The sequence below is a fragment of the Streptomyces sp. NPDC085937 genome (assembly GCF_044540535.1).
Taxonomy (GTDB): domain Bacteria; phylum Actinomycetota; class Actinomycetes; order Streptomycetales; family Streptomycetaceae; genus Streptomyces.
In genome coordinates this window covers 459,548-503,209 of sequence record NZ_JBITSH010000002.1, presented here as the reverse complement: position 1 = coordinate 503,209, position 43,662 = coordinate 459,548, and the positions used below count along the sequence as shown (strand labels likewise).

Sequence of the window (43,662 nt, the reverse complement as noted above, 5' to 3'; positions counted from 1 at the left end):
CCCCCGCACCCCCGGCAGCATCGGCCCCGCTCCGGCGCACGCCGGTCAGCGCCCGTTGAACGCGTCCTTCAGCCGGGAGAACAGCCCCTGCTGCCCCGGCTGACCGTGCCTGCCCGGGGGGCGACCCCCCGCACCCCCGGCAGCATCGGCCCCGCTCCGGCGCACGCCGGTCAGCGCCCGTTGAACGCGTCCTTCAGCCGGGAGAACAGCCCCTGCTGCCCGGGCTGGAACTGGCCCGTGGGCCGTTCCTCGCCGCGCAGCTTGGCCAGCTCCCGCAGCAGGCGTTCCTGCTCCGGGTCCAGCTTGGTCGGGGTCTGCACCTCGACGTGGACGATGAGGTCACCGCGACCGCCGCCCCGCAGATGGGTGACGCCCCGGCCGTGCAGCGGGATCGACTGGCCGGACTGGGTGCCGGGCCGGATGTCGACCTCCTCCAGGCCGTCCAGCGTCTCCAGCGGCACCTTGGTGCCCAGCGACGCCGCTGTCATCGGCAGCGTGACCGTGCAGTGCAGGTCGTCGCCGCGCCGCTGGAACTGCGAGTGCGGCAGCTCGTGGATCTCGACGTACAGGTCACCGGCGGGGCCGCCGCCCGGGCCGACCTCGCCCTCGCCCGCCAGCTGGATCCGGGTGCCGTTGTCGACACCGGCCGGGATCTTCACCGTGAGCGTGCGGCGGGAGCGGATCCGGCCGTCGCCCGCGCACTCCGGGCAGGGCGTGGGCACGACGGTGCCGAAGCCCTGGCACTGCGGACACGGGCGGGACGTCATGACCTGGCCCAGGAAGGACCGGGTGACCTGCGAGACCTCACCGCGGCCGCGGCACATGTCACACGTCTGCGCGCTGGTGCCGGGCGCGGCACCCTCACCGCTGCACGTGGTGCAGACGACCGCCGTGTCGACCTGGATGTCCTTGGTCGTGCCGAACGCGGCCTCGTCCAGCTCCACCTCGATGCGGATCATGGCGTCCTGGCCCCGGCGGGTGCGCGAGCGCGGTCCGCGCTGCGACGCCGTGCCGAAGAAGGCGTCCATGATGTCGGAGAAGTTGCCGAAGCCGCCGGCCCCGAAGCCGCCCGCGCCGCCGGCGCCGCCGGACTGGGACAGCGGGTCGCCCCCGAGGTCGTAGACCTGCTTCTTCTGCGGGTCCGACAGCACCTCGTAGGCGGCGTTGATCTCCTTGAACCGCTCCTGGGTCTTCGGATCCGGATTGACGTCCGGATGCAGCTCGCGGGCGAGCCGCCGGAAGGCCTTCTTGATCTCTTCCTGCGACGCGTCGCGGCGTACGCCGAGTACGGCGTAGTAGTCCGTGGCCACCTATGACTCCGCCAGGATCTGTCCGACGTACCGTGCCACTGCGCGTACCGCTCCCATCGTTCCGGGGTAGTCCATGCGGGTCGGTCCGACCACGCCGAGCTTGGCGACAGCCTCGCCGCCCGAACCGTAGCCGACCGACACGACGGACGTGGAGTTGAGTCCTTCGTGGGCGTTCTCGTGACCGATCCGTACGGTCACACCCGGATCCTGCGCCTCGCCGAGCAGCTTGAGGAGCACGACCTGCTCCTCCAGCGCCTCCAGGACGGGCCGGATCGTGAGGGGGAAGTCGTGTCCGAAGCGGGTGAGGTTGGCGGTACCGCCGATCATCAGCCGCTCCTCGTTCTCCTCGACGAGCGTCTCCAGGAGGGTGGAGAGCACCGTGGAGACCGTACCGCGGTCGTCGGCCTCGAAGGCCTCCGGGAGGTCCTCCACCAGACCCGGCACATCGGTGAACCGGCGGCCCGCGACCCGGCTGTTGAGCCGCGCCCGCAGGTCGGCCAGGGACGCCTCACCGAACGGCGCCGGGCAGTCGACCATGCGCTGCTCGACCCGGCCGGTGTCGGTGATCAGCACCAGCATCAGCCGCGCCGGGGCGAGGGCCAGCAGCTCCACGTGCCGCACCGTCGACCGGGTCAGCGAGGGGTACTGCACCACGGCGACCTGGCGGGTGAGCTGCGCCAGCAGCCGCACCGTCCGGGCCACGACGTCGTCGAGGTCGACGGCGCCCTCGAGGAAGTTCTGGATGGCCCGCCGCTCGGGCGGGCTCATCGGCTTGACACCGGCCAGCTTGTCGACGAACAGCCGGTAGCCCTTGTCGGTGGGGATGCGCCCGGCACTGGTGTGCGGCTGGGCGATGAAGCCCTCGTCCTCCAGGGCCGCCATGTCGTTGCGCACGGTGGCCGGGGAGACGCCGAGGTTGTGCCGCTCGGTGAGCGCCTTGGAGCCGACGGGCTCCTCGGTGCCCACGTAGTCCTGGACGATCGCGCGCAACACCTGGAGCCTGCGTTCACTGAGCATCGCGCACACCTCCAGCTGGCTTCCGCCCGGTAACGACTCTGGCACTCTTCGCACGCGAGTGCCAGACTTCCCCGGCCCAGTGTACGGCCGGGGGGTACGACCCCGGCAAGGCCGGTCCGCGCCGCCGTGCCCGGCGTCGTCGTCCCCCGCTAGCGTCCCGGTCATGACCGTGACTTGGGAAGAGTCGGGATGGGAGCAACTGGCGCCGGGGGTCGGACGGCGCCGGCTGCCGGTGTGGGACTGCACGGCGGGGCTCGTGGTGGGCACCGACGGCGTGCTGGCCGTCGACGCGGGCTCCGCGCCGGCCGAGGGCGCGCGGTTGCGGACCGAGGCGCGGGAGCTGACCGGCCGCCGTGTGACACATCTCGCGCTCACCCACCCCCATTTCGATCACGTCCTCGGGGCGCCGGCGTTCGCGGGAGCCGAGGTGTACGGCGCGGTCGGGCTGGACTCGGCGCTCTCCGGGCGGGGGCGCGAGGAGCTGCGCGCGGACGCGGTGCGCTGGGGGCTCGACCCGCGGGTGGCGGGCGAGGCGGTGGACGCGCTGACGCCTCCCGGGCACGCGGTGTCCGGGGAGTGGACGCTCGACCTGGGCGGCGGCCGGCAGGCGCTGCTGGCGAACGTGGGCCCGGGCCACACCGCCCACGACCTCGCGGTCCTGGTGCCCGGCGACCCCGGGGTCGTCTTCTGCGGCGACCTGGTCGAGGAGTCGGGCGATCCGCAGGCCGGGCCCGACGCCGTGCCGTCCCGCTGGCCGGCCGCGCTGGACCGGCTGCTCCGGCTCGGCGGCGAGGACGCGGTGTACGTGCCCGGTCACGGAGCGGTGGTCGACGCGGCGTTCGTACGGGCCCAACGGGACGCGCTGGCGGCCCGGTTCGGCGTGTCGGACTGATCGCCCCCGGCACGATCCTCGTATCGTCGGCGGAATGCGCCAGTACTCCGCCGATCTGACCCCTCCGTGGAAGAAGTCGCAGCCCGCGCCCGAGGTCGCCGCCGAGCCGGGCCTCGTGGTGGAGGAGCCCGGCACCGGATTCTGCGGCGCCGTGATCCGCTGCGAGGCCGGCACGGTCACCCTGGAGGACCGCTTCGGCAAGCACCGGGTGTTCCCGCTGCAGCCGCGCGGGTTCCTGCTGGAGGGGCGCGTCGTCACGCTGGTCCGGCCCGCGTCCGGCCCGGCGCGGCCCACCCGCACGGCGTCCGGCTCGGTGGCCGTCCCGGGGGCCCGGGCGCGCGTCGCCCGCGCGGGGCGCATCTACGTCGAGGGCCGGCACGACGCCGAGCTGGTCGAGAAGGTGTGGGGCGACGACCTGCGCATCGAGGGCGTGGTGGTGGAGTACCTGGAGGGCGTGGACGACCTGCCGTCGATCGTCGAGTCGTTCGGCCCCGGACCGGACGCGCGGCTGGGGGTGCTGGTGGACCACCTGGTGCCGGGGTCCAAGGAGTGGCGGATCGCCCAGGCGGTGACGAGCGAGCACGCGCTGGTGGTCGGTCACCCGTACATCGACATCTGGGAGGCGGTGAAGCCGGCGTCCGTGGGGATCGCCGGCTGGCCCCGGGTGCCGCGGGGGCAGGACTGGAAGACGGGGGTGTGCCGGGCGCTGGGGTGGCGGGTCGCCCACACGGGCGAGGCGTGGCAGCGGATCCTGGACTCCGTCCACTCGTACAAGGACCTGGAGCCCCAGCTCCTCGGCCGGGTGGAGGAACTCATCGACTTCGTCACGGCTCCGTCGTAAGTACCGATTTCCTCGCCCCCGCCGCCCCTTCCCGTCCCGTCCCTGGGGGCTGCGCCCCCAGACCCCCCTTGTCGGCCCTGGCGGGCCTCGTCCTCAAACGCCGGACGGGCTGACATCAGCCCCTCCGGCGTTTGAGGAGCGGGGTCCGGGGCGGAGCCCCGGGGCCGGGTACGGGAAGGGGCGGCGGGGGCGAGAACCCTCTGTCAGTCGACCAGGTCGCGGACCACCGCGTCCGCCAGCAGCCGCCCCCGCAGGGTGAGGGCCGCCCGGCCCTCCGCGAAGGGCTCGGGACGGAGCAGGCCGTCGGACAGCGCGCGGTCGGCCGCCGCACGCCCCTCCTGCCGAAGGAGATCCAACGGCACCCCGTCCAGAAGCCGAAGCTCCAGCAGAATCCGCTCCACCCGCCGGTCCTCGGCCGACAGCACCTCCCGTCCCGCCCCCGGCGACCGCCCCTCCGTCAGCGCCGCCGCATACGCACCGGGGTGCTTGACGTTCCACCACCGCACCCCACCCACGTGGGAGTGGGCTCCCGGCCCGGCCCCCCACCAGTCCGCGCCCCGCCAGTACAGCTCGTTGTGCAGACAACGTCCCGCCTCCGAGGTGGCCCAGTTCGACACCTCGTACCAGGAGAACCCCGCCTCCGACAGCCGCTCCTCGGCGATCAGATACCGGTCCGCGTGGACGTCGTCGTCCGTCATCGGCACCTCGCCCCGCCGGATCCGCCGGGCCAGCTGCGTACCCTCCTCGACGATCAGCGCGTACGCGGACACATGGTCCGGTCCGGCGCCGATCGCGGCGTCCAGCGACGCGCGCCAGTCGTCGTCGGACTCCCCCGGCGTGCCGTAGATCAGGTCGAGGTTGACGTGCTCGAACCCGGCCGCGCGGGCCTCGGCGACGCACGCCTCGGGTCTGCCGGGGGTGTGCGTGCGGTCGAGGACCTTCAGCACGTGCCGCCGGGCGCTCTGCATGCCGAAGGAGACGCGGTTGAAGCCGCCGGCCCGCAGCTCCGCCAGGTACGCGGGGTCGACCGACTCGGGGTTCGCCTCCGTCGTGACCTCGGCGTCCGGCGCCAGCCCGAACTCCTCACGGATCGCGCCCAGCATCCGCACCAGGTCGCCGGCGGCGAGCAGCGTGGGTGTGCCTCCGCCGACGAACACCGTGCGCACCGGCCGCGGGTCGTCGCCGAGCACCTTGCGGGCCAGGCGGACCTCGTCGACGAGAGTCTCGGCGTAGTTGTCGCGGGAGGCCAGCACGCCGCCGCTGCCGCGCAGCTCGGTCGCGGTGTAGGTGTTGAAGTCGCAGTAGCCGCAGCGGGTCGCGCAGTAGGGGACGTGCAGGTAGAACCCGAGGGGGCGGTCGGCCGCGCCCGCGAGCGCGGACGCGGGCAGCGCGCCGTCGGCGGGGACGGGCTCGCCGTCGGGGAGTGCGGAAGGCATGTGCTCCATTGTCCCGCACCCCGCCCGCTCCCCTTCCGCGCCGCCCGCGCCGGTGCCCGTGCGCCCCGGCGCGCTCACTCCGCCTGGAGCACCAGCAGGGCGAGGTCGTCCGCCGGGGGCCGAGCCCCGAAGTCGTGCACCAGCCGGGTGATCCGTTCCGCTATGGCCCCGGCCTCCATGCCGGCGCAGCCCGCCAGTGCCGTGGCCAGTCCGTCGCCGTCGTCGAACTGACGTGACCCGGAGCGCCGCTCGGTGACGCCGTCGGTGACGCACAGCAGGCTGTCGCCGGAGTACATCTCGAAGGTCTCGCTGGTGTACGTGGCGTCCTCGACGACCCCGAGCAGCGTCTGCGGCTGGGCGACGGTGCGGACGGCGCCCTCGGGATCGAGCAGGAGGGGCAGGGGGTGTCCGGCGGAGGCGAGGGTGCAGCGCACGCCGCCGTCGGAGGGGACGAGCTCGCCGTAGAGGAGGGAGAGGAAACGGGTCTGGGGGCCGTCACCGGGGGCGGTCGGGCGGGCCCCGGCGGCCACCAGTGCGCGGGCGGCGGCGTCGGCGGCCTCGGTGGCGTCGTCGAGGAGGAGCTGGTTGAGCCGGTCGAGGACGTCGGCGACGCGGTAGCCCTCGCGGGCGAGCAGCCGCAGCCAGGGCCGGACCAGTCCGATGACGACGGCCGCCTCGGGTCCCTTGCCCTGGACGTCGCCGACGGCGAAGCACCAGCGTCCGCGGCCGGCCGGGAAGAGGTCGTAGAAGTCGCCGCTGGGGCCACCCTTGTCGCACGGTTCGTGGACGAGGGCGCTGCGCACGCCCGGGATCTCGGCGACGGCGCCGGGCAGCAGGCCGCGCTGGAGGACGGCGCTGATGGTGGCCTGGCGGGCGTACTGCCGGGCGGCGCCGATGGCGAGCGCGACCCGTCGTCCGAGGTCCTCGACCAGCCCGGTGATCTCGTCGGGGAAGCGGTCGATGCCGCCGCGGCCGATGACCAGGGTGCCGAGCGGGCGCCCTCCGGCGACGAGCCGGTAGGCGAGCGCGGTCCCGGGCGGCGCGGAACCCGCCCCCTCGGCAGCACCCGTACCCTTCCCCGGCCCGGGGCTCGCGTGCGCCGGGCCGGAGTGCGCACCCACCGAACCGGAACCCCCGCCCACCGCCCCGGACTCGGGGCCCACCGGGCCAAGATCCTCGCCCGCCGCGTCAAGGCCCTCGCCCGCCGCGTCAGAGTCCGTGTCCGCCACGGCGGCGGGCGCCGGCCACGGGTAGGGCACGGGACCCGTGCCGAGCGGGTCGTCGGGGTGCGGTGGCGGGTTCCCCTCCAGCGCCCGGCTCAGCTCCTCGACGTGCTGCTCACCGGCGTGCCAGACGCGGGCGAGCCGGCCGCCGGCGCGGGTGCCGCCGGGCCGGCCGCCGAGGGCCGTGGTCTCGTCCTCCAGCCAGACCGCGCACCAGTCGGCGAGCCGCGGCACGATCAGCTGTCCGGTGAGGGAGGCGACCAGGTCCTCGTCGAGCTGCCCGGCGAGCAGGTCGGAGGCCTCCGCCAGGAAGGACAGCGCGCCCCGGCCCAGCCAGGTGCCGTCCCGGCCGGGGCGGCGGGCCAGCCAGTCGTCGCCGTAGGAAGCGGCCCGCCAGGCGTCCCGGGTGCCGTCGCGCGAGCCGGTCCGCGCCCGGGGTGCGAGGGGGTCGGAGGCGAGGTGGGCGGCGGCCCGCAGGTCCCGCGCCGGGTCGCGCTCCCCGGCGTACGTCTCGGCGGGGTCGCCCGCCGCGTGGTCGTGGTTCGCCAGCCGCGCCCACACGGTCTTGGTGCCAGGGCGGTAGGTGATGCCCCAGGACTCGGCGAGCGCGGCGACCAGGCGCAGACCGCGCCCGTACTCGGGGGTGTCGTGCGCGGGCGCCTCCGGTGCGCCGTCGTGCGGGGCGCGCGCGGGGTGGTGGTCGGCGACCTCGACCACGAGTGCGCCGGTGTCCTCCTCCAGCCGGCAGGTCAGGTGCACCTCGGTGCCGGCGTGGACGACGGCGTTGGTGACGAGTTCGCTGGCGACGAGGGCGGCGTCGTCGCCGACCCGGCCGGTGAGGAGATCCGCGCCGGGCGGCGAGAGCTGCGCCCACTCGGTGAGCGTCTTGCGCAGCAGGGCGCGTGCGGAGCCCGGGGCGAGGGGACTTCCGGACAGTGTCGCCTCCACCCGCGTGCACCCCCGCACGTCGGGGGCGCACGAGGTGGTCTCCCGTTGGGTCGGAATGGCCCGCATGGGCAGCTCCCCGGGCAGTTCGTACGAATAGAACCTCGTCGCTGCCGACAGGGTGACAGAACGGACCCGCCCATAAGCGTGGAGTCACGAAAGTGGATCGCTTGTCGGGGGAACAGTGCCCCGTCTTCGTTCAAGAACGGAGACGCAACCGCTCGTTTCCGGTCATCGGGGAACGAGGAGGCGCACACCCCGCGCCCGCCGTGAAGGGCGGGGGCGGGGTGCCGGGCGACCGCAGCCGGCCGGGGTGGCCGGGGTGGCCGGGGTGGCCGGTCGCCGTCAGGAGAAGTCGAGGACCAGGCGGCCGCGCAGCCCCCCGGCTTCGAGCAGGCGGTGCGCCTCGGCCGCGTCGGACGCCGGAAGCACCTTGGCGACGCGCAGGGACAGCACGCCCTCCTCGGCCTGCCGGCACAGCGTGTCCAGCAGGGCGGTGTCGGTGGCGACGCTCGCGACGAAGACCGGGGTCACCGTGATGCCGTCGCGCTCGTCCGGCCCCTGCCATCCCCTCAGCTCGACCAGGGTGCCGCCGTCCGCCACGGCGGGGACGACCTCGTCCCGCTGGTGGGAACCGTCCACCAGCCCGGGTACGCCGTCCGGCAGCAGCGCCCTGATGCGCCCGGCCACGTCCTTGCCCCGGTCGACCACGTGGTCGGCGCCGAAGCCGCGGACCAGGTCACGGTCGTGCGGGGCGGCGTCCGCGACGACGGTCAGCCCGTCGGCCTTGGCCAGTTCGATCGTGTACGCGCCGACCGCACCGACCGCGCCGGTCACGGCGAGGGTCGCGCCGGCCGGGAGGGCGAGGGTGTCCAGGGCCAGCCGGGCGGTGGCCGCGTTCATCAGCAGGGTGGAGGCCTCGGCGTGGCCGGCCCCGGCGGGCGCGGGGACGACCGACGCAGCGGGTACGACGATCTGCTCGGCGTACGCGCCGCCCTCCGGGCGGGTGGGCAGCACCAGTGCGACGACCCGCTGCCCCACGGCGAGCCGGTCGTCGACGCCGGGGCCGAGCTGGTCGATCACGCCCGCCGCGTCCATGCCGGGCAGGAACGGCGGCGGGATGTCGCGCATCCGGGCGGCGTGGCCTCCGGTGCGCATCATGGCGTCGGTGGGGTTCACAGTGGCCGCGTGCACCCTGATCCGGACCTCGCCGGGTCCCGCCTCGGGCGTGGGCAGCTCCACCACGCGCAGAACGTCCGGGCCGCCGTAGGTGCTCAATCCGATTGCCTTCATGGCGAGCGGCAACCGCGCCGGCCCGCGATCGATTCCCGGCGCGGCGCGGACATCGGCGGCGGGGCCGGGACGCACCGGTCCCGGCCCCGCCTGTCACCGCTCCGACGCCGGCCGGGAGAACGCGTCTCCCGGCCGACGGGCTGTCACTTCTCGCGTGCGCCCTCGTACATCTCCTCGATGAGGTGCTTGTACTCGCGCTCCACCACCGGCCGCTTGAGCTTGAGGCTCGGGGTGATCTCGCCGTGCTCGACGTCCAGGTCGCGCGGCAGCAGGCGGAACTTCTTGATGGTCTGCCAGCGCTGCAGGCCCTCGTTGAGCTGCTTGACGTAGCCGTCGACCATCTCGACCGTGACCGGGGCGGCGACGATGTCCGCGTAGGACTTGCCCGCCATGCCGTTCTCCGCCGCCCAGGCGGTGATGGACGGCTCGTCGAGGGCGATGAGGGCGGTGCAGTAGTTCCGGTCGGCGCCGTGCACCAGGATGTTGGAGACGTACGGGCAGACAGCCTTGAACTGGCCCTCGACCTCGGCGGGCGCGATGTACTTGCCGCCGGAGGTCTTGATCAGGTCCTTCTTGCGGTCGGTGATGCGCAGGTAGCCGTCGGCGGACAGCTCACCGATGTCACCGGTGTGGAACCAACCGTCCTCCTCCAGGACCTCGGCGGTCTTCTCGGGCAGGTTGTGGTAGCCCTGCATGATGCCGGGGCCGCGCATCAGGATCTCGCCGTCGTCGGCGATGCGGACCTCGGTGCCGGGGAGCGGCTTGCCGACGGTGCCGGTGCGGTAGGCCTCGCCGGGGTTCACGAAGGAGGCCGCGGAGGACTCGGTGAGGCCGTAGCCCTCCAGGATGTGGATGCCGGCGCCGGAGAAGAAGTAGCCGATCTCGGGCGCGAGGGCGGCGGAGCCGGAGACGCAGGCGCGCAGCCGGCCGCCGAAGGCCTCGCGGATCTTGGCGTAGACGAGCTTGTCGGCGACGGCGTGCTTGGTGCGCAGTCCGGCCGGGGCGGTCGCGCTGCCGGTGCGGCGGAAGTTGTCCTGCGTGACCTTGGCGTACTCGCGGGCGACTCCCGCGGCCCACTGGAAGATCTTGTACTTGGCGCCGCCGCCGGCCTTCGCCTTGGCGGCGACGCCGTTGTAGACCTTCTCGAAGATGCGGGGCACGGCGGCCATGTAGGTCGGCTGGACCACCGGCAGGTTCTCGATGATCTTGTCGACGCGGCCGTCGACCGCGGTGACGTGGCCGACCTCGATCTGGCCGGACGTGAGGACCTTGCCGAAGACGTGGGCCAGCGGCAGCCACAGGTACTGGACGTCGTCGCCGCTGACCAGGCCGGTCGCGGCGATCGCCTTGGCCATGTACGACCAGTTGTCGTGCGGCAGGCGCACGCCCTTGGGGCGGCCGGTGGTGCCGGAGGTGTAGATGAGGGTGGCGAGCTGGTCCTTGGTGATCGCCGCGACCCGCTCCTTGATCAGCTCCGGCTCCTTCTGGAGGCGGGCGGCGCCGCGCTTCTCCAGCTCGGCCAGGCTGATCACGAAGTCGTCGGTGTCGACGCCCTCCGCGTCGACCACCACCACGCGGGTCAGATCGGGCAGCTCGTCACGCTTGGCGACGGCCTTGGCGGCCTGCTCGCCGTTCTCCGCGACGAGCACCCGGCTCTGCGAGTCGGACAGGATGTACGCCGACTCGTCGGCGTTGGTCTGCGGGTAGATCGTGGTGGTGGCGGCGCCGGCGCAGAGGATACCGAGGTCGGTGAGGATCCACTCGACACGGGTGGAGGAGGCGAGGGCGACCCGCTCCTCCGGCTGCACGCCCAGTTCGATCAGGCCGGCCGCGATCGCGTGGACCCGCTCGGCGGCCTCGGACCAGCTGAGCGACTTCCAGTCGTCCGGGCCCTCCCCGGAGGCCGGTGGGACCGGGTAGCGATAGGCCTCGGCGTCCGGTGTGGCCGCCACACGCTCCAGGAAGAGGGTCGCCACGCTCGGCGGACGGTTCTCGATCAGTGTCTGTGTGTCGCTCACGACATCCTCCGGGGCCCGCGACGGTGCGGCTGGCTCAGTGCGGCTGGGGTTTCCTCGCGTCGTTGTTTAACTCGCGAGTAACTATCGAGCACGGACAGAGTAAAGGTCGACCGGCCACTGCGTAAGGGGCCACGGCCTGTAACTTCACACAGACAGCCACCTGACCGATACGCAGGGCCCGCCGCACGTGCGCGCGGCGGGCCCCCGTTTCGCCCGGTTTGCGGAGTGACCCGCGGTAACAGGCGGTTACTTCTTGCCCTTGCCCGATCCGGCGTTCTCGTCGCTGGACAGGACGGCGATGAAGGCCTCCTGCGGAACCTCCACGGAACCCACCATCTTCATCCGCTTCTTGCCTTCCTTCTGCTTCTCCAGCAGCTTCCGCTTACGCGAGATGTCACCGCCGTAGCACTTGGCCAGCACGTCCTTGCGGATGGCGCGGATGGTCTCGCGGGCGATGACGCGGGAGCCGATGGCGGCCTGGATGGGCACCTCGAACGCCTGCCGCGGGATCAGCTCGCGCAGCTTGGCGACGAGCCGCACGCCGTACGCGTACGCGGCGTCCTTGTGGGTGATCGCGGAGAACGCGTCCACCTTGTCGCCGTGCAGCAGGATGTCCACCTTGACCAGGCTGGAGGTCTGCTCGCCGGTGGGCTCGTAGTCGAGGGAGGCGTAACCGCGGGTCTTGGACTTCAGCTGGTCGAAGAAGTCGAAGACGATCTCGGCGAGCGGCAGGGTGTAGCGGATCTCGACGCGGTCCTCGGAGAGGTAGTCCATGCCGAGCAGCACACCGCGCCGGGTCTGGCACAGCTCCATGATCGCGCCGATGAACTCGCTGGGCGCGAGGATCGTGGCGCGCACGACCGGCTCGTAGACCTCGTCGATCTTCCCCTCGGGGAACTCGCTCGGGTTGGTGACGGTGTGCTCGCTGCCGTCCTCCATGACCACGCGGTAGACCACGTTCGGCGCGGTGGCGATCAGGTCGAGCCCGAACTCGCGCTCCAGCCGCTCGCGGATCACGTCCAGGTGCAGCAGGCCGAGGAAGCCGACGCGGAAGCCGAAGCCGAGGGCGGCGGAGGTCTCCGGCTCGTAGACCAGGGCGGCGTCGTTGAGCTGGAGCTTGTCCAGGGCCTCGCGCAGCTCCGGGTAGTCCGAGCCGTCCAGGGGGTAGAGGCCCGAGAACACCATCGGCTTGGGGTCCTTGTAGCCGCCGAGCGCCTCCTCGGCGCCCTTGTGCTGGCTGGTGACGGTGTCACCGACCTTGGACTGGCGGACGTCCTTCACACCGGTGATCAGGTAGCCCACCTCGCCGACGCCGAGGCCGTCGGCCGACAGCATCTCGGGCGAGTTGGTCCCGATCTCCAGCAGCTCGTGGGTGGCGCCGGTGGACATCATCCGGATGCGCTCACGCTTGTTGAGCTGGCCGTCGATGACACGGACGTAGGTGACGACACCGCGGTAGGAGTCGTAGACCGAGTCGAAGATCATCGCGCGGGCGGGGGCGTCCGCGACGCCCACCGGGGCGGGCACCTCGGCGACCACGCGGTCCAGCAGCGCCTCGACGCCGAGACCGGTCTTCGCGGAGACCTTCAGCACGTCGTCCGGGTCGCAGCCGACCAGGTTCGCCAGCTCCTCGGCGAACTTCTCCGGCTGCGCGGCCGGCAGGTCGATCTTGTTGAGGACCGGGATGATCTGGAGGTCGTTCTCCATCGCCAGGTACAGGTTGGCGAGGGTCTGCGCCTCGATGCCCTGGGCCGCGTCGACGAGGAGGATGGTCCCCTCGCAGGCCGCGAGCGAACGGGAGACCTCGTACGTGAAGTCGACGTGCCCCGGGGTGTCGATCATGTTGAGGATGTGCGTGTTGCCCTTGTCGTGGGTCGGGGCCCACGGCAACCGCACCGCCTGGGACTTGATCGTGATGCCGCGCTCACGCTCGATGTCCATGCGGTCGAGGTACTGAGCGCGCATCTGCCGCTGCTCGACCACACCGGTCAGCTGGAGCATCCGGTCGGCGAGCGTGGACTTGCCGTGGTCGATATGGGCGATGATGCAGAAATTGCGGATCAGCGCCGGGTCGGTACGGCTCGGCTCGGGCACATGGCTGGGGATCGCGGGCACGCAGGGTCCTGATTCTTGAGGCGTCCGCATACGTGTGCTTGTCCGTCTGCGGTCTCGGGTCGGATCGATACGTAGCCTCCATGGTCCCACGCGTGGGGACCGGGGACGGGTTTGGGCCACCGAATCGGCCGCTGGTAGTGTGGGGGGCTGTGTCTCATGCCCTCTCAGCGCGAGGCACACCCCAAGAAATCACCCGGTACGGAATCCGTGCGGCCTCGTACGGCCCCGTGCCAGAACCTGTAGAGGCTCATTCGTGGCGAACATCAAGTCCCAGATCAAGCGGAACAAGACCAACGAGAAGGCGCGGCTGCGCAACAAGGCCGTCAAGTCCTCTCTGAAGACCGCGATCCGCAAGGCCCGCGAGGCCGCTGCCGCGGGTGACGTCGAGAAGGCCACCGAGTACCAGCGCGCTGCCGCGCGTCAGCTCGACAAGGCCGTCTCCAAGGGCGTCATCCACAAGAACCAGGCCGCCAACAAGAAGTCGGCGCTGGCTCAGAAGGTCGCGGCCGCCAAGGCCTGAATCACCCTGATCTGATCGCCGGCGGGACCCGGGCGGGCCCTCTCTCATCCGCCCCCGGCCGGCACCACGAGCTCGTACGCGGCCTGCGTTCGCCACGCGGGTACGAGTTCATCGGCTTCATCCGAAGGCCCCGTCTCCCCACCCTTCCCCAGGGCGGGAGTGGGGCCTTCGGCGTGCCGCCGCTCGGGAGTGGGCTTTCGGCGCCGCCCCTGGGATCGGGGCAGACGGGAGCGCTTGTCAGCAGAGCCGACGGGGGCGCTCGTCGATGAAGGCGGCGAGCGCGCTCGTCGGTTACGCGCGGCCGCGGGAGCGGGCCGCGCGGGCGATGGTGACGACCGCCTTCTCCAGGGCGTACTCCGGGTCGTCCCCGCCGCCCTTGACGCCCGCGTCCGCCTCGGCGACCGCGCGCAGCGCCACGGACACCCCGTCCGGGGTCCAGCCGCGCATCTGCTGCCGCACCCGGTCGATCTTCCACGGCGGCATGCCCAGCTCGCGCGCCAGGTCCGCGGGCCGGCCGCCGCGCGCCGAGGACAGTTTACCGATGGCCCGTACGCCCTGCGCCAGCGCGCTGGTGATCAGCAGCGGGGCCACGCCGGTCGACAGCGACCAGCGCAGGGCCTCCAGGGCCTCCGCGGTGCGTCCCTCGACCGCCCGGTCCGCGACCGTGAAGCTCGAGGCCTCGGCCCGCCCGGTGTAGTACCGGCCGACGACCGCCTCGTCGATCGTGCCCTCGACGTCCGCGACCAGCTGCGTCACCGCGGAGGCCAGCTCACGCAGATCGCTGCCGATGGCGTCGACCAGGGCCTGGCACGCCTCGGGCGTCGCCGACCGCCCGGTGGTACGGAACTCGCCCCGCACGAAGGCCAGCCGGTCCGCCGGCTTGGTCATCTTCGGGCAGGCCACCTCCCGCGCGCCCACCTTGCGGGCCGCGTCGACCAGCCCCTTGCCCTTCGCGCCGCCCGCGTGCAGCAGGACGAGGGTGATCTCCTCGGCGGGCGACGCCAGGTAGGCCTTGACGTCCTTGACGGTGTCGGCCGACAAGTCCTGCGCATTGCGCACGACCACGACCTTGCGCTCGGCGAACAGCGAGGGGCTGACCAGCTCGGCGAGGGTGCCCGGCTGGAGCTGGTCCGGGGTGAGGTCGCGTACGTCCGTGTCGGGGTCGGTGGCCTTCGCGGCGGCCACCACCTCCCGCACGGCACGGTCGAGCAGCAGCTCCTCCTGGCCCACGGCGAGCGTCACGGGGGCGAGGGGGTCGTCGGATGCGTTCTTCCTGGCCATCGCCGACAAGCATCCCATGGGCCACCGACATCCCCGCCCGGCCGGACTCGCGCGGGCCAGGCACGCGGCCGCCGCCCCCCCGGTGGCTACGGCTCCTCGCGCCAGCCGTCCCACCGGGCCACGAACTCGTTCAGCTCGCCGGCGTCCAGCCGCCCCGCCTCGTCCCGCAGGAGGACGAGCCACTGCGCGTCCTCCGCGTCGTCCTCACCCGCGAGGGCGTCCCGCACGAGCCGCGGCTCCTCGTCGACACCGAAGCGCTCCTCCAGCGCCTCGGCCACCTCCTCGGCCGCGTCCCGGTCGGGCAGCACCAGCACATGTCGCACATCACTCACACGGGTCATTGTCCGGTACGGGGTCAGCCGCCCGTCCCGGCACCCCGCACCGTCGGCACCGTGTCCAACGTGATCCCGAACTCGTTCCGGTAGATCTCCAGCACCTCCCCGTCCGCCTCGATCTCCCGCACCCGCCGCGTCCCGTCCGGCGCCGTGACCGTCAGCCGCCGCCCGCTGAGCGTGATCCGGCCGCCGTCCGCGGTGACGCGCGAGCACACCAGCGACCGCGGGAAGTGGGACGCCGGTGACGTGCTGTGCCACCACGCCCCGGCGGCGAAGTCGCCGAGCACCCTGGGGCGTACCTCCAGCCGGTACACGGGCCGGCCGTCGTGCAGCACGTCCAGGTCCGCGGCCTCCCTCGTGCCGTGTCCGCCGCGCACCCCGGCCGCGTCCGCGTCGGCCTCCACGATCCGGAACACGCCCGCCGGGTCCTGCTGCTCCCGCCGCTCCCCGAAGGCGAGCGGCAGATGGAAGTGCGCCCCGAACCCGACGTCCACCAGGCAGTCCCCGCCGTCCACCGTCCGCACCCGCAACGCGAGATGGTCGTACGGGATGCCCAGCCGGCCGCCCTCGCCGTGGACGCGCGCGGAGAGCAGCGCGACGTCGTAGCCGAGCGCGGTCAGCAACGCCCCGAAGGCGCCGTTGAGTTCGTAGCAGAAGCCGCCGCGCCTGGCCTCCACCACCTTGTCCAGCAGCCGCTTCTCCTCCAGCACGATCTCCTCACCGAGATGCACGGAGAGGTTCTCGAACGGCACGGTCCGCAGATGACGCAGATGCAGCTCGCGCAGGGCGTCCAGGGTGGGCCGGGCCGGCTGCTCCACCCCCAGGCGGCGCAGATAGGCGTCGATCGTCGCGGTGTTCATCCCCTCGGTCATGGTCTCAGTGTCGCGCCACCTCCAGCTCTCCGCTCCCATCCGTACCGACGGTGACCGCCAGCGCCCCGTCCCGGTCGGTACGCAGCACCGCCGCTCCCCCGGCGCGCAGCGCGTCGACCGTCCCCGGGGCGGGGTGGCCGTAGGAGTTGTCCTCGCCGGTGCTGATCAGCGCCAGCCGGGGGGAGGTAAGGCTCACGAGGCCCGGATCCTGGTACGCCGAGCCGTGGTGGGCGACCTTGAGGACGTCGACACCGGTCAGGTCCCGCGCCGCCGGTGACCGGGCCAGGGCGCGCTGGGCCGGGGGTTCCAGGTCGCCGAGGAGCAGCAGGCGCAGGCCCCCGGCGCGGACCAGCATGGCCACGCTGGCGTCGTTCGGGCCTTCCACCGCCGGGTGGGCGCCGGGCGGGGGCCACACCACCTCCCAGGACAGGTCGCCGGCCCGCCGCCGCTCCCCCGCGACGACCCGGGTCACCGGGACCCCCGCGTCGGCTGCGGCTCTGCGGACGAACGCCGCCTGGTCGGCCGGTTCCTCGAAGGCCGTCGTCCCGATGGCACCCACCTCACGTCCGCGCAGCACCCCCGTCAGACCGGCCACGTGGTCGGCGTGGAAGTGCGTCAGCACGACGAGCGGGACGCGGGTGACGCCCAGGGAGTCCAGGCAGCGGTCGACGAGGACCGGGTCGGGTCCGGCGTCCACGACCACCCCGGTCCCCTCGCCCGCCGCCAGCACCAGCGCGTCGCCCTGTCCCACGTCGCACATCACCAATCGCCAGTCCGGCGGGGGCCAGCCCGTGATCGTGCGGACGAGCGGCCGGGGCTGCACCACCAGCAGCGCCAGCAGCAGCGCGCACGCCGCGCACCACCAGGGGTGCCGCAGCAGGCGCCGCCCCACGAGCAGCGCGGCCAGGGTGACGGCGCCGAGGGCCGCCGCCCCCGCCCAGCTGCCGGGCCAGTCCACCCCCGCGCCGGGCATGGCCGCCCCGGTGCGGGCGACCTTCGCGATCCACCCGGCGGGCCAGCCCGCGCACCAGGCCACCGCCTCGGCCAACGGCATCGCGACCGGAGCGGTGGCGAGGGCCAGGAAACCCAGCACCGTGGCCGGCGCGAGCGCGGCCTCGACGAGCAGGTTGCACGGGATCGCCACCAGGCTCACCCGCGCGGACAGCACGGCGACCACCGGGGCGCAGAGCACCTGGGCCGCGCCCGCCGCCGCCAGGGCCTCCGCGACGCGGGGCGGCACCCCGTGGCGGCGCAGTCCCTCGCTCCAGCGCGGCGCGAGGGTGAGCAGCGCGCCGGTGGCCAGCACCGAGAGCAGGAAGCCGTAACTGCGGGCCAGCCAGGGGTCGTACAGCACGAGCAGCAGGACGGCCGTCGCCAGGGCCGGGACCAGGGATCTGCGGCGGCCGGTGGCGAGCGCGAGCAGGGCGACCGAACCGCAGGCGGCGGCGCGCAGCACGCTGGGGTCGGGCCGGCACACGACGACGAACGCGAGGGAGAGCACCCCGCCCAGCACCGCCGTGGTCCGCAGGGAGATGCCGAGACGGGGCGCGAGTCCGCGTCGCTCGGCCTGCTGCGCCAGCCCGGGCGGGCCGAGGAGCAGGGCGAGCAGGATGGTGAAGTTGGCGCCGGACACGGCGAGGGTGTGCGTGAGGTCGGTCTCCCGGAAGGCCTGGTCGAGCTCCGGGGTGACCCGCGCGGTGTCGCCGACGACCAGGCCCGGCAGCAACGCCCTTGCGTCCGCCGGCAGGTCCTCGGTCGCCTCGCGCAGTCCGGCCCGCAGCCGTCCCGCCAGCCGCTGCGGGCCCGAGGGCCCGTCCACCGTCTGTGGACCGTCGCGGCCCCGCACCCGCAGCACCGCCGCGAACCGGTCGCCGCCCTCCCGCGCGGGTGCCAGCCCTCCCTCGATCTTCAGCCGGGTGGAGGGCAGCAGGCCCAGCCACGGCGAGCTCCGCCCGCCCGTCGCGGGATCGCCCCCCTCGGCCCCACCGCCCCGGTCGGCCTCGTCCGTGTCGACGATCAGCAGGACGGGTGCGCGGGTCGTCCACGTCGCCGTGCCGGCCCGCTCCACCCGCCGCACGTCGGCCTCGATCAGCACGGACGTCGGGGCCATGTGGTCGCCGCTGACCCGGGGCCGGGTGAGCCGAGGGTCCGCGGTGACCTCCACCTCCGCGACGACGGGGGCGTACTCCCGGGCCAGTTCCGGGACGGGACCGCGCCGGACGTCCGCGCCGTGCAGGCCCGCCGAACCGGCGGCGGCCCCGACGCACAGCAGCACGGCCGCGACGGCGTGGACGGTGCCACGGGCGCGCTCCGCCAGGCGGCCGCGCGCCGGGAGGAGAACGGCTGCGGTCAGGACCGAGCCGGCCACGGTGGCCACGGTCCAGCCGGGCGGGGCGTGCAGCATGACCGCCGCCGTGGCCCAGGCGGCGAGCGCGGGCGGGACCAGCCGGAGGTCGGTCGGCCCCTCCTGGCGCGGATGGGAGGCACCTAGCCGCTTGCCGGAGGCCACGTGGACGGAGGGACGCGACGCGGATGCCGTGTCCTGCGGTGCCCCGGGCGCGGTGGGTGTCCGGGTGCTCATGGGCGTACGAGGTCGCGCAGGTCCGCGAAACGGCGGTCACCGATGCCGTTGACCTCGCGCAGTTCGTCCACCGAGCGGAAACCGCCGTTGCGGGTGCGGTGGTCGACGATGTGCTGGGCCAGCACGGGACCGACGCCGGGCAGGGTGTCGAGTTGGTCGACGGTGGCGGTGTTCAGGGAGACCGGCGCGGTGGGACCGGCCGCCGCACCCGGGCCGGGCGGGGCAGCGGGGGCCGCGGCGCCCGCGGGTGCCGGGCCGCCGACGACCAGCTGCTCGCCGTCCACGAGGAAACGGGCGCGGTTGAGGCTGCCGGTCTTCGTACCGGGACGCACTCCGCCGGCCGCCTTCAGGGCGTCCTCGACGCGTGAGCCGGAGGGCAGGCGGTGAACGCCGGGGTGCCGTACCTTTCCGCTGACGTCGACCACGATCTCGGGAGCCGGCGAGCCTTCGGTCCCCGCCGTGAGGCCGGGTGCGCCCGACGGGGTCGCCCCGCCGTCCGTCACCTCCTCCCGCGAGGTCTGCGAGGCCGCACCGGCCTGCACCACCTCCGGTGCCCGCACCGGCTGGGTGCGCCCCGTCCAGAAGTGCTGCACGGCGAACACCACGGCCAGGACGAGCAGTGCGGAGAGCGCCATCACACTGCGCCGCTCCAGCCCGCACCGGACCTGCACCCACAGCGGCAGCCGCTCCCGCAACGCCGGTCCCCACCGCCCGGGCGGAGGCCCCGGCTCGGGCACCCCCTCCGGCCTCTCCCGGCCGGCCACTTCCGCACGGCCGACCGAGTCCGCACGGCCGAGCGGGTCCGCACGGCCGAGCGGGTCCGCACGGCCGACCGCATCGGTCACTCCCTCACGCAGCCGCCACGGCTCAGGCGCCGCCTGCACCTGCTCCGTGCGGACTCGCAGGGTCCGGCCCCGCTCCGTGCGGGCCTGCTCCACCCAGGCCTGCTCCACCCGGCGCGGCGTAGGCAGCCGCACCGCGTACGTGGCGGGCCCGCCCTGCGGCCCGACGCCGAGGAACCGCCCCGGACGCGTGGCGTGCTGCGCACCGGCCGACGCGGGCTCCGGCGGCGCGCCGGGCCTCCCCCGACGTGCGGCACCCGGCATGCCCGCGCGGCCCGGGAGCCGCCGCAGTTCCAGGGTCTGGTCGGCACGAGCCGTACGGTCCACGGCGGCCGGACGCCTCGCACCCGGCTGCGGCCTGGTCAGCAACGCATGGCCCGCGCCGCCCTGACGGTCCACCACCACGGCCCGCCGCGCCGCCATCGCATCGTTCACGCCCGCTAACGCGCCAGCCGTCCCCGCACCGCCCTCTCCCGGCCTCGCCCAGCTCGGCGTACGCCTCGCCACGCGTCCTTCACCGGCGTCCGTGGGATGCACCGCCCCGCCGTTCCCGACAGGCTGCCCGCCCCCGCCCTCCATCCCGAACAAGATCTCGGCGCGGCGCCGGATGTCGTCCGCCGGAGCGTGGCCGTCGCCGTCACGGTCCCCCTGCCGGGGACAGGAAGGGGGCCAGGCCCGGGTCCTGCCCGGCCGGCGGTGCCGGTTGCGGGTGCGGCCGTCGGACAAGGGGCCGCGCCCCGGGCCACTCGCCGGAGTCGCGGTGCGTGTGCCTGATCGAAGTGCCATGCGACGAGGGTCCGGCACAACCGCCCCACCGCGATGATCTTGCTCGGAATCCGTGGACGAACGCCCCGTTGTGGACAACGGCGTCACCCGATCGGGGACGGGAGCGCACGGCGCCTACGAGCCCCGCCGCCGAGTCCCGCCGCCGAGCCCCGGGCCTCCGGGCCCCGGACAGCCTCAGCGCGCCGAGACCACGACCCCCAGCAGCCCCGGCCCGGTGTGCGCGCCGATCACCGCTCCGACCTCGCTGACATGCAGGTCACCCAGCCCTCGCAGCCGGGCCCGCAGCCGGTCGGCGAGCGCCGAGGCCCGCTCCTGCGCGGCGAGATGATGGACGGCGACGTCCACCTCCACACTCCCCGCCCGGTCCGCCGCGATTTCCTCCAGCCGGGCGATCGCCTTGGACGCCGTCCGCACCTTCTCCAGCGGTTCGATACGCCCGCCCGCGAGCTGCAGCAGTGGCTTCACCGCGAGGGCGGAGCCCAGCAGGGCTTGCGCTGCGCCGATCCGGCCGCCCCGGCGCAGATAGTCGAGCGTGTCGACGTAGAAGTAGGCCGAGGTGCCCGCCGCCCGCTTCTCCGCCGCGGTGACCGCCTCGTCCACGGTGCCGCCCGCCTCCGCGGTCTCCGCCGCCGCCAGCGCGCAGAATCCCAGCGCCATCGCGATCATGCCGGTGTCGACCACCCGCACCGGTACCGGAGCCTCGCGGGCCGCGAGGACCGCCGCGTCGTAGGTGCCGGACAGCTCGGCGGAGAGATGAAGGGAGACGATGCCGGTCGCGCCGGACTCGGCGACCCTGCGGTAGGTCTCCGCGAAGACCTCCGGGCTGGGCCGGGACGTCGTGACGGGACGCCGCTTCTGCAAAGCCTGCGCCAGGGAGCGGGTGGAGATCTCGGTGCCCTCCTCGAGGGCACGGTCGCCCAGCACCACGGTCAGGGGTACCGCCGTGATGTCGTGCCGCTCCATCGTCCGGGCCGGAAGGTAGGCCGTTGAATCGGTGACGATCGCGACATGGCGGGACATGAGCTGGAGGTTACCTGCCGTGGTGGCCGTAGGGCAGCCCGGGCCCGCGGGGCGTCCTCGACGGCGGTGTGATCACGCGGGGATCAGACGGTCCTCACGTGGTGCTTTCGGGGCGGGGCTTCTTCTGCCAGGGGTAGGTGGGGCGCGGGGCGGCCGGCGCGATCGCGGGCCGGTCCTGGTCCTGCTCCCGCGCCTCCTCGGGCCTCGGGGTCTCCGGCCAGGTCTGGCCGGGTGCCGTCGCGGCGTCGGCGGCGGGCGCCTCCGGCCAGGACGGGGGCGCGGGCGTGCCCGGCTGTTCGGTGGTGGTCCAGTGCCGCAGGGCACCGGCCTCCATGTCGATCTGCTCGCTCAGAGAGTCGAGGTCGTCGTCCGCGAAGCGGCGGGCGCGGTCACGGGTGGCCCAGCGCAGCGAGTCCGCGGACGTGGTGATGCGCTCCGTGCGCTCGCGCAGTTCGGGCAGGCGCGCGGACAGCGTGGCGCGGTCCGGTTCGCCCTCCAGGCGGCGCAGTTCGGCATCCAGCTCGTGGCCGTGCGCGCTGAGCCGCTGAAAGAGGGCGAGGGACTCCTTCACCGAGCCGTCCTCGGCGGCGACCGCCTCCAGGGCGTCCTGCGTGGCCCGCATCGAGGTGCGCAGCTTCAGGCGGAGCTGGGCGATCTCGCCGGCCGGGCCGGTCTGAGCGAAGGCCTTGGCCCGCAGGGTGTGCTCCTCGACCGTGCGCCGGGCCTGGTGGATGTGGCGGTCCGCGCTGCGCTTGGCGGCGCCCACGACCTTCACCGTGACGAACACACCCAGCGCCACGAAGAGCACGAAAAGCAGGGCGATCACTGCGAACACCGCTTCCACGAGGCTCCTCCTCCGGGCCCTTCGGCCTGTCCCGGCACACGTCGTGCCGCTCTTCCACGGTAAACGCAGCGGGCAGGCCCGGAGTTCCGGCGGAACCCCGAACCTGCCCGCAGACAATCCGGCCGCTACCCGTAAGGGTCAGGCCGGCAGGGGTCATGCCGGAACGATGTTCACCAGCTTCGGCGCCCGCACGATCACCTTGCGGATTCCGGCGCCGTCCAGCGCCGCGACCACCCGCTCGTCGGCCAGAGCGACCTTCTCCAGCTCGTCCTCGGCGATCCCGGGGGCGACCTCCAGCCGCGCCTTGACCTTGCCCTTGATCTGCACCACGCAGGTCACGGTCTCGTCGACCACGTAGGCCGGGTCGGCGACCGGGAAGTCGCGGTGCACCACGGAGTCGTCGTGGCCCAGCTTGCGCCACAGCTCCTCGGCGACGTGCGGGGCCAGCGGCGCGACCAGCAGCACCAGGGACTCCGCGACCGGGCGCGGCAGCGCGCCTCCCCGCTTGGTCAGGTGGTTGTTCAGCTCGGTGACCTTGGCGATGGCGGTGTTGAACCGCATGCCCTCCAGGTCGCCGCGGACGCCGTCGATCGCCTTGTGCAGGGCGCGCAGGGTGTCCTCGTCGACGTCGTCGGTGTCGACGACGGTCACCTCGCCGGTCGCCTCGTCGACGATGTTGCGCCACAGCCGCTGCAGCAGGCGGAACTGGCCGACGACCGCGCGGGTGTCCCAGGGGCGGGACACGTCCAGCGGGCCCATGGCCATCTCGTACAGGCGCAGGGTGTCGGCGCCGTACTCGGCGCAGATCTCGTCCGGGGTGACCGCGTTCTTCAGGGACTTGCCCATCTTGCCCAGCAGCCGGGTGACGCGCTCGCCCTGGTACCAGTAGCCGCCGTCGCGCTCCTCCACCTCGGCGGCCGGCACGGCGATGCCCCGGCTGTCGCGGTAGACGTAGGCCTGGATCATGCCCTGGTTGAACAGCTTGTGGAACGGCTCGGCCGAGGACACGTACCCCAGGTCGTACAGCACCTTGGACCAGAAGCGGGCGTACAGCAGGTGCAGCACGGCGTGTTCGGCACCGCCGACGTACAGGTCGACGCCGCCGTGCGGCATGCCCTCGCGCGGGCCCATCCAGTACTGCTCGATCTCCGGGTCGACCAGCTTCTCGGAGTTGTGCGGGTCCAGGTAGCGCAGCTCGTACCAGCAGGAACCGGCCCAGTTGGGCATGGTGTTGGTCTCACGCCGGTACTTCTTCGGTCCGTCGCCCAGGTCCAGGGTGACGTTCACCCAGTCCTCGTTGCGCGACAGCGGCGTCTCGGGCTGGGTGTCGGCGTCGTCCGGGTCGAAGGTGCGGGGGCTGTAGTCCTCGACCTCGGGCAGCTCCAGCGGCAGCATCGACTCGGGCAGCGCGTGGGCGATGCCGTCCTCGTCGTAGACGATCGGGAAGGGCTCGCCCCAGTAGCGCTGGCGGCTGAACAGCCAGTCACGCAGGCGGAAGTTGACGGTGCCCTCGCCGTGGCCCTCGCGCTCCAGCCACTCGGTGATGCGCGCCTTGGCCTCGACGACGCCCAGGCCGTCCAGGGAGATGTGCTCGCCGGCCGAGTTGACGATCTTCGCGTCGTAGGACACGAAGGCGTCGTCCCACGTCGACGGGTCGGTGCCGCGGCCGTCGGTCGGCTCGACCACGCAGACGACGGGCAGTTCGAAGGCGCGCGCGAAGGCGAAGTCGCGGGAGTCGTGGCCGGGGACGGCCATGATCGCGCCGGTGCCGTAGCCCATCAGGACGTAGTCGGCGATGAAGACGGGGACCTTCTGCCCGTTGACCGGGTTGGTCGCGTAGGCGCCGGTGAAGACACCGGTCTTGTCCTTGGCCTCGGCCTGCCGCTCGACGTCGGACTTCGAGGCGGCCTGGGCGCGGTAGGCGGCGACGGCCTCGGCGGGCGTCGCGTGGCCGCCGGTCCACACCTCGTGGGTGCCCTCGGGCCAGGCGGCGGGGGTGAACTTCTCGACCAGCGGGTGCTCGGGCGCCAGCACCATGTAGGTGGCGCCGAACAGGGTGTCGGGGCGCGTGGTGAAGACGGTGATGCTCTCGCCGTCGATGGGGAAGTCGACGCGGGCGCCCTCGGAGCGGCCGATCCAGTTGCGCTGCTGCAACTTGATCGCCTCGGGCCAGTCCAGGGCGTCCAGGTCGTCCAGCAGGCGGTCGGCGTAGGCGGTGATGCGCATGTTCCACTGGCGCAGCTTGGCCTTGAAGACGGGGAAGTTGCCGCGCTCGGACCGGCCGTCGGCGGTGACCTCCTCGTTGGCCAGCACGGTGCCCAGCCCCGGGCACCAGTTGACCGGCGCGTCGGAGGCGTAGGCCAGGCGGAACTCGCTCAGCAGGTCGGCGCGCTCGACGGAGCTCAGCTCGCTCCAGGAGCGGCCGCCGGGCACGGGGCGCTCACCGGACTCGAACCGCTCGACCAGCTCGGCGATCGGGCGGGCCTTCTTCGCCTCGTCGTCGTACCAGGAGTTGAAGATCTGCAGGAAGATCCACTGGGTCCACTTGTAGTAGTCCGGGTCGATCGTGGCGAACGACCGGCGCTTGTCGTGGCCCAGGCCCAGCCGGCGCAGCTGGCTCTGCATGTTCTTCATGTTGGCCTCGGTGGACACGCGCGGGTGCGTGCCCGTCTGCACCGCGTACTGCTCGGCGGGCAGGCCGAAGGCGTCGAAGCCCAGGGTGTGCAGGACGTTGTGCCCGGTCATGCGCTGGAAGCGGGCGTAGACGTCGGTGGCGATGTAGCCCAGCGGGTGGCCGACGTGCAGGCCCGCACCCGAGGGGTACGGGAACATGTCCATGATGAACTTCTTGGGCCGCGCGGCCAGCTCGGGATCGCCCGCCAGGTCGCCCTTGGGGTTGGGCGCCGCGTACGTGCCGTCGGCGTCCCAGAAGTCCTGCCAGCGTGCCTCGATCTCGGCGGCCAGGGCAGCCGTGTAGCGGTGCGGCGCGGCCTCCGCGGCTGCGGGGTTCGTCTCGCTCATGATCCTCAAAGCTCCATCGATCGTCTCTGCCTGCTGCTGCGACTTCCTGGAAATGAAAAAACCCCTCGCACAGGAGGGGACGCCGCGCCGATTCCGGCCTGCCGGAAACACCGGCGGGTCGGGACTGATCAGCGCGGCTCGCTAAGCAGAAGGCGTACGGCACGCATGTGGTCAGGGTACCGCAGTGACGGAACCGGCCGCGACGCCGTTCACGACGCGCTGACCAAAGGTCAAAGTTACTCCGCGTAACAACCCCTAAGGGGCATCACAACGGCCTCATTGTCTTTTGATAACAGCGCAATAACTCAAACCTGGTACTGACGGGTACGACGAGGCTTAGAGTTCGGCAGCGGGACCGCTTTACCGAACCGTTCGGAGTTGCCCCCATGAACCCTCGTCCATTCGGCAGCCCACCCCCCGCTCGGGGCAGGTCGGCTGCGGCTCCGTCGTACCCGCTGTGCGTCCCGACGCCCGGAGGTGCGTCGTGAGGCCGGACGACAGCACGGCGGACGACTGGTTCGTCGACTTCCTCAACTTCGGCGTCGGCGTCCTGGCGCTCGTCTGCCTCAGCTGCTCCGTGATCTGGGGACTCGTGGCGCAGGACCGGATCCTGCTCGGCCCCCGGCAGCGGATCCTCGCGCAGGCGGTGCACCGCACCACGGCGGTCGCGGCCGTCGTCTTCCTGCTCATCCACATCGTCGTCAAGCTGGTCCTCGACCACACCTCGTGGATCGCCGCCGTGATCCCCTTCGGGCTCGTCCTCACCGACGACGAGGCCGTCATGGGGCGGAGCTTCCTGATCGGGCTCGGCACCCTGGCCGGCCTGCTGATGATCTTCGTGGCGATCACGGGCGTGCTGCGCAACCGCTTCGCCTCCCCGGCGGAGGTCGCCGCCCGCTGGCGCGCGGTGCACATGCTGGCCTATCCGGCCTGGTGCGCGGCGCTGGTCCACGGCCTCTACGCGGGTCGAGCGGCCAAGCCGATCTTCATGATCCTCTACGGCCTGTCGCTGCTCGGCGTGCTCGCGGCCCTGCTGCTGCGGGCCTCCCCGCGGCCGGTCAAGCGCAAGGTCGCCGACCGCATCACCAGCCTGCTCGGCCTCACCGACCAGCAGCGTGCCGTCCGCGAGCAGCTGGAGGAGAGCAGAGCCCGGGGCGCCGAGTCCGCCCTCCCCGGATACGGCGGCGGGAACGCCCGGGACGGCGGCCGGCGGCGCGCCGAACGCCCCCTGTACGAGGCGCCCGTACCCACGCCCGCCCCGGAGCCGGCAAACGGCTTCGCAGCCGCCTACCGCGCGATGTCCCCGCCCTCCCGGCCGTCCGGCGGCGGGCAGAGCCCGCTGACCGACGCGACCGCCCGCATGGAGCTGCCGGACCTGCAGGCCACGGAGGCCATCCCCCGCGTCGACGGCCCGTCCAGCACCTCCGGAAGCTGGCCCGTCCCGTCCCCGCCGCCGGTCGGCGAGGCCCCTCCGTCGGCGTACGACCCGCTCAACGACACCGGATACACCATCCCGACCTACAACAATTCGGTCGCGTCCGGCTACGGGTCGAGTGATGTGTACGACACCGCTGAGACGAACACCCTCTACGGCACGTACAACCCGGGTGACACGTACAACAGCGGTCCCGCCAATGAACCACGCCCCGGTGCGCCCTCGTCGTCCTACGACTTCGACGCACCGGGTTCGGGCGAACCTTGGAACACGCCTTCCGGAGGCTTTAAGTGAACGAGGCCCTGCCCGACGTACCTGAAGTCCGCGTCGTAGGGCTTCCGCAACTGACGTCGGGTTTCGACCTTGTCGACCGGCTCGACCTGCAGATGCACCTCAAGGTGCACGGCCCGCTCGAGCCCCTGGGCGGTGAGCAGCTCGCGCAGCTCGCCGAGCGCATCAACCTCAGGGGCCGCGGCGGCGCCGGCTTCCCCTTCCACAAGAAGCTGCGCTCGGTCGCCGAATCGGCGATCAAGCGCGGCGTCCGGCCGGTCGTCGTCGTCAACGGCAGCGAGGACGAACCGGCCTGCCGCAAGGACACGGTGCTGATCAACCGGGCACCGCACCTCATCCTGGACGGCGCGCTGCTGTGCGCCGAGGCCATGGGTGCCCGCACGCTCGTGGTGGGGGTCACCCGTGAGTCCACGCAGCGCTCGATGGAGCAGGCGCTCGCCGAGCGCGGCCTGAGCAACGGCCGCCGCTCGGCGCTGCGCGCCCGGGTCCAGCGCAACCCGGTGCGCATGGTGACGGGGGCCGCGGCCTCCCTGATCCGCTCCATCGACGGCGGCCCGGCCATCCCGCCGGGCCGCAAGACCAGCGCCTCCAAGAGCGGCGTGGGCGGCGCGCCCACGCTGCTGTCCAACGCCGAGACGTTCGCGCAGCTCGCCATCGCCGCCCGCATCGGCCCGGAGCGCTACGGCAACACCGGCCTGTACGACGAGCCGGGCACCGTGATGCTCACGGTGTCCGGGGCGGTGGCCCGCCCGATGGTGATCGAGGTGCCGACCGGCGTGCCGCTGCGCTACGTGCTGCAGCTGGCCGGCGCCCCGCCGGTCCCGCAGGGCGTGCTGACGGGCGGCTACCACGGCAAGTGGATCGACGCGGCGACCGTGAACGACGCGATCGTCTCCCGTAACTCGCTGGACGCGGTGGGTGGTTCGCTGGGCGCGGGCGCGATCCTGCCGATCAGTCAGGACACCTGCCCGCTGGGCGAGTCGCTGATGGTGGCGAAGTGGCTGGCGGAGGAGAGCGCCAACCAGTGCGGCCCTTGCTACCTGGGGCTCCCGGCCGCCGCGCGCGGCCTGGAGGACATCCTGGGCGGCGGCGGGCCGGCCGCGCTCGAGGCGGTCAGGCAGGTCGCCAAGAACGTCAAGCGGCGCGGCGCCTGTTCGCATCCGGACGGCTCCGCGATGTTCCTGGAGTCGACCCTCAAGGCGTTCACCGAGGACATCGCGGCCCACGCCCTCGGGGGCGGCTGCGGACGTCCCGTGGCGGGCGTCCTGCCGCTCTTCGAGGGGGGCAGGGCCCCGACGGGCATCCCGGGCGGCGCCGAGTCCGAGGAGAACGGCCCCAGCCGCCAGAAGATCTTCGTCGACTGGACGCTGTGCCGGGGCCACGGGCTGTGCGCCGACCTCCTCCCGGAGGTGTTCCAGCTCGGCGCGGACGGCTTCCCGACGGTGGCTCAGGCCCAGGTGCCCCGTTACGCCGAGGCGAAGGCGCTGCGCGCGGTGCGCCGCTGCCCGGCCCTGGCCCTGCGCATCGAGGACACCGGCCCGCAGGCCAAGGCGCCGTCCCGGAACCTTCCGGTGCTCTCCCAGGGCCGCGGCCGGCGCGCCCTGGGACGCTGACGGACAGCTGAACCGCGCCCTTCCCGGCGGCCTTCGGGCCGCCGGGGAGGAGTCCGCGCGGGCCGCACGCACAACGAGCGAGGGCGGACCATCCGTTCGGATGATCCGCCCTCGACTTCTGTGGAGCTAAGGAGAATTGAACTCCTGACCTCCTGCATGCCATGCAGGCGCTCTACCAACTGAGCTATAGCCCCTTGCGGTGTTCCTCCGGGTTTCCCCGGCGGCGACGCCAACTTTACACGGTCCCCCCGGGCCAACACCAAATCGGTTTCACTTCGCCCGGTTCCACCCGGCTCGCCCGGCCCGCCACGCACCGTCACGCCGCCCGGGCCGTCCCGCACTCACACACTCACGCCGTCACGAACGAGTAGAAGCGTTTGAGGGTGCAGTGCTCCTCGAGCAGCCGGCCGTAGATCGGCTCACCCTCGAGTTCCCGGTACGTCTCGATGGGGTCGCCTTTTATGATCAGCGCCCGCGCGCACTCCTCGCACCAGTACTGGTACTCGGGGTTGAGCGGCTCCATGTCGCGGACGATCGGCGTCCCGCTGCCGCACCAGTCGCACTTCCGCCTGTGTGCACCCATCGGTCAGCTCCAGCTGTGGCCGCAGGCCGTGCACACGTAGGAGATCCCGCCGTTGTCACCGAGGACCTGGGCGACGTGCGCGGAACCGCAGGAAGGGCAGCTGAGACGGGTAGAGGTCCGTCGGGTCGACACCGCTCCGAGAAGGTGGTCGACCTCCTCGAGGATGCTCGCAGGCATCACAACTCCCTCCCGTCGGGCCGCGCCCCCTTCCGGTCGTTTGATTCTGCCACGACCGGGCCAATACGGTCAGCGACGCCGTGGTACCGGTCGGGACACGGCTGGACGCCTCGTAGAGGTATACGCCTGGGAACGCCGTCCTGCTCATCTGCGGACAACAAAAGATCCCGCCTCCACTGTGGGAGGCGGGATCATCGTCACGTGGAGCTAAGGAGAATTGAACTCCTGACCTCCTGCATGCCATGCAGGCGCTCTACCAACTGAGCTATAGCCCCGGGCTGCCGCGTAACGCGGCTTCCTGGTGTTTCGTCCCGCTCGGCGGGGCGAACAAGAAGAACTTTAGCCTGCGACCTGCCAGAAAGTGAAATCCGGGTCCGGGGCGCCCCGGGGCGGGTCGTACGGCCCCTCGCCGGACGCCCCGCCTGCGGTCTCAGTCGTCGTCGCCGAGCACCGGCTCCGGCAGGGTGCCGGCGTTGTGCTCCAGCAGGCGCCAGCCCCGGGCGCCCTCACCGAGGACGGACCAGCAGCAGTTGCTGAGGCCGCCCAGGCTCTCCCAGCTGCGCGCGTCCAGGCCCAGAAGCCGGCCGATGGTGGTGCGGATGGTGCCGCCGTGGCTGACCACCACGAGGGTGCCGTCCTCCGGCAGCTTCTCCGCGTGCCGCAGCACCACGGGGGCGGCCCGGTCGGCGACCTCGGTCTCCAGCTCGCCACCGCCCCGGCGGACCGGTTCACCACGCTTCCACGCGGTGTACTCCTCGCCGTACCGGGCGATGATCTCGTCGTGCGTCAGGCCCTGCCAGACGCCCGCGTAGGTCTCCCGCAGCGCCTCGTCGTGGACGACGTGCAGGCCGGTGAGGGCGGCCAGCTCGGCGGCGGTGGCCGCGGCCCGCTTCAGGTCGGAGGCGACGATCGCGTCCGGCCGCAGCCCCGCCAGCAGACGGGCGGACCGGCGGGCCTGGGCCACGCCGGTCTCGGTCAGCTCGACGTCCGTGGAGCCCTGGAAGCGACGCTCCACGTTCCAGGAGGTCTGGCCGTGCCGCCACAGGATGACGCGGCGGCCCCGGCGTTCGGAGCCGCGCACCTCACCGGTGGCGCTCACCGCCACTCACCGCCCGGCTCCGTCGCCTCCTCGGCCTCCTGGAGCTTGGCGTGCTCGGCGGCCTTGCCACGGGTGGCCTTGGCGTCCTCGGGGAGCTCCAGCTCGGGGCAGTCCTTCCACAGCCGCTCCAGGGCGTAGAAGACCCGCTCCTCGCTGTGCTGGACGTGGACGACGATGTCGACGTAGTCGAGCAGCACCCAGCGGGCCTCGCGGTCGCCCTCGCGGCGGACCGGCTTGGCGCCCAGCTCCTTGTTCAGCCGCTCCTCGATCTCGTCGACGATCGACTTGACCTGACGGTCGTTGGGGGCTGAGGCCAGCAGGAAGGCGTCGGTGATGGACAGCACGTCACTGACGTCGTAGGCGACGATGTCGTGCGCGAGCTTGTCGGCGGCCGCCTGGGCGGCGGTGTGGACGAGCTCGATGGAACGGTCGGTTGCGGTCACTGCGTGGCTTTCGATCGGCGGTCGGTGGACCTCAAGGGTCTCACGGACCGCCGGGCGCACCCCACGTCGTCACGGAGGGTGCGCCACGCCTCGCTACGAGCCGGGGTCGTAGTCCTGTCCGAGGATCACCGACACACGCGCGTTGCCGGAGATCTTGCCCTGGGAGACGGAGTCGGCGGGCAGGCCCAGGGTCTTGGCGACCTCGGTGGCGTTCTCCTTCTCGGCGGGGTCGGCGTAGACGACCTCGGAGGTCCCCTCGGCGGAGGACGCGGTGCCGCCTTCCAGGAAGGTGAAGCCGCCGTTGAGGAGCACCACGCGGGCCTTCTCGGTGGTGTCCTTGTCGCCGGTGGCGTTGCGCACGGAGACGGTGACGGCGGCGTCCCGGTCGGGGCTCTTGGCGGTGCCGCCGAGGACGTCCTTGACCACGCTGTCGCTCGCCTCGGCGGTGAGCGTGCCGTCCTCCTCGACGGGCAGCAGGGCGGTCCGGTGGTCGCCGCCCTTGGCCAGGTCGGAGAGCCCGGCGAGGAAGGCGCCGAGGTCCGCGTCGGTCAGCGGCGGCTCGATGATCTGGCCGAGGGTCTGGACGGTGACCGTGGCGGCGTCCGGATCGGAGGTCATCTTGCGCAGCACGGCGTGCAGCACCTGGCCGAACCGCTCCAGCTGGGCGTTCTGCGCCTCGCCGGGGGCGCGGTGCGTGGCGTAGGCGACGGCCATCTTGCCGCTGAGGGTCTGCTTCTTGCCCTTCCTGACCAGCGGCGCCTCACCCTTCTTCTTGGCGTCGGGGTCGGGCACGTCGGCGTCGGTGTCGACCTCGATGTTGCCGACCAGGTCGACGAGGGTGAGCAGGAAGGGGGTGTCCAGCCGCCAGGTGCCCTCGATGTCGGTGCCGAGGACGGTGTCGAGGGCGGTCCTGGTGCCCTCGGAGCCGTCGTCCTCGACCGACTTGGCGAGCGTGGTGGTGGTGCCGTCCTCGGCGGTGAGGGCGAGGGAGTTCGGCAGCAGCACGGTGGTGCCCTGCTCGGTGGTGGCGTTGTCGACGAGCAGCGCGGTGGAGGTGCCGCCGTTCTCGGTGTCGTGCAGGTGGACGACGATGACGTCGCGCTTCTGGGCGCCCGCGGCGGTGGTGGTGCCGGTGTCCGTGCCGGAGTCGGACAGTCCGGGCAGCTTGCCCGCGTACCAGAGGTAGCCGACGCCGCCTGCGGCGACCAGCGCGAACACCACGACCAGGGCGATGATCCGGCTGCGGGCGCGGCGCCGGGCCTCCTCGCGCCGCTCGGTGCGGTTCTCGGTGAACTTGAGCCAGTCGATGACGTCCTCGGAGTCGCCGTCGGGCTCCTCGACGAAGGCGAACTGCTCGGTGTGGTACTCCCGGCCGGGCCCGTCGCCGTCCGGTTCCCCGTCGGCCGGTCCGGCCTGCTGGGGGATGCGCGCGGGCCGCTGCGGGGCGTGGCCCGTCTGCTGCTCGGGTATGTAGGCGGTCTGCTCGGCCACCCGGGGCTGCTGCCCGGTGCCGTCGGGGTGCGTTCCCTGCCCGTAGGGGTCGTAGGCGGGCGCGCCGGCGCCCTGCTGGGTGCCGTAGGGGGCGTAGGAGCCGTAGGAGGGGCCCTGCGGCTGCTGCGGGGGCGCGGCGTCGCCCCCGTAAGGGTCGTACGACGGCTGCTGGTGGCCGCCCGTGGCGTACGGGTCATAGCCGTAGCCCTGCCCGTCTTGCTGCCCCTGCTGCCCCTGCTGCCCCTGCTGCCCGTAAGGGTCGTACTGCTGGGACTGCTGGGACTGCTGGGACTGCTGGGACTGCTGGGTCCGCTGGTCGGCGGCCTGGCGGTAGACCGGCCGGCCGTACTCGTCGTAGCCGACGAGCTCGTACGGGCCGCCGTCGCCGTACCCCGCGTCGTATCCGTCGTTCACCGGTGCCCCTCTCGGCTCACTCGCCGCGATACAGCTCGCGCTTGGCGATGTAGCGCACGACTCCGTCCGGCACCAGGTACCAGACGGGGTCTCCCTTGGCGACTCTCGCACGGCAGTCCGTGGAGGAGATGGCGAGGGCCGGAACCTCCACCAGCGAGACACCGCCCTCGGGCAGGCCGGCGTCGGTCAGGTGGTGTCCGGGCCGGGTCACGCCGATGAAGTGTGCCAGGGAGAACAGTTCCTCGCTGTCGCGCCAGGTGAGGATCTGGGCGAGGGCGTCGGCGCCGGTGATGAAGAACAGGTCCGTGTCCGGGTTGAGCGCGCTCAGGTCGCGCAGGGTGTCGACGGTGTAGGTGGGGCCGCCGCGGTCGATGTCGATGCGGCTCACCGAGAACTGCGGGTTCTCGGCGGTGGCGATGACCGTCATCAGGTAACGGTCCTCGGCCGCGGACACCGCGCGGTGGCTCTTCTGCCACGGCTGGCCGGTGGGGACGAAGACGACCTCGTCGAGGTGGAACTGCGCTGCCACCTCACTGGCCGCCACCAGGTGCCCGTGGTGGATCGGGTCGAAAGTGCCGCCCATGACGCCCAGACGGCGCTTGCCCCGCGGGGCCGTGCCGCTGCCGGGGCCGGTAGGCATGTCCTGCTCTCCCATGCGTGCAGACCCTACCGGCCCGTGCTGTGGGCCCCGTCGTCCAGTGCCCTCGGGACGGAGCCCCGGCCGCTCAGCGGTCGCGGTTGAAGCGGGTGGTGATCCACAGCAGGAGCAGCAGCGCGAACAGGGCGCCGCCACCGGTGAGGTAGGGGCTCAGGCTCTCGTGGTTGCCGCCGTGCTCTCCGCCCTCGGCGGCGAGGGTGACCATCTGGGCAGCGGTGCTGGGGAAGCTCATCTTCGGCAGGACCTATCGCGTGTGGGCGGGATAAAGACGTGGGCTCATCGTATGCGGGCGGCTCCGCGGCGATCACCCCGACTCCGCCGTTGCGGGCCCGTGGCGTCCCGGCGCGGCCGTACAAGCGGCCCGCGGCGGTCCTCCCGGGTCCCGTACCGGGAGGCAACCGTTGACCCGTCCGCGCTCGTCCTTCCGCTTGACTCCCCCTAGGCTGGGTCCCGCCGCGGGGGAGCGAAGGGCCGCACCAGGGGCCGCACAGGTCATCCAGACGCACATGGGGGAAACATGTCCGACGGCCACGAGCACAACGGGCACGAGAACGTGCCCAGCAGGCAGCGCAGGCGTTTCCCCGGAATCTCCTCGCGTGCGTACGAGCACCCCGCCGACCGTTCCGCGCTGGTGGCACTGCGGAAGCTGAGCGGGTTCGACACGGTCTTCAAGGCGCTCAGCGGGCTGCTGCCCGAGCGCAGTCTGCGGCTGCTGTTCCTGTCCGACTCGGTACGGGTCTCGGACCGGCAGTTCGCGCATCTCCACGACATGCTGCGGGACGCCTGCTACATCCTGGACCTGGAGAAGGTCCCGCCGATGTACGTCAACCAGGACCCGAACCCGAACGCGATGTGCATCGGGCTCGACGAGCCGATCATCGTGGTGACCACGGGCCTGGTGGAGCTGCTCGACGAGGAGGAGATGCGGGCGGTCGTCGGGCACGAGGTCGGGCACGCGCTGTCCGGTCACGCGGTGTACCGGACGATCCTGCTGTTCCTGACGTCGCTGGCGGTCCGGGTGGCCTGGATCCCGCTGGGCAACGTCGCGATCATGGCGATCGTGACCGCGCTGCGGGAGTGGTTCCGCAAGTCGGAGCTGTCCGCGGACCGCGCGGGGCTGCTGGTCGGACAGGACCTGCAGGCGTCGATGCGCGGCCTGATGAAGATCGCGGGCGGCAACCACCTGCACGAGATGAACGTGGACGCGTTCCTGGAGCAGGCCGAGGAGTACGAGTCCGGCGGTGACCTGCGCGACTCCGTGCTGAAGATCCTCAACGTGCTCCCACGCACGCACCCCTTCACCACGGTGCGGGCGGCGGAGCTGAAGAAGTGGGAGGCCTCCCGGGACTTCCAGCGGATCATGGACGGCCACTACCCGCGCCGCGACGAGGACAAGGACGCCTCGGTGCGGGACTCCTGGCGGGAGTCGGCGAGCGCCTACGCCGGTGAGGTGAAGAACTCCAAGGACCCGCTCATGAAGCTGGTCAACGACATCGCGGGCGGCGCCGGCGACCTGGGCGACCGGGTCCGCCGCGGCTTCGGCGGCTTCACGGGTCCGAAGCCGGCCCCCGACGGCCCGCCGCCGGGCGGCGACGAGCCCCCGCGCGACAACGCCTGACGACGGCTCCCCGGCCCGCGACGGCCGTCCCCGCGCCACCCGGGCCGCTCGCTCACAAGGTGGGCTGGGCCGCCGGGGAGAGGCTGCCGCAGAGGGGCGGGGTGCTGGTGTCGGGGAGGTAGGGGTTGGTGCCGGGCGGGCCGGTCCGCTCGGCCTTCTGGCCGGCGAGCAGGGGGTGCAGGCGGGGCGCCGGGTCCAGGGCGCAGGACTGGGGGCCCGCCTGGACGTGCGAGACGATCAGCTCGGTCCGGTGCAGCCGCAGGTCGTCCCGGTCGAAGCGGAAGCGCAGCTCGCGGCGGACCGTGAACAGCGACGCCTCGGCGTCCCGCCCGGCGCCGGCCGGGCGCAGCGCGTAGACGACGGTGTGGTCGGTGGTGACCTCCAGGGTCGCGGCGTCGGCCTCGGCGGCCTGCAGGGTCCCTCGCACCCGGATCCGCTCGTCGGCCAGCTCCACCCGGGAGGGGTCGAAGCGCACCAGCCATCCGGTGACCGCGTGCCGTCCGTCGGCGGCGGGCCGGTCGAAGCTGTCGTCGAACTGCTGCTGCTGGCCGGAGTCGAGCAGCACCCGCACCTCCCGGGTCTGTCCGCCGGTGAGCACGGCCGGGTCCAGCGCAGACCGTACGACGTAGTCCTTCGCCGTGAGCAGGGCGGACACCACCTGCTCGTCGGAGAAGTTCGCGGTGCGTCTGGTCGGCGGGAGGGGGACGCCCTCGGCGCCGACCCGGAACCGCGCGGCCGGACTGTGCGCGTACAGCTGCCCGACGTCGGTGGTGCCGGGCACCTCGTCCTGCGGGGCGAGGGGGACGACGGTCATCCGTAAGGGCTCCGCGGGCCGGTCGGCGGCCGACGTGCGGTAGGGGTGGCGTACGCCCATGTAGACGGCGGTGCCGAAGGCCACGGCGATCAGCAGCACCAGGACGAGCACCTGGCGGGACAGCCCGCCGCCGCGGCGCACCGGCTCCCGGCGGCGCACGGCGGGTGCGTGGTCGGTGATGCGCTCCTGCGCCGAGAACTCCTGGAGCCGGGCAGCACGGACGAAGGACTCGTCGAAGACGACGGACCGGTACTCGTCCTCGCCACCTCCAGGGGCTCCCTCGGGCGTCCCCTCGGGCGGGTCCGAAGGCTCTCCCATATCTTCAGGGTAGGTCCGGCGGGGTCCCGGTAAACGCCCGCCGGACCGCCAACTTCTGACAGGTCCTCACCAAGCGGGCGACGGCCTCAGCGCCCGCCGTCGGGTATCACCGGGACGGCCGGCCGGGAGTAGTCGGCCGAGGCGGAGGGTGCCGCCGCGCCGCCCTGTCCGACCCCGGTCGTGGCGGGCGGCGGGGCGGGGTCCTGGCGCTGTGAGGAGGCGCCCCGGTAGACGGCCGAGAACGCGAGCGCGACCATGCCGACGCCCAGCACCAGGGCCAGCATCCAGGCCACCGGGCGGTGCCAGCGCACCTGCCGGCCGAAGGGGGAGCCGTAGCCGGCCTCCAGGACGTCGGCGTCCTCGTCCTCGTCGTAGGCGCCACCGCCCCGGTAGCCGCCGTAGCCGTCGTCGTGGCGCTCGCCGCGGACGCGGGTCCGGTGGGCCTCGGCCTCCGATGCCTCGGCTCTGGCCCGCGCGGCGGCCAGGAGGCGCTCCACGGCGGTCGGCTCGTGCACCGGGGCCGCCTGCACGAAGGCCTCGTCGAAGACCACGGAGGCGAACTCTTCGTCCGACACCCCGCGGTCGTGGTCGTCGTCGGGCTCCCAGCCGTCAGGGAACGGCGTGCCCCCCACGTCCTCCGGCACGGATCCAGAGTAGACCTGGGGGGTCATTTTGGGCAGACGGTAGGGAAATTCGTCCGTTCACCGGACACCGCCGCCCGCGGAGCGACCTCGCGGGGCGCGCGGTCAGCGCCGGGTGTGGCCGTCGCCGGTGACGATGTACTTCGTGCTGGTCAGCTCGGGCAGGCCCATCGGACCGCGGGCGTGCAGCTTCTGCGTCGAGATGCCGATCTCGGCGCCGAAGCCGAACTGGCCGCCGTCGGTGAACCGGGTGGAGGCGTTCACCGCGACCGTGGTGGAGTCGACCAGCTGGGTGAACCGGCGGGCGGCCTGCTGGGAGGTGGTGACGATGGCCTCGGTGTGGCCGGAGGTCCACAGCCGGATGTGCTCGACCGCCCGGTCGAGGGAGTCGACCACGGCGGCGGCGATGTCGTAGGAGAGGTACTCGGTCTCCCAGTCCTCCGTGGTGGCCTCCACGACGGTGGCGCGGGAGTCCTTGGCGTACGCCATGACGCGCTCGTCGGCGTGCACGGTGACCCCGGCGTCGGCGAGGGCGTCCAGCGCGCGGGGCAGGAACTCCGCGGCGATGTCCTGGTGCACCAGCAGGGTCTCGGCGGCGTTGCACACGCCGACCCGCTGGGCCTTGGAGTTGATCAGGATGTCGACGGCCATGTCGAGGTCGGCCTGGGCGTCGACGTACACGTGGCAGTTGCCGGTACCGGTCTCGATGACCGGGACGACGGACTCCTGCACGACCGTGTTGATGAGCGAGGCGCCGCCGCGCGGGATCAGCACGTCGACCAGGCCCCGGGCGCGCATCAGCTCCCGCACGCTGTCCCGGCTCTCGCCGGGGACCAGCTGGACGGCGTCGGCGGGCAGACCCGCGCCGTGCACGGCGTCGCGCAGCACCCGCACCAGCGCGGTGTTGGAGCGGTAGGCGGAGGACGAGCCGCGCAGCAGCACCGCGTTGCCCGACTTCAGGCAGAGGGCGGCGGCGTCGACCGTCACGTTCGGCCGGCCCTCGTAGATGATCCCGACGACGCCGAGCGGCACCCGGACCTGGCGCAGGTCGATGCCGTTGGGCAGGGTCGAGCCGCGGACCACCTCGCCGACCGGGTCGGGCAGCGCGGCCACGTCCCGGACGTCGGCGGCGATGGCGCGCACCCGCTCCGGGGTGAGCGTGAGCCGGTCGATCATGCCCTCGCTGATGCCGGCCTCGCGCGCCTTGGCCACGTCCTGGGCGTTGGCCTCGACGATCTCGCTCGTGCGGACCTCGAGCGCGTCCGCGATGGCGAGCAGCGCGTCGTCCTTGGTGGCACGCGGCAGCGGCGCGAGCGTGGCGGCGGCGCCCTTGGCACGGTAGGCGGCCTGGCTGACCGGGGACATCGAGTCGTACGGCGAGAGCGTGGTCATGAGGGGAAGCGTAGTGCGCGCGGCCTGCCGCGGAGGCGCTCGTCCCACACCCCGAGACGGGGACTTTCACCCGCAAAACGGATGGTGCGGGTGGTGCGGCGCGCCACCGGAACGCCCCCTGGCCCACCACGGTCCCGGCGCCCCCTACGGGAACGGGTGCACCCCCACCGGGGTCGCCGGTACCGGTCCGTGGCCCGCCGCCACACGCTGGCGGTAGGTGGCGCGGTCGATGACCTCCAGGCCGACGATCTCCCAGGGCGGCAACCCCGCGGTCCGCCGGTGCTCGCCCCACAGGCGCAGCGCCACCGCGGCCGCGTCGTGCAGGTCGCGGGCCTCCTCCCAGTAGCGGATCTCCGCGTGGTCGTCGGCGTAGCGGCTGGTCAGCAGGAACGGGTGGTCCTGGGCCAGCTGCTCCAGCGCCCGCCGGACCTCCGCGACCGGGGCGGGCTCGCCGGACACACTGAGGGTGACGTGCCACAGGCGGGGCAGGTCGCGCGCCTCGCCGCCCCGGTGCCGGTCCCCGGCCGTGACGCTGGTCAGGGCGCGCTCCTCGCCCGCCGCCCGGGAGCCGCGGCCACCGGGAGACACCGTCGTCCCAGGGCGCACTCGTCTCACGACGGCCTCCTTCACACGCGGACCACCCGGGGCCGGGCGGACTTGTCCCTGCGACAAAGTTGAGCAGGCCGTCGCGGCTCGTGGGGCGGTTTCGCGGAACGTCCACCACCGAGGGCCGACGTTTTGGGGCATTACGGTTGCAGGACCACGAGATCGTCCCTGTGTACGACCTCGCGTTCGTACCCGGGTCCGAGGTCCCGGGCGAGCTCGTGGGTCGAGCGCCCCACCAGGCGGGGGATCTCCCGGGCGTCGAAGTTGACCAGCCCGCGGGCCACCGCCCGTCCCTCCCGGTCCCGCAGCTCCACCGGGTCGCCCGCACTGAACTCGCCCTCGACCCCGGCGATGCCGGCCGGAAGCAGCGACTTGCGGCCCTGCACGACCGCCCGCACCGCCCCGTCGTCCAGGGTGAGCGAACCCTGCGGGGTGGAGGCGTGCTGCAGCCACAGCAGCCGGTCGGCGGAGCGGCGCCCGGTGGGGTGGAAGTAGGTGCCGGTGTCGCCGCCGCCGAGCGCCTCCGCCGCGTGGACCGCGCTGGTCAGCACCACCTGGATGCCCGCGGCGGCGGCGATCCGGGCGGCCTCGACCTTGGTGACCATGCCGCCGGTGCCGACCCCCGCCTTGCCGGCGCTGCCGATCTCCACGTGGGCGAGGTCCTCGGGGCCCCTGACCTCCGCGATCCGCGAGGTGCCGGGGCGGGAGGGGTCGCCGTCGTAGACGCCGTCCACGTCGGACAGCAGCACCAGCAGGTCGGCGCGGACCAGATGGGCGACGAGGGCGGCGAGCCGGTCGTTGTCGCCGAAGCGGATTTCGTCGGTGGCCACCGTGTCGTTCTCGTTGACGACCGGGAGGGCGCCCATCGCGAGCAGCTTGTCCAGGGTGCGGGAGGCGTTGCGGTGGTGGGCCCGGCGGCTCATGTCGTCGCTGGTCAGCAGCACCTGGCCGACCCGGATGCCGTAGCGGGCGAAGGAGGCGGTGTAGCGGGCGACCAGGAGCCCCTGGCCGACACTGGCGGCGGCCTGCTGCCGTGCCAGGTCCCGGGGGCGGCGGCGCAGTCCCAGCGGGGCGAGTCCGGCGGCGATGGCTCCTGAGGAGACGAGGACGACCTCCCGCTCCCCGCCCACCCGTCTCCCGCCGCCACCCTCGACCGAGGCCCTGCGGGCCACCCCCTCTTTCCTGGTCTTGGCCAGGACGTCCACGAGCGCGTCGACGCGATCGGCGTCCAGTCCGCCCGCCGCGGTGGTCAGCGACGAGGAGCCGACCTTGACGACGATCCTGCGCGCCTCGCCCACGGCCTGCCGTGCCCCTGCCACCTTGCCGTCGCTCCCCTCGCGCCGATCTTTCGCCCGCCAGGCAATCTACGCGAAGGGCGCGGAAGGCCGCGCGCGGGTCCAGCCTCCGGACATACCGGGGCCCGGCACCCGGACGCCGTACGCCGCTCGCGTGACCGGCCCTGTCGGGGTGGCGGGCCGCGCCGCGGCAGCCGTCTCAACGGGCGGCCGCACTCCTCGGCGTCGACCTCGCAGGCGGACGCCGCACGACGGCACCGGCCGGGGCCCGACGACACGCGCGTGTCGTCCGGAGGCCGACGGGCGTTAACCCGGGCGCACGTCCCTCACGACCCTGGAGTGACCGCAGTGCCCCTACCCACGTCCCGTCGGTGGCCCGGTGCGGCAGCCCGCCCACGCCGCCTCCCGTTGCTCCGCCCACCCGGCCGCCCCGCGCTCGCCACCGTCCTGACGGCGTCCGTCCTGGCCGGCGCCTACGTGGTGCAGGCCGTGGCGGCCCTGACCCCGCACGTGCCGCTGCTGCTGGCCGCGACCGCCGTGTCCCTGGCCGTCGAGGGCGTGCTGTACCGCTGGCAGCGAGGGGTGCCGGCGCTGTTCGCCAAGGCGCACGCGGACATCACCGTGCGCCATGTGCTGCGCGACCTGCTGCTGGTCGTGGGTCTGCTGCGACTCGGCGAGCAGCACCGCGAGACGCAGTACGCCCCGCTGCTGGCCGGTCTGCTGCTCTGCTACGCCCTGCACTGCGCCATCCAGGCCGCGTCCGTGCTGGTGCGCCGCACCCGGACGCTCCCCGTGGTGACCCGCAACATCGACGCCTCGGCGCTGCGCCTGTCCCCCGCCCCGGCCGCGCTGCTGCGCCGCCCCGGGCACCGGCTGCTCGTGTTCGGCCTGCCCGCGACGGCCGGACTGACGGCGACGACGGTGACGGACGACCCGCGGTGCGCCGCGGCCGGGATCGCGCTGTCGCTGGTGCTGGCGCTGGCCGGTCTGGCGGCGCTGCTGCTGCGGCTGCTGCCGGGCCGGCGGCCGGCCGGCGAGCAGGAGGTGCTCGCCTGGTTCGACGCCTGGCTGGCCGAGTACCGGCCCACGGTCGGCCTGTACTTCTCCGGCGGGGTGGCGTCCGTCTACCAGGCCGGGATGTGGCTGGAGCCGCTGGCCCGGCTCGACGCCCGGCCGGTCATCGTCCTGCGCGAACGGTTCATGGTGTCGCGGATCCCGGCCACCGACATCCCGATCGTGTGCCTGCCGAAGGTACCCACGCTGATGCGGCTGGAGCACTCCACGCTCCAGGTCCTCATCCACCCCTCCAACTCGGGCAAGACCTCCCAGGTGCTGCGCATCCCCACGATCAAGCACGCCTTCGTCAACCACGGCGAGAGCGACAAGCTGTCGTCCTGCAACCCGTACGCGAAGGCGTACGACGAGGTGTGGGTGGCCGGCCCGGCGGCGCGCGAGCGGTACGCGCTGGCCGACGTCGGGGTCGAGGACAAGGACGTGGTGGAGATCGGCCGCCCCCAGCTGGACGCGGTACGGCCGTACGCGGGGCCGCCGGTCGGCGCGTACACCACCGTGCTGTACGCGCCGACCTGGGAGGGCTGGGACGGCAACCCGGGCAACACCTCGGTGATCGCGGCCGGCGAGAACCTGGTGCGGGCCCTGCTCGCCGACCCGGGGGTGCGGCTGCTGTACAAGCCGCATCCGCTGACCGGCTCGGTGGACCCGCGGGCGGGCGCCGCGGACCGCCGCATCCGGGAGCTGATCCGCTCGGCCAACCGGGCCCGCTCCGGGCCACGCCCCGCCCCGTCGAAGGAACTGGCCGCGCTCACCGCGGAGCTGGACCGGCTCACCGCGGCCGAGTTCCGGGAGGGGGCCGACCAGGCCGAGCGGATGCTCGTCCAGCGCGCGCCCGAGCCGGGCCGTGCGGAGGCCGTGGCGCGGGCGGCGGCGGCGTGGGAGACGGCCCACTGGGCGTCGCTGCCGGAGTGGGAGCACCAGGTCGTGGTGGACGCCCGCCCCTCCCTCTACGCCTGCTTCAACGCCGCCGACCTGCTGATCAGCGATGTGTCGAGCGTGATCAGCGACTTCCTGGCGAGCGGCAAGCCGTACGCGGTGGCCAACACCGGCGGCCTCACCGAGGAGACGTTCCGCGCCCGTTTCCCGACGGTGGCGGCGGCGACCGTCCTCGCCCCGGACGCGACGGGCGTGCCCGCCCTGCTGGAGACGGTCCGGAACCCGGAGAAGGACGGTCTGGCCGAGGAGCGCACGGAGCTGCGCCTGCGCCTGTTGGGCCCGTCCGAACCCTCGTCCCAGGAACGCTTCGCGGAGGCCGTACGCGCCCTGAGTGCGGCGGCACACACGCACCGGACCCGTGTGACCGCGCGCTTCGCTCCGGCGCCGGTTCCCGGGCAGCGACTGCCCTCACCGTCCGCGGCTCTCTCGGCCCCGGCGAGTGACGGCGCGCCGGGGAGCGCCCTGGCCGAGCGGTAGGCCGGACGCCGAGCGTCCGGCCCACCGGCGTCCGTCATCCGTGACGGTGGCGCCAGCCCTGCCAGGCCGAGTCGATCATGTCGTCCAGACCGAACCGCGCCGACCAGCCGAGTTCGGTCCGGGCGCGGTCGGCGGAGGCCACGACACGGGCAGGGTCGCCCGGGCGGCGTTCGGTCACCACGGGGGCCACATCCTGCTGACCCGTGATCTTGAGGATGCGGTCCACCATCTCCCGCACCGAACTGCCCTCACCTCGGCCGATGTTGACCGTGAGAGCAGTCCCGGCCGGCGCCTCCTCGAGCCGGACCGCGGCCGCCAGGTGGGCGGAGGCGATGTCCTCGACGTGGATGTAGTCCCGCACGCAGGTGCCGTCGGGCGTGGCGTAGTCGTCGCCGAAGATCCGCGGCGCCTCACCGGCCTCCAGCCGTTCGAACACCATCGGGATGAGGTTGAACACACCGGAGTCGGACATCTCCGGGGTGGCGGCACCGGCGACGTTGAAGTAACGCAGGGAGGCGCTGCGGATGCCGTAGGCCCGGGAAGCCGCGTTGATCAGCCACTCCCCGACGAGCTTGGTCTCGCCGTACGGGCTCATCGGCCGGCAGTCGGTCTCCTCGGTGACCAGGTCGACGTCCGGCATGCCGTACACGGCCGCCGACGAGGAGAAGACCATCCGGTCGACGCCTGCCGCCTTCATCGCCTCCAGGAGCGTCTGCAGGCCGGTGACGTTCTCCCGGTAGTAGTACAGGGGCCGTTCCACGGACTCGCCGACCTGCTTCTTGGCCGCGATGTGCACGACACCGGTCACTCCGTGCTCGCGGAGCGCGGCCTCCAGCCGGGGACCGTCGAGCACGCTGCCGACCACCAGAGGCACTCCGGCCGGCACCCGGTCGCGGCTGCCGGTCGACAGGTCGTCGTAGACCACGACCTTCTGGCCGCCCTCGGTCATGGCGCGCACGACGTGCGCGCCGATGAACCCGGCGCCGCCTGTGATCATCCACATGCTTGGGTCATCCCTTTCCACGGTGCGGCGAGTCCAGGCCGTCGATGGCACGGAAGACACGCGCGCAGTTCTCGGTGTCGCGCTGCCCGAAG

36 protein-coding genes and 2 tRNA genes (1 of these 38 running past the window's edge) are annotated in these 43,662 nt (G+C 73.0%); 7 read left to right on the top strand and 31 right to left on the bottom strand.

Annotation, left to right across the window (positions count from 1 at the left end):
* Positions 1-170: 170 nt before the first annotated feature.
* Positions 171-1,310, bottom strand: a complete 1,140-nt coding sequence (dnaJ, locus tag ACIF8S_RS05715) for a molecular chaperone DnaJ (protein ID WP_215213063.1) — start codon at positions 1,308-1,310, stop codon at positions 171-173.
* On the bottom strand, positions 1,311-2,327 hold the full coding sequence (hrcA, locus tag ACIF8S_RS05710) for a heat-inducible transcriptional repressor HrcA (protein ID WP_359606454.1): 1,017 nt from the start codon (positions 2,325-2,327) through the stop codon (positions 1,311-1,313).
* A 163-nt stretch (positions 2,328-2,490) separates the two neighbouring features.
* Here hrcA and ACIF8S_RS05705 point away from each other — a divergent pair, with 163 nt between their 5' ends.
* Complete coding sequence (locus tag ACIF8S_RS05705) at positions 2,491-3,219, top strand: MBL fold metallo-hydrolase (RefSeq protein ID WP_399997509.1); 729 nt, start codon at positions 2,491-2,493, stop codon at positions 3,217-3,219.
* Positions 3,220-3,253: 34 nt separating this feature from the next.
* Positions 3,254-4,060, top strand: coding sequence for a DUF3097 domain-containing protein (locus ACIF8S_RS05700; RefSeq protein WP_399997508.1), 807 nt, complete (start codon positions 3,254-3,256; stop codon positions 4,058-4,060).
* 203 nt (positions 4,061-4,263) lie between these two features.
* Here ACIF8S_RS05700 and hemW read toward each other — a convergent pair whose 3' ends face one another.
* The 5 genes from hemW to lepA all read right to left on the bottom strand — a co-directional run bounded on the left by hemW (position 4,264) and on the right by lepA (position 13,090).
* Entirely contained in the window at positions 4,264-5,496 is a 1,233-nt protein-coding gene (hemW, locus tag ACIF8S_RS05695) for a radical SAM family heme chaperone HemW (RefSeq protein WP_399997506.1), read from the bottom strand.
* Positions 5,497-5,570: 74 nt separating this feature from the next.
* The gene (locus ACIF8S_RS05690; protein WP_399997504.1) at positions 5,571-7,733 is read right to left on the bottom strand and encodes a SpoIIE family protein phosphatase; all 2,163 of its coding nucleotides are present in this window, start codon (positions 7,731-7,733) and stop codon (positions 5,571-5,573) included.
* A gap of 276 nt (positions 7,734-8,009) precedes the next feature.
* Entirely contained in the window at positions 8,010-8,957 is a 948-nt protein-coding gene (locus tag ACIF8S_RS05685) for an NADP-dependent oxidoreductase (RefSeq protein ID WP_399997502.1), read from the bottom strand.
* Between the two features lie 143 nt (positions 8,958-9,100).
* Positions 9,101-10,975, bottom strand: a complete 1,875-nt coding sequence (locus ACIF8S_RS05680) for an AMP-dependent synthetase/ligase (protein WP_399997501.1) — start codon at positions 10,973-10,975, stop codon at positions 9,101-9,103.
* A gap of 246 nt (positions 10,976-11,221) precedes the next feature.
* Complete coding sequence (gene lepA / locus ACIF8S_RS05675; protein ID WP_399997499.1) at positions 11,222-13,090, bottom strand: translation elongation factor 4; 1,869 nt, start codon at positions 13,088-13,090, stop codon at positions 11,222-11,224.
* 253 nt (positions 13,091-13,343) lie between these two features.
* Here lepA and rpsT point away from each other — a divergent pair, with 253 nt between their 5' ends.
* On the top strand, positions 13,344-13,610 hold the full coding sequence (gene rpsT, locus ACIF8S_RS05670; RefSeq protein WP_349792951.1) for a 30S ribosomal protein S20: 267 nt from the start codon (positions 13,344-13,346) through the stop codon (positions 13,608-13,610).
* A 291-nt stretch (positions 13,611-13,901) separates the two neighbouring features.
* On the opposite strand, the gene holA is transcribed toward rpsT, so the two are convergent.
* The 8 genes from holA to leuS all read right to left on the bottom strand — a co-directional run bounded on the left by holA (position 13,902) and on the right by leuS (position 25,192).
* Positions 13,902-14,891: a DNA polymerase III subunit delta gene (gene holA / locus ACIF8S_RS05665; protein WP_399997497.1), complete on the bottom strand. Its 990-nt coding sequence runs from the start codon at positions 14,889-14,891 to the stop codon at positions 13,902-13,904.
* An 86-nt stretch (positions 14,892-14,977) separates the two neighbouring features.
* The gene (locus ACIF8S_RS05660) at positions 14,978-15,223 is read right to left on the bottom strand and encodes a hypothetical protein (protein ID WP_037723888.1); all 246 of its coding nucleotides are present in this window, start codon (positions 15,221-15,223) and stop codon (positions 14,978-14,980) included.
* A gap of 23 nt (positions 15,224-15,246) precedes the next feature.
* Positions 15,247-16,086, bottom strand: coding sequence for an arylamine N-acetyltransferase (locus ACIF8S_RS05655; protein ID WP_399997802.1), 840 nt, complete (start codon positions 16,084-16,086; stop codon positions 15,247-15,249).
* A 16-nt stretch (positions 16,087-16,102) separates the two neighbouring features.
* Positions 16,103-18,679, bottom strand: a complete 2,577-nt coding sequence (locus ACIF8S_RS05650) for a ComEC/Rec2 family competence protein (protein ID WP_399997496.1) — start codon at positions 18,677-18,679, stop codon at positions 16,103-16,105.
* Entirely contained in the window at positions 18,676-19,416 is a 741-nt protein-coding gene (locus tag ACIF8S_RS05645; RefSeq protein WP_399997800.1) for a helix-hairpin-helix domain-containing protein, read from the bottom strand. Before ACIF8S_RS05645 ends, ACIF8S_RS05650 begins: the two co-directional genes overlap by 4 nt.
* A 1,065-nt stretch (positions 19,417-20,481) precedes the next feature.
* A complete protein-coding gene (locus ACIF8S_RS05640) occupies positions 20,482-21,327 on the bottom strand; it encodes a DegV family protein (protein WP_399997495.1) in 846 nt (281 codons plus the stop codon).
* 94 nt (positions 21,328-21,421) lie between these two features.
* A complete protein-coding gene (locus ACIF8S_RS05635) occupies positions 21,422-22,171 on the bottom strand; it encodes a hypothetical protein (protein WP_399997494.1) in 750 nt (249 codons plus the stop codon).
* A 153-nt stretch (positions 22,172-22,324) separates the two neighbouring features.
* Positions 22,325-25,192 carry a leucine--tRNA ligase gene (gene leuS, locus ACIF8S_RS05630; RefSeq protein WP_399997493.1) on the bottom strand — a complete coding sequence of 956 codons (2,868 nt, stop codon included), beginning with the start codon at positions 25,190-25,192 and terminating at the stop codon, positions 22,325-22,327.
* Positions 25,193-25,676: 484 nt separating this feature from the next.
* On the opposite strand from leuS, the gene ACIF8S_RS05625 reads away from it, so the two are divergent.
* Positions 25,677-26,921: a ferric reductase-like transmembrane domain-containing protein gene (locus tag ACIF8S_RS05625; RefSeq protein ID WP_399997492.1), complete on the top strand. Its 1,245-nt coding sequence runs from the start codon at positions 25,677-25,679 to the stop codon at positions 26,919-26,921.
* The gene (locus tag ACIF8S_RS05620; protein WP_399997491.1) at positions 26,918-28,531 is read left to right on the top strand and encodes a ferredoxin; all 1,614 of its coding nucleotides are present in this window, start codon (positions 26,918-26,920) and stop codon (positions 28,529-28,531) included. The genes ACIF8S_RS05625 and ACIF8S_RS05620 overlap by 4 nt, the downstream gene beginning before the upstream one ends.
* A 121-nt stretch (positions 28,532-28,652) precedes the next feature.
* Here ACIF8S_RS05620 and ACIF8S_RS05615 read toward each other — a convergent pair.
* The 9 genes from ACIF8S_RS05615 to ACIF8S_RS05575 all read right to left on the bottom strand — a co-directional run bounded on the left by ACIF8S_RS05615 (position 28,653) and on the right by ACIF8S_RS05575 (position 33,628).
* Positions 28,653-28,725, bottom strand: a tRNA-Ala gene (locus tag ACIF8S_RS05615).
* A gap of 155 nt (positions 28,726-28,880) precedes the next feature.
* Entirely contained in the window at positions 28,881-29,114 is a 234-nt protein-coding gene (locus ACIF8S_RS05610) for a hypothetical protein (protein ID WP_004988233.1), read from the bottom strand.
* 3 nt (positions 29,115-29,117) lie between these two features.
* Entirely contained in the window at positions 29,118-29,291 is a 174-nt protein-coding gene (locus ACIF8S_RS05605) for a hypothetical protein (RefSeq protein ID WP_006136075.1), read from the bottom strand.
* A 202-nt stretch (positions 29,292-29,493) separates the two neighbouring features.
* Positions 29,494-29,566 (bottom strand) — tRNA-Ala (locus ACIF8S_RS05600).
* 155 nt (positions 29,567-29,721) lie between these two features.
* On the bottom strand, positions 29,722-30,396 hold the full coding sequence (locus tag ACIF8S_RS05595; protein WP_349792932.1) for a histidine phosphatase family protein: 675 nt from the start codon (positions 30,394-30,396) through the stop codon (positions 29,722-29,724).
* On the bottom strand, positions 30,387-30,833 hold the full coding sequence (gene rsfS / locus ACIF8S_RS05590; protein ID WP_145825675.1) for a ribosome silencing factor: 447 nt from the start codon (positions 30,831-30,833) through the stop codon (positions 30,387-30,389). The genes ACIF8S_RS05595 and rsfS overlap by 10 nt, the downstream gene beginning before the upstream one ends.
* 93 nt (positions 30,834-30,926) lie before the next feature.
* The gene (locus tag ACIF8S_RS05585) at positions 30,927-32,738 is read right to left on the bottom strand and encodes an LCP family protein (RefSeq protein WP_399997490.1); all 1,812 of its coding nucleotides are present in this window, start codon (positions 32,736-32,738) and stop codon (positions 30,927-30,929) included.
* Positions 32,739-32,754: 16 nt separating this feature from the next.
* Positions 32,755-33,393, bottom strand: coding sequence for a nicotinate-nucleotide adenylyltransferase (gene nadD / locus ACIF8S_RS05580; protein WP_349792927.1), 639 nt, complete (start codon positions 33,391-33,393; stop codon positions 32,755-32,757).
* Between the two features lie 70 nt (positions 33,394-33,463).
* On the bottom strand, positions 33,464-33,628 hold the full coding sequence (locus ACIF8S_RS05575; protein ID WP_167534615.1) for a hypothetical protein: 165 nt from the start codon (positions 33,626-33,628) through the stop codon (positions 33,464-33,466).
* 285 nt (positions 33,629-33,913) lie between these two features.
* On the opposite strand from ACIF8S_RS05575, the gene ACIF8S_RS05570 reads away from it, so the two are divergent.
* Positions 33,914-35,014, top strand: a complete 1,101-nt coding sequence (locus tag ACIF8S_RS05570; RefSeq protein ID WP_399997488.1) for a M48 family metallopeptidase — start codon at positions 33,914-33,916, stop codon at positions 35,012-35,014.
* Between the two features lie 52 nt (positions 35,015-35,066).
* Here the strand turns inward: ACIF8S_RS05570 and ACIF8S_RS05565 are convergent, their stop codons facing one another.
* The 5 genes from ACIF8S_RS05565 to proB all read right to left on the bottom strand — a co-directional run bounded on the left by ACIF8S_RS05565 (position 35,067) and on the right by proB (position 40,104).
* Positions 35,067-36,146, bottom strand: coding sequence for a hypothetical protein (locus ACIF8S_RS05565; protein ID WP_399997487.1), 1,080 nt, complete (start codon positions 36,144-36,146; stop codon positions 35,067-35,069).
* 86 nt (positions 36,147-36,232) lie between these two features.
* Positions 36,233-36,817 (bottom strand): hypothetical protein, encoded by a 585-nt coding sequence (locus ACIF8S_RS05560; protein WP_399997486.1) that lies wholly within the window; start codon positions 36,815-36,817, stop codon positions 36,233-36,235.
* A gap of 75 nt (positions 36,818-36,892) precedes the next feature.
* The gene (locus ACIF8S_RS05555) at positions 36,893-38,179 is read right to left on the bottom strand and encodes a glutamate-5-semialdehyde dehydrogenase (RefSeq protein WP_349792919.1); all 1,287 of its coding nucleotides are present in this window, start codon (positions 38,177-38,179) and stop codon (positions 36,893-36,895) included.
* 144 nt (positions 38,180-38,323) lie between these two features.
* A complete protein-coding gene (locus ACIF8S_RS05550) occupies positions 38,324-38,794 on the bottom strand; it encodes a hypothetical protein (protein ID WP_051490107.1) in 471 nt (156 codons plus the stop codon).
* A gap of 131 nt (positions 38,795-38,925) precedes the next feature.
* Positions 38,926-40,104: a glutamate 5-kinase gene (gene proB, locus ACIF8S_RS05545; RefSeq protein WP_215213040.1), complete on the bottom strand. Its 1,179-nt coding sequence runs from the start codon at positions 40,102-40,104 to the stop codon at positions 38,926-38,928.
* Between the two features lie 384 nt (positions 40,105-40,488).
* On the opposite strand from proB, the gene ACIF8S_RS05540 reads away from it, so the two are divergent.
* The gene (locus tag ACIF8S_RS05540; RefSeq protein ID WP_399997485.1) at positions 40,489-42,567 is read left to right on the top strand and encodes a hypothetical protein; all 2,079 of its coding nucleotides are present in this window, start codon (positions 40,489-40,491) and stop codon (positions 42,565-42,567) included.
* Between the two features lie 34 nt (positions 42,568-42,601).
* Here the strand turns inward: ACIF8S_RS05540 and galE are convergent, their stop codons facing one another.
* Together galE and ACIF8S_RS05530 are read right to left on the bottom strand one after the other, a co-directional pair.
* Positions 42,602-43,570 carry a UDP-glucose 4-epimerase GalE gene (galE, locus tag ACIF8S_RS05535; protein WP_399997483.1) on the bottom strand — a complete coding sequence of 323 codons (969 nt, stop codon included), beginning with the start codon at positions 43,568-43,570 and terminating at the stop codon, positions 42,602-42,604.
* A gap of 7 nt (positions 43,571-43,577) precedes the next feature.
* Positions 43,578-43,662, bottom strand: the final stretch of a protein-coding gene (locus ACIF8S_RS05530) for a glycosyltransferase (protein ID WP_399997481.1). Its footprint extends 4,307 nt past the window's final position; the window shows 85 of its 4,392 coding nt (coding positions 4,308-4,392); its start codon lies beyond the right edge, outside the window — the gene reads right to left on this strand; its stop codon occupies positions 43,578-43,580.

Bases quoted from the DNA above. Each gene is read 5' to 3' on its own strand.
- hrcA (WP_359606454.1), bottom strand. From the start codon at position 2,327: ATGCTCAGTGAACGCAGGCTCCAGGTGTTGCGCGCGATCGTCCAGGAC.
- ACIF8S_RS05705 (WP_399997509.1), top strand. From the start codon at position 2,491: ATGACCGTGACTTGGGAAGAGTCGGGATGGGAGCAACTGGCGCCGGGG.
- ACIF8S_RS05700 (WP_399997508.1), top strand. From the start codon at position 3,254: ATGCGCCAGTACTCCGCCGATCTGACCCCTCCGTGGAAGAAGTCGCAG.
- hemW (WP_399997506.1), bottom strand. From the start codon at position 5,496: ATGCCTTCCGCACTCCCCGACGGCGAGCCCGTCCCCGCCGACGGCGCG.
- ACIF8S_RS05690 (WP_399997504.1), bottom strand. From the start codon at position 7,733: ATGCGGGCCATTCCGACCCAACGGGAGACCACCTCGTGCGCCCCCGAC.
- ACIF8S_RS05685 (WP_399997502.1), bottom strand. From the start codon at position 8,957: ATGAAGGCAATCGGATTGAGCACCTACGGCGGCCCGGACGTTCTGCGC.
- holA (WP_399997497.1), bottom strand. From the start codon at position 14,891: ATGGCCAGGAAGAACGCATCCGACGACCCCCTCGCCCCCGTGACGCTC.
- ACIF8S_RS05655 (WP_399997802.1), bottom strand. From the start codon at position 16,086: ATGAACACCGCGACGATCGACGCCTATCTGCGCCGCCTGGGGGTGGAG.
- ACIF8S_RS05650 (WP_399997496.1), bottom strand. From the start codon at position 18,679: ATGAGCACCCGGACACCCACCGCGCCCGGGGCACCGCAGGACACGGCA.
- ACIF8S_RS05640 (WP_399997495.1), bottom strand. From the start codon at position 21,327: ATGTCCCGCCATGTCGCGATCGTCACCGATTCAACGGCCTACCTTCCG.
- leuS (WP_399997493.1), bottom strand. From the start codon at position 25,192: ATGAGCGAGACGAACCCCGCAGCCGCGGAGGCCGCGCCGCACCGCTAC.
- ACIF8S_RS05610 (WP_004988233.1), bottom strand. From the start codon at position 29,114: ATGGGTGCACACAGGCGGAAGTGCGACTGGTGCGGCAGCGGGACGCCG.
- ACIF8S_RS05605 (WP_006136075.1), bottom strand. From the start codon at position 29,291: ATGCCTGCGAGCATCCTCGAGGAGGTCGACCACCTTCTCGGAGCGGTG.
- nadD (WP_349792927.1), bottom strand. From the start codon at position 33,393: ATGGGAGAGCAGGACATGCCTACCGGCCCCGGCAGCGGCACGGCCCCG.
- ACIF8S_RS05575 (WP_167534615.1), bottom strand. From the start codon at position 33,628: ATGAGCTTCCCCAGCACCGCTGCCCAGATGGTCACCCTCGCCGCCGAG.
- ACIF8S_RS05570 (WP_399997488.1), top strand. From the start codon at position 33,914: ATGTCCGACGGCCACGAGCACAACGGGCACGAGAACGTGCCCAGCAGG.
- ACIF8S_RS05565 (WP_399997487.1), bottom strand. From the start codon at position 36,146: ATGGGAGAGCCTTCGGACCCGCCCGAGGGGACGCCCGAGGGAGCCCCT.
- ACIF8S_RS05560 (WP_399997486.1), bottom strand. From the start codon at position 36,817: ATGACCCCCCAGGTCTACTCTGGATCCGTGCCGGAGGACGTGGGGGGC.
- ACIF8S_RS05555 (WP_349792919.1), bottom strand. From the start codon at position 38,179: ATGACCACGCTCTCGCCGTACGACTCGATGTCCCCGGTCAGCCAGGCC.
- galE (WP_399997483.1), bottom strand. From the start codon at position 43,570: ATGTGGATGATCACAGGCGGCGCCGGGTTCATCGGCGCGCACGTCGTG.